The following is a 51,865-nucleotide window of genomic DNA, read 5'->3' on the forward strand; positions in this document are numbered from 1 at the left end:
TGGTCGGATCGACGAACGATTTGAACCCGGACAGCTTGATGGTGGACAGACGCATGCGGCGGACGGCCCCTCGCCGGCGCGGGTCGCGCCGTCGGTGAGAAACGGGATCAACTTGATCGCCCAACCCCCTGATCGGACTGGGCACGACGGCCGCGGCTGCACCGCGGTTTCACGCGAGTATACCGGCGGGCCCGACCCTGCGCGGACGCGGTTCAGACGCCCAGGCGGGCACCGCTCGCGGCGTCGAACAGATGCACACAGGCGCCGTCGAACGTCAGCCCGATGCGCGCGCCGGGCTCGGGCATGGGGCCGGGCGGCGTGCGCGCGACCAGCGCATCGCGGCCGCATCGCAGGTTCAGGAACATCTCGTTGCCGACCGGCTCCACCAGCTCCAGCTCGGCCTGCAGCGGCGCGTGCGGCCCCGCGGGGCGCAGGTGCTCGGGCCGGATGCCGAGCGCCACCTCGGCCTCCAGCGCCGCGGCGGGCGGCCGGAAGCCGTCGGGCAGCGGCACCTGCGAACCGTCCGCGCGCCGCAGGCGCAGGCCGTCGGCGCGCACCAGCCGGCCGCGCAGCACGTTCATGGCCGGACTGCCGAGGAAGGTGGCCACGAACAGGTTGGCCGGCCGGTCGTACAGCGCCATCGGGGTGTCGATCTGCTGGATGCGCCCGTCGCGCAGGACGACGATGCGCTGGCCGAGCGTCATCGCCTCGATCTGGTCGTGGGTGACGTAGATCATGGTCGCGCCCAGTTGCCGGTGCAGCCGCGCGATCTCCACCCGCATGCCGGCGCGCAGACGGGCGTCGAGGTTGGACAGCGGCTCGTCGAGCAGGAACACCTGCGGCTCGCGCACCAGCGCGCGGCCGAGCGCGACACGCTGCCGCTGCCCGCCCGACAGCGCCGCCGGGCGGCGGTCGAGCAGATCGCCCAGCTCCAGCATCGCCGCCACCGCCCGCACCCGCGCGTCGATGGCGGCGCGCGGCGCACCGCGCAGGCGCAGCGCGAAGCCCAGGTTCTCGGCCACCGTCATGTGCGGATAGAGCGCATAGCTCTGGAACACCATGGCGATGTCGCGGTCGCGGGGCGGAACGTCGTTCACCCGCCGCCCGCCGATCCGCAGCTCGCCGGAGGTGATCGATTCCAGCCCCGCGATCATGCGCAGCAGGGTCGACTTGCCGCAGCCGGAGGGCCCCACCAGCGCCAGCAGCTCGCCGTCGGCGACCTCGAAGGTGGCCTCGTCCACGGCCGCGTGGCCGTTGCCGTAGACCTTGCGCAGCCGCTCCAGGGTGACACCCGCCATCGGTCCGCCTCGCTGGGGAAAGTGCGCCCGGGTCCGGTGCAACGGGCGCCAAGGTCCGCTATTCTGCCCATGTAACCGTTTTCACGCATGCCGCCGTGCAGCACGTCCGGAGCCCGCGATGACCGACGCCTTCGCCTTTCCCGACGGTTTCCTGTGGGGAGCCGCGACCGCCGCGCACCAGATCGAAGGCTCGCCGCTGGCCGACGGCGCCGGTCCCAGCATCTGGACCCGGTTCGCGCACACGCCCGGCCTCACCCACAACGGCGATACCGGCGACGTCGCCTGCGATCACTACCGGCGCTGGAAGGACGACGTGCGGCTGATGCGCGAGCTGGGGCTGACGGCGTACCGGTTCAGCGTGTCGTGGAGCCGCGTGCTGCCGGAGGGCACCGGGCGGGTCAATCCTGCCGGGCTCGATTTCTACTCGCGGCTGGTCGATGCGCTGCTGGAAGCCGGCATCGAGCCGCTGCTCACCCTCTACCACTGGGATCTGCCCGCGGCGCTGGACGACCGCGGCGGCTGGCTCAACCGCGACTGCGCGGGCTGGTTCGCCGAGTACGCGACGGTGATGGCCAAGGCGCTGGACGGCCGCGTGCGCAAGTGGGTCACGCTCAACGAGCCTTGGGTGATCACCGACGGCGGCTACCTGCACGGCGCGCTCGCCCCCGGTCATCGCAACAAGTACGAAGCGCCGATCGCCAGCCACAACCTGATGCGCGCGCACGGCGCCGCGGTGCAGGCCTACCGCGCGGTCGGCCGCCACGAGATCGGCCTGGTGGTGAACATCGAGCCGAAGTACCCCGCAAGCGACGCGCCCGAGGACCAGACGGCCACCCGGCGCGCGCACGCGTACATGAACGAGCAGTACCTGCACCCCGCCCTGCTCGGCCACTACCCGCCCGAGCTGCGCGAGATCTTCGGCGATGCCTGGCCCGACTGGCCCGCGGAGGATTTCGCGCTGATCCGCCAGCCGCTCGATTTCTTGGGCATCAACTACTACACGCGCAACGTCACCCGCGCCGACGGGAGCTGGCCGCTGAAGGCGGGCGCGGTGAAGCAGCCGTCGGCCACCTACACCGAGACCGGCTGGGAAGTGTTCCCGCAGGGGCTGACCGACACCCTGCTGTGGGTCAGGCGCACCTACGGCGACATTCCGCTGTACGTCACCGAGAACGGCGCGGCGTTCTTCGACCCGCCGGTGGCCGAGGGCGGGCGCGTGCGCGACCCGCTGCGCATCGATTACCTGCGCAGGCACCTGCGCGCCGTGCACGAGGCCATCCGCGCCGGCTGCGACATCCGCGGCTACATGGTGTGGTCGCTGCTGGACAACCTGGAGTGGTCGCTGGGCTACTCCAAGCGCTTCGGCATCGTCCACGTGAACTACGCCACGCAGCAGCGCACGGTGAAGGACAGCGGTCGCTGGTACGCGAACGTCGTGCGCAGCCACGGCCGCGCGCTGGGCGAGCCGCTGCCCTACTGACGCGCCTCAGCGCAGCTCGAAGGCGTCGGCATCCAGCATCGCCGGGAAGTGCCGGCGGTGCTCGTCGAGGGTCGGGCCGATCAGCGTCGTGGTGACCACGACCTCCTCGTCCGCGCATTCGCTGACCGGATGGCCCATGAAATCGATGATCGCGCTCTCGCCGTCGTAGCGCAGGCCGTTGCCGTCGGTGCCGACCCGATTGAGGCCGGCGACGAAGCAGAGGTTTTCGATCGCGCGCGCGCGCAGCAGCGTGCGCCAGGCGTAGGAACGCGCCGCCGGCCAGTTGGCGACGTAGACCAGCAGGTCGTAATCCAGACCGCCCGGCCGCTCGACGTCGTAACGGTTGCGCGAGAACACCGGGAAACGCAGGTCGTAGCAGATCAGCGGACAGATCCGCCAGCCGCGCCACTCCACCGTCAGCCGGTCGCGGCCCGGCGCGTAGCGCTCGTGTTCCTTCGCGTAGCGGAACAGGTGGCGCTTGTCGTAGGTCTGCACGTCGCCGTCGGGCGTGACGAACAGCAGACGGTTGTAGATCTGCCCGTCCGCCCGCAACTGCACGCTGCCGCACAGCGCGGCATCGAGTTCGGCCGCCCGTTCGCGCATCCACGCCACCGTCGGACCGTCCATGGTCTCGGCGTTGCGCACCGCCTCGTTGCTGAAGCCGCTGGTGAACGTCTCCGGCAGCAGCACCAGGTCGGTCTGCCCATGCAGCGGCGCGATCAGATGCCCGTAGTAGTCGCGATTGCCGGCCGGATCGAGCCAGCGGGTATCGCCCTGGACCATCGAGACGCGGAGGTTCTTCATCGGCAGTTCCCGCTCAGAGCGCCTTCAGCCGCTCGATGGCGGCGTCCAGCGTGGATTCGTTCTTGGCGAAGCACAGGCGCGCCAGGCGCTGGCCCTCGGGCGCGATGGCGTAGAACGGCGACAACGGAATCGCCGCCACGCCCTTCTCGGCGGTCAGCCAGCGGCAGAACGCGAGATCGTCGAGATCGCTCACCGCCGAGTAGTCGACCAGTTGGAAATAGCCGCCCGGCACCGGCAGCGGGCGCAGCCGGGTCTGCGCGAGCTGGCGCTGGAAGCGGTCGCGCTTGGCCTGGTAGAACGCGCCGAGCCGTTCGTAGTGCTCCGGCTCGTGCGCGATCATCTCGGCGAACGCCCATTGCGCCGGCGCGAACGTGCAGAACACGTTGTACTGGTGCACCTTGCGGAACTCCGCCGACAGCAGCGGCGGCGCGATGCAGTAGCCGACTTTCCAGCCGGTGCAGTGGTAGGTCTTGCCGAAGCTGGACACCACGAACGCACGCTCGCGCAGCTCCGGATAACGCAGTACCGACTCGTGCCGGCGGCCGTCGAACACGATGTGCTCGTAGACCTCGTCGGACAGCAGGTACAGGCCCGCCGACTGCACCAGCCGCGTCAGCTCCGCCATGTCCTCGGGCGTCAGCATCGCGCCGGACGGGTTGTGCGGGCTGTTGATCATCAGCATCCGCGTGCTGGGGGTGATCGCGCGCTCCACGCGCTCCCAGTCGGGCGCGAAGGTGAGCGGATCCAGCGGCACGTGCACCGCGCGCCCGCCGGCCAGCTCGATCGCGGGCTCGTAGCAGTCGTAGCAGGGGTCGAGCACGACGACCTCGTCGCCCGGCCGCACCACCGCGTGCACGGCATCGAAGATGGCCTCGGTCGCGCCGGAGGTGACGGTGATTTCGGTGTCGGCGTCCGGGCGCCAGCCGTAGCAGCGCTCGGTCTTGCCGGCGATGGCCTCGCGCAGCGCGGGCACGCCGGTCATGGGCGCGTACTGGTTCCTGCCTTCGCGCATGGCGCGCGCGAGCGCCTCGACCAGCCGCGGCGGCACCTCGAAGTCCGGAAAGCCCTGGCCGAGGTTCACCGCGCCGTGCTCCATCGCCAGTTGCGACATGACGGTGAAGATGGTCGTGCCGACCTTCGGCAGCTTGGTCTCGGGGACGACGGTGTCGGTCATCGCGCGCTCGGCGGTGGAGGGAGTGCCGAAGTGTACGGAAAGCCGGTGAACCGGTTGCGCGCGTCGCGTTTGCGGGACGACGGCGGCGCACGGGACACTGTGGCGATGAACGAGCCCGTCCAGCCCGATCCGTCCGCCCTCGCCGAGGCCTACCGCAACGCGCGTTATGGCGTTTCGCTCGACGGCGACCGCTTCGATCTGCGCGTCGGCGCGCGCACGCGCGATCTGGAGGCGTACTGGCCGGCGGCACGCTACGTTCTGTTGACCGCGTGGAATCCGCGCTCGCTGCCGCAGCCGGCGGAGGCCAACCGGCTCGCCGACGATCTGCTCCGCGAGCGCCTGCGCCAGGCCGGCGTCCTGCACGCGCGCGCCTGGGCCAGCGCCGAGGACGGCGCGTGGCACGAGGACGGCTGGCTGCTGGGCGAGATCGCGTTCGACGAGGCGCACGCGCTGGCGCGCGAATTCGGCCAGGCCGGCGTGCTGGCATGGACGCGCGGCGAGCCGGTGCGTCTTCACATGCTGCTGCCACGGCCGCCGCACGCGCCGCCGGCCGACTGGACCGAGTGGGTAGAATGACCGGCTCTCGCGGCCCGCTCCGCCGCCGAACCCGCCGATGACCCCGACCGCTTCCGCCGCGCCGCCGCTGCTCGAGGCCCGCGGCCTGCGCTTCACGCGCAACGACGAGCCCGTGTTCGGTCCGCTCGACTTCGCCGTCGACGCGGGCGAGGCGCTGCTGGTGCAGGGCGAGAACGGCTCCGGCAAGACCACCCTGCTGCGCGTGCTGGCCGGCCTGCTGCGCGCGGACGCCGGCGAGATCCGCATCGACGGCGAACCGGCCAGCGCGGCGCGGCGCGCGCGGGCGATCGCCTACCTGGGCCATCTGCCGGCGTTCAAGGCCGACCTCACCGCGCTGGAGAACCTGCGTTTCCTGTGCGGCCTGCACGGCCGCCGGCGCGCGCAGCTTCCGGAGCAGGCGATCGCGATGGTCGGCCTCGCCGGCTACGAGGACGCGCTGGCGCGGCAACTGTCGGCCGGTCAGAAGAAACGGCTGTCGCTCGCCCGCATGTGGCTGGCGCCGGCGCCGCTGTGGCTGCTCGACGAACCGTACGCGAACCTCGACCTGCCCGGCATCGAACTGGTGAACCGGATGGTGCAGGCGCACCTGCGCGGCGGCGGCGCGGCCCTCGTCACCACCCACGGCGCCTACGCCGCGCCGCCGGTGCGCACGCGCATGCTGGTGCTGGAACGGACGGGAGCGGCCGCATGAGCAACGCCCTCGTGCCCACCCTCGCCGGCACCGCGCGCGCGCTGCTCGCGCGCGACCTGCGTCTGCTCTGGCGTCGCCGCGGCGATGCGCTGCAGCCGGCGCTGTTCGCGCTGCTGGTGGTGGTGCTGTTCGCGCTCGGCCTGGGCGGCGAGCCGCAGGCGCTGGCGAAGGTCGCCCCCGCCGTGCTGTGGCTGGCGGTGCTGCTGGCGGGCCTGCTGGCGCTCGACTCCCTGTTCCGTGGCGATGCCGAGGACGGCTCGCTCGAACAATGGATGCTGGCGCCGGTGCCGCTGGCCTGGCTGGTCGCGGTGCGCACGGCCGTGCACTGGGCCACCACCGCGCTGCCGCTGCTGCTGGCCACGCCGCTGCTGGGCGAGCTGCTCTACCTGCCGCGCGCGCAACTGCCCGTGCTGATGGTGTCGCTGGCGCTCGGCACGCCGCTGTTGAGCCTGCTGGGCGCGGTGGTGGCGGCGCTGACCGTGGGCATGCGCCGCTCGGGCGTGCTGGTCGCGCTGCTGGCGCTGCCGCTGTACGTGCCGGTGCTGGTGTTCGGCGCCGGCAGCGTGGCCGCGGCCGCGCAGGGGCTCGATCCCGTCGGCGCCCTGCTGCTGCTCGCGGCGGGGCTGGCGGTGGCGGTGGTGCTGGCGCCGCTCGCCGCCGCGGCCGCGATCCGCATCGCCCTGAGCTGAACCGCTTGAGCCCGATCAAACGGCCGACCTGCCGATCGGGGACAATACGCCCCCGAAGACCCGCCTCCGGTCCGGACCCGACCCGATGAATCCGCTCGTCCGCTGGTTCCACCAACTCGGCTCGCCGCCGTACTTCGACCGCTTCGCCGCGCGCTGGGCGCCGTGGGGCTACGGCCTCGGCCTGCTCGCCATGGCGGTCGGCCTGTACGGCGCGCTGTTCCAGGTGCCGGCCGACTACCAGCAGGGCGACAGCTTCCGCATCCTCTACATCCACGTGCCAAGCGCGTGGATGAGCATGGCGGTGTTCGCGCTGATGGCGCTGTACGCCGCGATCGCGCTGATCTGGCGGATCAAGCTGTGCGAGATCCTGGCGATGGCGTGCGCGCCGATCGGCGCCGCGTTCACCGTGATCACGCTCGCCACCGGCTCGATCTGGGGCAAGCCGATGTGGGGCACCTGGTGGGACTGGGATCCGCGCCTGACCACCGAGCTGATCCTGCTGTTCCTCTACCTCGGCGTGATCGGCCTCTACCACGCGATCGACGACCGCCGCGCCGCCGCGCGCGCCGCCGGCCTGCTCGCCATCGTCGGCGTCGCGCTGCTGCCGGTGATCCGCTACTCGGTGGTGTGGTGGAACTCGTTGCACCAGGGCCAGACCATCCGCCTGCTGGGCGAATCGTCGATGGACGCGAGCATGCTGCCGCCGCTAATCTGGATGATCGTCGGCACCAAGCTGTGGTTCCTCGGCGCGCTGCTGGACCGCGCGCGCGCCGACAACCTGCGGCGCGAGGCCGGCAAGGCGTGGGTGGCCGAACTGGCCCGCCGCGGAGCGCGCGCATGAGCTATCAGGAATATGTGATCGCCGCCTACGCGGTGTTCGTGCTCGTGCTCGGCTGGGACTTCCTCGCCACCCGCCTGCAGATCCGCCGCCAACTGCGCGAGGCCCGTCGCCGCGCGCAGCGGCAGGCGCCCCGTCCGACTCCGGAAGAACTCACCCGATGAACCCGACCCGCCGCCGCCGTCTGCTCTGGGTGCTCGCGCTGCTCGCCGCGGGCGCCGTCGCCGTTTCGCTGATCGCGATGGCCCTGCAGCGCAACGTCGCCTACCTCTACACGCCGAGCGAAGTGCTGTCGGGCGAGGCCGGCGCCAACGTCGCCGACGGCAGCGCGCGCTTCCGTCTGGGCGGCATGGTCGCCAAGGGTTCGTTCAAGCGCGCCGAGGGTTCGCTCGAGTCGCACTTCCGCGTCACCGACGGCGATGCCGAGCTGCCGGTGGTCTACACCGGCATCCTGCCCGACCTGTTCCGCGAGGATCAGGCGGTGGTCGCCACCGGCCGCATGCAGGGCGGGCGCTTCGTCGCCGAACAGGTGCTCGCCAAGCACGACGAGACCTACATGCCCAAGGAAGTGGCCGACAAGATGGGCAAGGCGCACCGCAAGCACAACGTGCAGGACGCGCCGGCGGCGGGCACGGCGCCGTGATGGGCCTACGTTCGCAGGGCGTCCGGCCCGCATTCCCGTCGGTTCCGCGAAAGCGGGAACCCAGGGACGTCGCCCTGTGGGGGAGCCATGCACGTCCAGGGCTCTTCGCCGCTCGTTCCGGACCCGAGGTCCGCACCCCAACCTCTTTCCCGCACGCGGGAGAGGGGCCCGACGCACGCTGACGCCATGCTTCCCGAACTCGGTCAATTCGCCCTCGTCCTCGCGCTGCTGGTGTCGGTGCTGCAGGCGATCCTGCCGCTGGTGGGCGCGCAGCGCGGGATCGCCGCGTGGACCGCGGTCGCGCGGCCGGCGGCCTATGCGCAACTGGCGCTGGTGGCGCTGGCGTTCGCCATCCTGACGCACGCGTTCGTGGTGCAGGACTTCTCGCTGCGCTACGTCGCGCAGAACAGCAATTCGCTGCTGCCGGTGATGTACCGCTACTCCGCGGTGTGGGGCGCGCACGAGGGCTCGCTGCTGCTGTGGGCGCTGGTGCTGGCGCTGTGGACCGGCGCGGTGGCGCGCTTCTCGCAGCGGCTGCCGGCGGAGGTGATCGCGCGCGTGCTCGGCGTGATGGGCATCGTCAGCGTCGGCTTCCTCGCGTTCCTGATCTTCACCAGCAACCCGTTCGAGCGCCTGCTGCCGGCCGCGCCGGAAGGCCGCGACCTCAATCCGCTGCTGCAGGATCCCGGCCTGATCATCCACCCGCCAATGCTCTACATGGGCTACGTCGGCTTCGCGGTGCCGTTCGCGTTCGCGATCGCGGCGCTGCTGGACGGCCGCATCGACGCCCGCTGGCTGCGCTGGACGCGGCCGTGGACCAACGTCGCCTGGGCGTTCCTGACGCTCGGCATCGCGCTCGGTTCGTGGTGGGCGTACTACGAGCTGGGCTGGGGCGGCTGGTGGTTCTGGGATCCGGTCGAGAACGCCAGCTTCATGCCGTGGCTCGCGGGCGCGGCGCTGCTGCATTCGCAGGCGGTGACCGAGAAGCGCGGCAGCTTCCGCGGCTGGACGCTGCTGCTCGCCATCGCCACGTTCGCGCTGTCGCTGCTCGGCACGTTCCTGGTGCGCTCGGGCGTGCTGACCAGCGTGCACGCGTTCGCCGCCGACCCGTCGCGCGGCATGTTCATCCTGGTGTTCCTGGCGATCGTGGTCGGCGGTTCGCTGCTGCTGTACGCGCTGCGCGCGCCGGGCGAGGAAGGCGGCAAGCCGTTCGCGCCGAGCTCGCGCGAGACCCTGTTGCTGGTGAACAACCTGCTGCTGTCGGCGGCGTGCGCGATGGTGCTGCTGGGCACGCTGTATCCGCTGCTGGCCGATGCGCTGGAACTGGGCAAGATCTCGGTCGGCCCGCCCTATTTCGCGCTGCTGTTCACCGTGCTGATGGCGCCGCTGGTGGCGGTGCTGCCGTTCGGGCCGCTGTTCAAGTGGCAGCGCGAGCAGGCCGCGAGGCCCGCGGCGATGCTGCTGCCGTGGCTGGGGCTGGCGCTCGGCGCCGCGGTCGCGGCGTTCTTCCTCGCGCCGCAGGGACCGTGGAAGGTCGCCGCCGGCATCGGCGGCGCGGTCTGGGTCGCGGCCGGCACGCTGCGCTTCGTGTGGGCGCGCCTGCGCAGTCCGGGCTCGCGGATGACCGCCGAGATGCTCGGCATGACTCTCGCGCATCTGGGCATCGCGGTGTTCCTGGTCGGCGCGCTGCTGGTCGAGGGCCTGAACGTGCAGCGCGAGGTCGCGGTGCGCGCGGGCGAGCGCGTCGAGCTCGACCGCCACGCGTTCCGTTTCGACGGCGTGCAGCGCCTGCGCGGTCCGAACTACGTGGCCGACCGCGCCACCGTCACCGTGTTCGAGGACGGCCGGCCGCTGGCGGTGCTGCATCCGGAGAAGCGCGCCTATGCCAGCGGCGGCCAGGTGATGACCGAGGCGGCGATGGAGCGCGGCCTGACCCGCGATCTGTACGTCGCGCTCGGCGAACCGCTCGGCGGCGAGGCCTGGGCGCTGCGGGTGCACGTGAAACCGTTCGTGCGCTGGATCTGGGCCGGCGCGCTGCTGATGATGCTGGGCGGCTTCGTCGCCGCCGCCGACCGCCGCTTCCGCCGCACGCAGGAGGTTGCCGCATGACCGAACGATCCAACGCCGCGCGCTGGGTGCCGCTGGCGATCGCGCTCGCGCTGGGGGCGCTGCTGCTGGCCGGCGTGCTGATCAGCCGCCGCGGGAACCGCGAGGCCCTGCCCTCGCCGCTGATCGGCAAGCCCGCGCCCGCGTTCGCGCTGCCGGTGCTGCACGAACCGCAGCGGATCGTGCGCAGCCAGGACCTGCGCGGCGCGCCGTACGTGCTCAACGTCTGGGGAAGCTGGTGCCCGGCCTGCCAGGACGAGCATCCGGTGCTGACCCGCTTCGCCGAGACCAAGCGCGTGCGCGTGGTCGGCTTCAACTGGAAGGACGAGCGCGAGGACGCGCTGCGCTGGCTGGAGCAGTTCGGCAACCCGTACTGGCTGGTGATCGCCGACTACGAGGGCAAGACCGCGATCGACTGGGGCATCTACGGCGCGCCGGAAACGTTCCTGGTGGACGCCGACGGCATCGTGCGCTGGAAGCACGTCGGGCCGCTGACCGAGGCGGTGGTGCGCGACGAGCTGCTGCCGGCGCTGGAGCAGGTCGAGCAGGCCGGCGCGGGGTTGCGGCTGTGATCGCCTCGCTGCGCGCCCTGCTGCTGGCGCTGGCGCTGCTCGCGCCGTGGGCGGCCGCGCAGCCGGCGGGCGACCCCGCGCCGCTGCAGTTCCGCGACGCCGCCGAGGAGCGCCGCTTCCACGCGCTGGTGAGCGAGTTGCGCTGCGTGATGTGCCAGAACCAGTCGCTGGCCGACTCCAACGCGCAGATCGCGGTGGATCTGCGGCGCGAGGTGCTGGAGCTGATGCGGCAGGGCAAGTCGGATGCCGAGATCAAGGACTTCCTGGTCGCGCGCTACGGCGAGTTCGTGCTGTACCGGCCGCCGGTCGACGCCAAGACCTGGCTGCTGTGGTTCGGCCCGGCGCTGGTGCTGCTGCTCGGCGGCTGGACGGTGTTCCGCATCGTGCGGCGCCGCGCCGGGACCGCCGCGCCGGCCCCCGCCCCCACCGACGATCAGGAGTGGTGATGTCGCCGACGGCCGCCTTCATCCTCGCCGCCGGCATCCTCGCGGTGCTGGCGCTGGGCTACGTGCTGATGCCGCTGTGGCGGCGCCGGCCGGTCGCGAGCGCGCTGGCGGTGGGCGTTCTCGCCGTCACCGCCGGCGCGCTCTACGTGCTGGTGGGGACGCCGCGCGCGCTCGATCCGGCGCAGGCGCGCACGCCGCGCACGCTGGCCGAGGCGATCGTGCAGCTCGAGGCGGAAGTCCGCCGCGAGCCGGACCAGGCCGAAGCCTGGCGCCTGCTCGGGCGCGCGTACACCGCCGAGAACCGCCGCGCCGAGGCCCGCGACGCGCTCGCCCGCGCCGCGCGCCTGCGGCCGCAGGATCCGGACGCCCTGGTCGAGGCCGCCGAGGCGCGCGCGCAGGCCTCGCCGCAGTTGCGGTTCGATGCCGAGGCGGTGGCCCTGCTCCGGCGCGCGCTGGAGGTCCAGCCGCAGCACCAGCGCGCGCGCTGGTTCCTCGGCATCGCGCTGCGTCAGGCCGGCCGGGCGGCCGAAGCCGCGAGCACGTGGGAACCGCTGCTGGCCGCGGTCCCGCCGCAGACCGCGGCCCGCCTGCGCGAGCAGATCGATCTCGCCCGCGCCGACGCCGGGCTGCCGCCGCTGCCCCGCGATGCGGCGGCGCAGGCGCTGACCGTGCGCGTCGCGCTCGACCCGGCGTTTGCCGCGCGGATGCCGGAGGGCGCGACGCTGTTCGTGATCGCCCGCCAGCCGGGCGCGCCGATGCCGGTGGCGGTCGAGAAGCGGCCCGCGGGGGGCTTCCCGCTCGAGGTCACGCTCGACGACGGCGACGGCCCGATGCCGACCGCGCGGCTGTCGTCGCTGCAGGAGGTCGAAGTCCTCGCCCGCCTGTCGCGCTCCGGCGATGCCGCGCGTCAGGCGGGCGACGTCGAGAGCGCACCGGTGCGGGTGCGGCTGCCGGCGCGCGCGCCGGTGGAACTGGTGCTGGGGCGCTGAGCCGCCGTCAGCGCACCGGGTAGACCCGCCCGGTCTCCGCGCCTTCCACCGAGCGGCTGTAGGCCAGCGCCACGCGCGCCGCCGGCACCGGTTCGAAGCCGCGGAAGAACGGGCCCAGCTCGGACATCGACTCCAGCAGCACGCCCGGGCTGACCGCGTTGATGCGCAGCCCGCGCGGCAGTTCGATCGCCGCCGCGCGCACGAACGCCTCGATCGCGCCGTTGGCCAGGCTGGCGGCGGCGCCGTACCGCACCGGCTGGTCGACCAGCACGCCCGAGGTGAGCGTGATCGAACCGCCATCGCGCAGGTACGCCTGCCCGACCAGCGCCAGGTTGACCTGCCCCATCAGCTTGTTGGCCACGCTGAAGGCCCACTGCTCGGGCGTGAGCTCCAGCAGCGGCGCCCAGCCCACCTGCCCCGCGGCCGAGACGATCGCGTCGACCGGCCCGACCGACTCCAGCGCCCGCCGGATGCTGTCGGCGTCCGCCAGGTCCAGCGTCACCGAGGCGCCACGCCGGCCGGCATCGACGATCTCGTGCCGCTGCGCCAGTTCGGCCGCCACCCCGCGCCCGACCGTGCCGTGCGCGCCCACCAGAAGGATCTTCATCGCTTGTCTCCAGAACCGGACCGGATTGGTCACGGCGGCCACTCTATTCGTGCCCGATCGGCGGATAATCGGCCCGAAAGACGACAGACCGTAAACCCGATGGAAACGATCAGCCTGCGCTTCCAGCAGACGCTCGCCCTGCTGGCGGTGGTCGAGACGGGCAGCTTCACCCGCGCCGGCGATCGTCTCGGCGTCTCCAAGGCCTACGTCAGCCGCCAGGTGCGCGACCTCGAGACCGCGCTCGGCGTGCGCCTGCTGCACCGGACCACGCGCCGCGTCGCGCTCACCGAGGCCGGGCGCCTTTACCTCGACTACGCCCGCCAGGCGCGCGATCTGATCGGCGACGGCGAGCGCGCGGTATCGGCCGTGCGCACCGAAGTCGAAGGGCTGCTGCGCATCACCGCGCCGACCTCGTTCGGCGACGGCTTCCTGGTCGACCTGCTTGCCGACTTCCGCGCGCAGCATCCGCAGGTGCGGTTCGACGTCGACCTCTCGATCGGCCAGCGCGACCTGATCGGCGAGGGCTACGACTTCGCCATCCGCATGGCGCGCACGCTGGACCCGTCATTGGTGGCGCGCCCGCTCGGCGTGGTCCGCGAAGCGATCGTCGCCAGCCCCGGATTCGTCGCACGCCACGCGCCCGAGGGCGTGCGCGAGCCGGCGCAGCTCTCCGCGCTCGAGGCGCTGCGCAACAACCACTTCCGCGACGACGGCCAGTGGACCCTGCAACAGGGCACGGCGGTGGTCACGGTGCCGATCCGCGGCACGCTGGCGATCAACCACTTCATCGGCATGCGCCGCGCCGCGCTGCGCGGGATGGGCATGGCACGGCTGCCGCGCTACCTCGTCGGTCGCGAGCTGGCCGCGGGCCGGCTGGTCGAACTGCTGCCGGACTGGCAGTTGCCGGTCACGCCGGTGTCGCTGGTCTACCCGAGCCGCGAACACCTGCCGCAACGCTCGCGCGCGTTCCGCGACTTCGTCATCGCCTGGTTCCAGCGCCCCGAGCACGCGGGGCTGCTGCGCTGATTCAGGGCCGCGGGGTCGCGCCGCTGCAGTACTTGCGCCGCACCGCCTCGGCCTTCGGCAGCAGCGCCTGCAGGCGCTGGATGCGGTTGGCCGGGTCGGGATGGGTGGAGGCGAACTCCGGCGGCCGCGCGCCGCCGCCGAGCTGCGACATCCGCTCCCACAGCGGGATCGCCTGCGCGGGGTCGTAGCAGGCGGCCGCGGCCAGCATCAGCCCGACCTCGTCGGCCTGGCTTTCGTGCTCGCGCCCGTAAGGCAGCACGAAGCCGTACTGCGCGCCCGCGCCGAGCACGCCCATCACCACCTGACGCTGCTGGGGGTCCATGTCGCCGGTGGCGAGCACGGTCGCCAGTTGGCCCATCTGCACCAGCTTCTGCTGCGCCAGCCGTTGCGAGCCGTGGCGCAGCAGCGCGTGCGCGATCTCGTGCCCCATCACGACCGCGAGCGCGTCCTCGGTCTGCGCCACCGGGAACAGGCCGGTGTAGACCGCCATCTTGCCGCCCGGCAGGCAGAACGCATTGGCGTCCTCGGACTGGATGACGCTGACGTCCCACTGGAAGTCGCGGTAATGGGTCGGCGCGGTCTGGCCGTGCTCGGCGGCGAGGTCGGTGCTGACCTCGGGGACGCGCGCGATCAGCCGTTGCGCGATCGCCCGCACCTGGCGGCTCGGCTCGGACTCCGGCGGCAGCAGCGCGCCCTGCGCGCTGGCGTCGCGCACGACCTGGGCGTAGGCCTGCGCGCCGAGCTGCACGTCCTCGTCCGGAGCGCCGGCGTAGCGCGCCTGCTCGCCGGTGTACGGGTCCGGCTGCGCGCTGACGAACCACTGCACGACGGCATAGATCGCGAACACGATCAGGATCCACCAGCGAACGCCGCCGCGCCGGCGTTCGCCCTGCTGCCGCCCGCCCAGACCGCCGATCCGCATCGCACCGCTCCGTATCCCGTTCCGGACCGCCGAGGATGGAAGCGGTCGCGTGAAGACGGCGGCCTCAGAGATCGCGGACCACCCGGAAACCGATCCGCGCGCCGGTGGTGTCGGCGTCCAGCCCCTGGCGCCAGGCCGACCGCGTTTCGGCCGGAGCGCTCGCCCACGATCCGCCGCGCACCACCCGCGTCCGGCAACCGGGGTTGAACCAGGCGGCGCCGCCGCGCGGCGCCCGCCGGTAGCTGCGGTGCCAGCAGTCGGCCACCCACTCGCTCACGTTGCCGGCCAGATCGTGCACGCCGAACCCGTTGGGCCGGTAGCTGCCCACGCGCGCCGGGCCCCAGGCCCCGTCGCCGTAGCCGGCGAACGCGTTGGTCCAGCGGCGCCCGCTCGGCGAAACGTCGAGCGCGCCGGTGAAGTTGCCCGCGCGCGGCGGCGGCGAGCCCCGCCCCCACGGCCAGGGCGCGGTGGCGCCGGCGCGCAGCGCGTACTCGAACTCGGCCTCGCTCGGCAGCCGGTAGCGTTCGCCGGTCTGCGCCGCCAGCCACTCGGCGTACGCGGAGGCGTCCTTCGCGCTGACGTGCAGCACCGGGTCGTCGTCGCGGGCGATGCGGCCCGCGTAATCGTGTCGCCAGTCGACCCCGCCACGGCGCACGAAGTTGCCGGTGCGCTCGTCGTACACGGTGGAGAAGCCGCGCCGCGTCGAGCGCGGCCGGTGCCCGGTCGCCTGCACGAAGCGGCGGAACTCGGCGACGGTGATTTCGGTGCGCGACATCGCGATGCCGCGGTCGAAACGGATCGTGCGCGTCGGCCGTTCCGCGTCGGTGGAATGCACCTCGCCGGCCGGCGCGCCCATCCGGAACGCACCGTGCGGAATCACCACCATCGTCGGTCCGCGTCCGCCGCTGCTCATCGCATCGGTGAACGCCTGGCCCGGACGGAACAGGCCGTAGTGCGTGGCCAGCTCGATGCGCTCGCGCAGCTCCACCGCGGCCGAATCGGCCGCCGGCGCGATGCGCAGGATCTGTTCGAGGTAGCGGCGCGCTTCGTCGATGCCGTCCTCGCGCGCGAGCGCGAACAGGCCGCGGTCGCGCAACTGGCCGATCCGCACCGCGCGCTGCAGCGCGATGCGCCGGCGCGCGTCGGCGACGGTGCTCATCTCCGGGCGGATCTTCTCCGCGTGCCCCAGCCACACCTCCGCCCGATCGAAGTCGCCCTCGGCGGCGGCGCGCTCGGCCCGGCGGATCAGCGCGCTTTCCGCCGCCGCCAGGCCCTGCTGCGCGCGGACGTCGCCCGCACGCAGCGCCAGCGCGCGGCGGAACGCCGCCACCGCGCCGCCGCCGGTCTCGCCGATGCGCCCGTCCGCCAGCGCGCGCTCGCCCTCGCGCAGCACGCGCTCGACCTCCTCGGCGCGGTCGGTGCGCCGCAGGAACGCGATCACGCGCGGATCGGACGGCGCGACGACCCGCGCCACCGCCGCGATCTCGAACGCCGTGTGCGCCGCATCCGGCGTCGACGCGGCCGCCGCCAGCGCGTCCTCGCCGCGCGCCAGCAGCGCATCGAGCGCGTCGTCGAACAGGGCGGCGACCGCCTCGTCCTCGGGGGCCTGGCGACGCAGCGCCAGCAGGATCGGCAAAGCCGCTTCGGCATCCTCGTACAACCGCCCCTCGCGCAGGGCCGCGCGCGCCTGCCTGCGCAGCTCGCGCGCGTTGGTCCCGTCCACCGCCACCGGCGCCGGCTGCCACGCGGGCACCGGCCAGATCGCCTGGTCGCCGCTGATCGTCACGCTCGGCGCGCGCGCCCCGGCCGGCGCCTGCGCGGGTCCGGCGCGCGTGCCGTCCTGCGCGCGCTCGCAGCCGGCCAGCGCGAGCACGAGCGCCATCGCGGCAAGGGTGGGGACACGATCTGCGCGCAAGCCTGTCTCCTGCGTGGCGCGACGCCGACCGCCGCGAAAGTAGGCTATTGTCGGCCGCCGCGGCAACCGCCCTTCATCCGATACATGCCCGTCTGGATCCGCACCCCCGCCGACCTCGCCGCCCGTTTCGCCGCCCCCCCGCCGCGCATCGGACTGGACAGCGAGTTCATCCGCGAGCGCACCTACTGGCCTCAGCTCGCGCTGGTGCAGATCGCCTTCGGCGAGCGCGACGAGGACATCCTGCTGGTCGACCCGCTCGAGCCGGGCATGCCCGAGGCGATCGCCGCGATCCTGACCGACGCGCGCGTGCCGAAGATCATGCACAGCCCGAGCGAGGATCTGATCGCCTTCCGCCGCGCCTGCGGCGCGCTGCCGCGCCCGCTGTTCGACACCCAGCTCGCCGCGGCGCTGGCCGGGCTGGGCGGCGGGCTGGGCTACCAGAAGCTGGTCGAGCGGATCACCGGCGTCGCGCTGCCGAAGGGCGAGACGCGCTCGGACTGGCTGCGGCGTCCGCTCAGCGAGGCGCAGTTGCACTACGCCGCCGACGACGTGCGCCACCTGTTCGCCCTGCACGACGCGCTGCGCGCGCGGCTGGCCGAACTCGGGCGCGAGGCGTGGCTCGCCGAGGACGCCGAACGCGCGCTGCACAACGCCGAGCACGAAGCGCCCGAGCGCTGGCCGCATCTGACGCTGCGCGCCGCGCAGTTCCTCGACCGCGACGCCCAGCGCCGCCTGCTGCGCCTGCTGCGCTGGCGCGACGTCTACGCGCGCGAGAGCGACAAGCCCAAGAGCTGGATCCTCGACAACGAGCTGGCGGTCGCCCTGGCGCGCCGCAACCCGGCCGATCGCGAGACGTTGCAGTCGATGCTCGACGCCCATCCCAAATCGCCCCGGCGGCTCGGCGAGGCGATCTGGCAGGCGCTGGTGACGCCGCACGCCGACGAAGCCGACGCGCCCGACGCGGCGCAGGCCGAACAGCGCGACAAGGCCCGGCTGCGGCGCCTGCAGGACGCGGTGGCGCAGCGCAGCGCCGAACTCGGCCTGCCCGACGGCGTGCTGGCGTCCAAGCGCTGGCTGGAAGCCCTGCTCGACAGCGGCCGCTGGCCGGCCGCGCTGGCCGGCTGGCGCCGCGAGCAGCTCGAGCCGCACCTGGCGCCGCTGCTCGAGACGCCCGTCGACTGATCGCCGGCAGGCGCCGCCGCGCCGGCGATGCCGTCACGCGCCGTGCGCGTCCTCCGACGCCGCCGCCGCGCGGTGCAGATGCTCGGTCAGCTCGCGCGCGAACTCGCCGGGAATGGCGTCCGGAGACGCCAGCAGGGTCGCGAACGCCTGGCGCACGTGCGGACGCACCTCCGGGGCCGCGGTCATCACCGCCTCGGCGAACTTGCGCAGCACCCACGCCTGGCCGTTGAGATGTTCGTCCAGCACCTGGATGAGCTGCACGTTCTTGGCGCTCAGCTCGGCCAGTTGCAGAAGAAGCCGCTTCAGTTGCTCGTCGGGAATGCTCACTGCGTCCTCGTGATGGATGCGGACGGCCGGTCCGCGACCGGCCCGGCATGCGGAACGCGAGCATGACACAGGCGCCGTGCGCGGCCGCAGCGCCGCCGCCAACCTTGCATTCGCGACGCCGGCCGACTACACTGCGCAGCCTTCGTGGGGCGGTAGCTCAGCTGGGAGAGCGTCGCGTTCGCAATGCGAAGGTCGGGAGTTCGATCCTCCTCCGCTCCACCAATACCTAACGCCCAACCCTCATCGGTTGGGCGTTTTCATTTCCGGGTTCCGCGACGCTGCGCGGGGTTCCGGCCAATGTTGTGTGTGCTCGCCCCTGCTGCCGCGGCGGCCGGAACGCGCCCGGTTCGACTCTCTTCCGCTCTCTGTTCTCTCAAAACCGGCGCCAACTTCTTGGCGGAAGCGCACGCAGACGGCCTTCTGCGCCAGTGACTTGCGCGTGCGCCGCCGCGAGCGGTTCGCCTGCGTGTCTGCACGAGCAGACCTGCTACGCAACGCGCCAGGCCAGATCCAAAGTCATCCCTTCGGCGGGAACGGATCGTCGCCGTAGCTATTGCGTTCGCGGATCTGCCCGTCTCGGCCCTGGATGAACAACTCGCTTCGTTGGTTGATGGCGATACCCCGCGCGCGGTTTGACCTGCCCCCAGTAGCCGTACCACCAGTTACTGGGAGAGCCCGGGGTTGAAGGGTACTTCGGCCTGGTGGGTTTGGGTGCGGTGATTGGCAGCGAATTGGGCGGGTGGGATGCGTCCGCAGCTGCTGTGTGGTCGAACCTCGTTGTAGTCCCGGCGCCACTCGGCGATGACGTTGCGGGCCTGGGCAAGTGAAGTGAACCAGTGTTCGTTCAAGCACTCGTCCCGGAACTTGCCGTTGAAGCTCTCGATGTAGCCGTTCTGCATGGGCCGTCCGGGTTCGATCAGTAGGTGCTCGATGCCGTGCTGCTGCGTCCACGCGATGAAGGCGCGGCTGGTGAACTCCGGCCCGTTGTCGGTACGCAGGGCACGTGGGTAGCCGCGGAACCGCGCCGCCTGGTCCAGCACCCGCACCACGTAGGCGCCGCTGATGCCATGGTCGACCGTGATATCGACGCACTCATGGGTGAAGTCATCGGCGACGGTCAGGCACTTCAGGCGGCGCCCATTAGCCAACGCGTCACTGACGAAGTCCATGCTCCACACCGCATTGGGCGCCGTTGCAGACGACAACGGCTGGCGTTCGCTCGGCGGCCTGCGGACCTTCTTGCGACGGCGCACGGCCAGGTTCGCCTCGCGATACAGGCGGTAGACCTTCTTGTGGTTCACAGCCGGGTACTCCGGACGCAGCAGGTCGTGCAGGCGGCGGTAGCCGAACCTGCGGCGCACCTGCGCCAGCTCGATGATCCGCGCCGACAGCGCCTGCGTCGCAGGCGCCTGCCCGGGCGGGTGGCGGAGCGCATCGCGGGACAGCCCCGCAAGGCGGCAGGCCCGTCGCTCGCTCACTGCCGTGGCTTCGAGCATGCGACGGACCGCCTCGCGCTTGCGCTGCGGGGCTAGCGTTTTACCCCAAAGCCGACCTTCAGCGCCTCGATGTCCAGATGCGCTTCGGCCAGCAACCGCTTGAGCCGCGCGTTCTCGGACTCGAGCTCCTTCAGGCGCTTGGCGTCCTCCGCTTCCATGCCGCCGTACTTGGCGCGCCAGGCGTAGAAGCTGGCCGGGCTGAAGCCGTGCTGCCGGCCCAACTCCGATACCGCCATGCCGGCTTCGGCCTGCTTGAGAAAGCCAATGATCTGTTCCGTGGTGAAGCGACTCTTGCGCATGTCCGTCCTCTCTTGGTGACGGACTCTACCTAGCTTGGAGTGGTACGGCTCAGCGGGGGCAGGTCAAATGGGCTTATGCCACGAGCTATGCCACGTCGCAGCAGCGCCGCGAGGCGCTGCAGGACTGGCTGCATCACTACAACTGTCACCGCCCACACAGCGCACTCGGCGGTCAGCCACCCATCACCCGCTTGGCGCTCCGCCGAAACAACCTATTGAAGCTTCACAGCTAGCGGCTCTCCCGTCGCGCCGATGAACGAGATGCATTCCCTGAGCGTAGGCACAATTGCCCGGTGTTGGTATCGGGCCTCAATCTTGTCGCGCAACATTGACTGCGAGAATCTGGTCCGAACTCTTACCGGACAGGGGCAAGAGTTTGCTGTCGCATCTTGGCAGGCCGGCTCACGACAACTACGCCCGCGACATGGTTCAACTGCTCCAGACCTTTCGTGAATGTGTCGTGTTCCTCGGTGCGCGCACCATCATCCCAAACGAATGCGATCATGTGCTCGCAAGGACTCCCCTTTGGGAAGTACATAGCGGCATCCTGCGCAAGTTGACGCTGGATTTCCTTGAGACTATCCGACGCGCGCGCGAATTTTGCCTCAATGACGAGCTTCAACGAGGGAATCACGAGGTCAGCTCTCGGCTGAGTGAAACCAACCTTCTTTGAGTAATCTTCGCTCGTCAAGTCAGGAAAGACGGGCGCTAGCACCGCCCACAGCAGATTCTGCACGTGATACTCGTGGTCAATGTGCCACTGCCGAGTGACGCTCGTTTTTGTGCGAGCCTGCTCTTCCCAGGTCCAGTCCCGAAGCGATCGCGTAATGCCGCGAAGTATTGCAAGCACATCGTCGACGGTTAGGGTGTCAGTACGGACACTTCCCACCAACGTCGCCTTCGTTCTCTGCAGTGAAGCAAGAAGCAGCGCAGCACCAATCGCATCAACCTGCGCGTAGTGCTCGAGTACCGCTGCCACGATCGTTCTTGACTCGCTTGGAGAGACCGGTTCTCCAGCTGGCGCCACAGCCACCCGGGTGACGCAGAAAAGGCTGTCAAGCTCCGGCGGAGGGAGCCTCTTCTCACCCAGTAGATGGGCTGCCACGTGCAGTTGGGCGCGCTCCCATAGTCCGAGGCGTGCATCAAACTTGTCGATCACTGAGGCCAGCCACGAGTGCATCGTTACCAGGCGGTGGTGGTCGCTGGTTGCGAGAAGCGCCGTCACTACAGCTAGCACTGCAGATGGGTCAGCGGCCAATCCAACAGGCGTACCGTCAACCTCTGTCGCGGTTCCCATTGCCCAGTCGAGTCCATCGTTAAACGCGTCTCGGCGTTCCAGGTCTTCGGAGCCCAATGATGTCGCGAGCGCCAGAGCCCCTACCAACTGATATGAGCGAGGAGCGCCTCCTTGCTTGGCCGCACGCCACTGGCTGACGATCGACTGCGCGACGGCATTCGCCTGGGAACTATACGTGCTTGGCAACAACCAGCCAGCAAGCAGTCGGTCGAGGGAAGTGCCGCTGCGCAATTTTTCAGCCTCTCGTCGCAGTATCTTTTCAGCATCGCCGATGAGCAGTTCAGTCAGACCGGTCATAGGAACCACCTCGTGGTGCCGATACGGCCACAAAGGACATCAGGGTTCCAACGAGTCGTCTTTGCAAGCCTACCCAAATGCCGCGCGATGAGCTGAGAGTAGCTAACCGTTACAGGCATCGGTGCTGGTTGGAAGCCGCGCCAGGAGTGGCTCGCGAACATCAATACCTGCTGCCCCAAATATTGGAGATCGCGGAACGTCGAGGCGCGATGCAAGTACAACCGAAGCGGAACAGGAGCGCCGTCTGTCGAGCGCTTGAGCTCTTTTGCCCCGGTGGCACACAACAGCAAGTCACGATCGGAAAGTGCCACCATCAGACCACGTTCTGGCACGTAGCGTCCCTTAACCTTGTCGGTCTTTCCGATCGGTACCCCTTGCGAGTTACTATTGAAGAGCTGGAGGCTAGTATCGCTAGCTACATGAAGAAATGCGAACTCCAACTGGAAGTCGGAGAGGTCTTCCGCCAGTCGCTTGACGGCGATGGCCTCCGCATCCTTGAGGGGCTTGAACGCATGGAATATCAGACGAACGCGCTCCCCGTTCTGCCAATTGCGCTCCCTGCGCACTCGGTCAATAGATGTGCGCAGTGACTCAAGCATCGCTTCCGAGTAGTTTTCGTAGCGGACAGCCTTCGACACGGTATGCAGGAAATACGACCCATCGCCGCTGAAGACGGTAGTTATGCCGACGAGCCTCTCCCCTTGCGACAGGCGGCTCTCACGAACCCAGGTGCTGGAGATCCCGACCACCAGTTCATGCGTCGTTGTCGGGTCAGCACGAAGTAGCCAGGGAATTCCACCAAGCTTCGCATAGGTGGCCAACGCCATGTTACTCAGTGTGAAGGCGAGCTGCGCATCCGGAGTTTGGGCCGTTTCGAAACGGAACTGCTGAATCGGAATCTGCTGCGTCAGGAAAAACGCCTTCGTTACGAGATAAGGATTGTCATCACCACGCAGTTGGTGCGTCCGGTCTTCAACCTGCACGAAGGCGAGATCCCATGGCTGCTTGCTCTCAGTCGCCGCCTGCAAAGCTCGCTGTGCGGCCTCATGGTACGCGCGGGCTGAACCATCGCGCGCGGTAAAGGGGACAGGCTGACAGTTCTCGAATCCATACGTTCGAAGAAATCCGCGACTGAATACAGTGCCCTGAATTCCATGCAGGAACTTGTACATTAACTGCTCAGCCACGCCCTGCTGCGATGCTTGACATATAAGGCAAACTCGCGGACCTCGTGGGATTGACGCTGATCGGCTGTATGGACCGTGTGCTGCGATCCCGTGACTGGCTGATTCGTGGACCTTCCGACCTGCAGCGTCAAATACATAGATGGCGGGCTCAGCTCGTCGGACGGTAGCGTTTCCATTCGGCCATCTTGCGGGATTTACGAGATCGCCTACCGTCACCTGAATGCCCGGGACAATCTCAAGAGGGTCCTTTCGCAGAAGGTCATGGGCCGTCTGCAAACGCTTCACCCAAGACGCCCCCTCGTGGACAGCAGCAGCGCGCGCTTTCATATCTTCGCTTGCACGCACCCAGCGACCGTGCCCTAAGGCGTGTTCAAGCAACTGACGAATATTCTTACGTGTTGCTTCAACTCGGAGCTTACTCGCGTCGATCTTCTCGATCCGTCCATTATCTGCCTCGACTGTTGCGATGCCCTGAATTACGTCGCGCAGCAGCCCACGAAGTTTCAGCTCTGGAAGTACGCGCTCATCAGAAATAGGCTCCAGCTCGCCGACGTAGACATGCCGCAAGTCCACACCCTGCGCCACAAGCTCCGCTACCGAGGCAGTAATCTGCTCGACTACAAAGACATCGAGAACGACAACAGGGAGCGCGATTTGATGCTCGGACTGACTTGGAGGACGGAACACCTGTGCAGAAAATCCATACGCCACGCGAGCATCGATCGCGCTCAGAACGCTCGGACATGTGCTCTTGCTCTCCCAATCTTTGCCGGCCCCAAGCGCGTCACCAGCCGCTCGCGACAGCACCTGAACGGGAACACCCCTGATGATCTCGCGTTTGCGCTCGAAGAATCGTCGCAATAGTGCTTCACGCCACAGATGACAGGCCATCTCCGGATCGTCTCGAAGCGAGATCTTCGTCTGTTCGCCGCTGAGGCGTGGCGCGCCTTCAATGATTGGAGCTGCAAAGACCAAATCGCGAGTTGCGCGAAATACGTGCGTTGCCCGATGCTTGCGGCGAAGTTCCGAAAGGTTTTCTGGTCGAGAAAGCACGTCAACATGGACAACGACATCACCAAAATGGAGGAACGCTGCGTTGAGAAACAGCGCACCATCAGGATTCTGGTCAGTCGTCAAAATCTTCCGTTGCGTCGTTTCCAGCATGAACTCATCCCCCTACAGCCCCGCGTTGACGATCTTTGCTCACAGCTATCCTTCTCCATTCAGGCACATGCGCGCTCATCAGCGCCTTGAACATCCGCCCGTGGCTGGTGTATCGCAGGTGCAGCAGCTCGTGGACGATGACGTAGTCCTGGAAGCGCTCATCTTGCGCGACCAGGTCGGCGGCCAGGGTGACCGTCCCCGCGGACGAGCAGGAGCCCCACTTCCTGCGCATTTCTTGGACCCGAATGACGCGGGGGTTGACACGCAGCTTCACCGCCCAGGTCAGTGCCCGTCGTCGCAGTTCTTGCGCAGGGTAGAGGGACGCCTTCATGCCTCGCCCTCCGCGAGCAGCAGTCGGATGATCAGGTCGACCACGCGGGCGCGCTCGTCCTGTCCGAGCGCCAACACGGGTTTGTACATGGCGGCACGCAGCCTGCGTTGCTCGTCGGGGTTCACCGACGCATTCGGAAAGCGCGACAGCAGCGTTTCGGCATCCTTGGCGAGCGCCATGGCGTCGACCGATGCCGCCTTGACGGCGGGGTCGTCGCGCAACACCCAGTAGACAGCGAAAGCGCGCGGGGAAAGTCCGCTGTCGCGCGCCGCCTTCATCGCCGCTTCCTTCTCGGCCGCCAGCGCTGCGAGTTGGTCCATCGCGGCCAGGCCGGTCGTCTTGCGGTCTTCGAGATCTTTGAGGATGCGTTCGGCGCGGTCTTTCAGTGGCTGCAGCACCGGGGCCGCGGCGGGGTCTTCGTCGATTTCGTCCTGCAACCCGCGCACGAGGTTGAACACCTTGCCTTCGTCGGAGCCCTTTTCGCTGCGCAGCGCGTTGAGCGTGGCCACGTCGAAGGTCACGCTCTTGGTGAGCCGACCCAGGCCGTGCTGCTCGGCACTCCCCTCGATGAGCCGGCGCGTCTTGTAGGCCAGATCGGCCACGAAACCGACCTTCTCGGCGTAGGCGTTGCGCACGGCCGCGTAGAGCTGGGAAAGCTGCTTGTAGGTGGCGATGTGGTCACGGAGCCGTGCATCGGGCGAGAGGATCTCCCACAGCGCCTCGATGTCCTTGTAGTGTTCGAAGAAGGTCTTGCGCGCCTCGGGCGTCAAGAAGCGGCCGAACACCAGGCGTTCCAGCCGTTCGTCGGGCGTACCGTCTGTATCTGACTCCAAATAGTCCTTCTTGGCCTGCTCGATGCGTTGCAGAAAGTCCTGCAGCAACACGTCGAGGTCCCCGATCACGCCGCTGACGTCCGAGGAGTCGAACTGCAGGGCCTTCTTAAGCTCGCGCAGCACGCCCACGAAGTCGAGCACCAGGCCGACGCGCTTGGTCACGCCGCTGGCGTCCACGTAGGGCCGGTTCACGCGCGCAATCGACTGCAGCAGCACGTGGTCGCGCATCGGCTTGTCGAGGTACAGGCAGTACAGCGGCGGTGCGTCGTAGCCGGTGAGCAGCTTGTCGGTAACGATCAGGATCTTCGGGTTTTCCGCGGGCTTCTTGAACAGCAGGCGGACTTGTTCTTCCTGCTCGTCCGACAGCTGCAGCTCGGCCACCAGCGGCCGATCGATGGCGTCTGCCGCACTTTGGGTATAGACCGGCGCCGTCCACTCCGGCGGCAGCAGCTTGTCCAGTGCCTTCTTGTACTTGGCGCAGGCCTCGCGGTTCACGGCCACCACGAAGGCTTTGTAGCCCAGGGGCAGCACGTTCTCATTGAAGTGCTCGGCGATGAAAGCGGACACCTTCTCGATACGGTCGTCCGCCGTCAGGAAGGTACGCAGCCCCACGGCGCGGTCGAGCACCTTGTTCAGTTCCTCGACATCGGTGACGCCTTCGCTCTCGGCCAAGGCGAAAAACTCCTTGTCCAGGCGATCCGCAGGGACCGTCATCTCGCTGGGCGCCATCACGTGTTTGATCGGCAGGGTCGTCTCGTCCTCGATGGACTCCTTGATCGAGTACTTGTCGAGATAGCCTTGTTCGTCCTCCCGGCCGAAGATCTTGAACGTGCCTTCGCCTTGCGGCGTGCGCGCAATCGGCGTGCCGGTGAAACCGATGATGGTGGCCTTCGGCACGGCCGCCATCAGATAGGTGCCGAGGTCCTTGGCGACCGACCGGTGCGCTTCGTCGATGAACACGTAGACGTTGTCGCGCAGGCAGCTGTCTTTGCGGATGGCCTCGAACTTGTGGATCATCGAGATGATCAGGCCGCGGAAGTCGGCGTCCAGCAGTGCCTGGAGTTCGGCCTTGTTGTTGGCCCGCCGGACCGCGATGTCCTGGCTCTGCATCTCGCCGAGCAGGCGCTCGACCCAGCCCTTCAACTGACCTTCCAGCTCGGTGCGGTCCACCACCAGAATCACCGTCGCATTGGCGAAACGCGCCTTGTCCTCCAGGATCAGGCGAGCGGCGGTCAGCAGGGTAAAGGTCTTGCCCGAGCCCTGGGTGTGCCAGACCAGGCCACGTGTCTTGGTCGGGTCGGCGCAGCGGTTCAGGATGGCGTCGATGGCGCGCCGCTGGTGCTGGCGAAGCACCGACTTGCGCGTCTCGCCGTCCTGCACGTAGAACAAGATCCAGTGCCGCAGTGTGCGCAGGAAGTCGGTCGGCTCGAAAAAGGCTTGCACCGCGAAGCGGTAGGTTTCCTCCGGCGCCTGCTTCCAGCGTGCCATGTCGCGCCGGTTCGCGTTCCAGGTCACGCCATACCAGTAGTCGAGCAGGTGCGTCACGTTGAAGAGCTGGGCCGTGGCCAGCAGCTCTGGCGTTTCCAGCTCGTAGCGGCGCAGTTGCTTGATGGCGCGCTCGATGGCGTCGCCGTCCTTCGGGTTCTTGTGCTCGACGATGCATACCGGCACGCCGTTGACCAGGAGCATTACGTCGGCCCGGTTGCCCTTGCGCGCCGGGGGCTTGATCTTCCACTCCCACGTCACGTGAAAGGCGTTGGCCTCGACGTGTTCGAAATCGATCAGGGTCACGGGCCGATGGCGCTTCTCGGCCTCGTCGTACCACTGACGCTCGCCGCGCAGCCAGGCCAGCCGCTCGCGGTTGCCCTCGATGCTGGCGGGCAGGGCGTCGAAGGTCTCGACGATGGAACGCGCCTGATCGGGCGCAAGCCATGGGTTGAAGGCCAAAACCTTCTGCTCGAGCAGCCCCCGGAAGAGGCTCGACGACTCGTCCCCGCGCCGGAACAGCGCCTCGATGGGGGTGACCGGCTGCCAGCCGATCTCCGCCGCGTGCTCCACCATCGGGAACTGCACGCTGCCCGCCTCACTGATCTTGAGGGTGCTCATCAGACGCCCCCCTGCCAACAGGCTCGCGCCGTGAGCGGGTTCCGGTTATGCTCCGCTCTGGAACGGGAATGCCCGTTCGGCGGTCGTCGCCTGGTGTAACCGGGGGCGGCCGTTTTCGCTGGATGGGGAGCGGCAAGCCGAACCTGAACGGGCTTGGACCCCGCCCCGTGCCGGAAGGCCGGCTTCCCCTCAAGAGGGGAAGCTGCTAAACTTTCAATCAAAGGTCCCCCCCCGATGACAAGAGCCCAAGGGGCTCTCTCCGGAAACGGAGTAGTCGGGGGGGTCAATTTTTTTGGATGGTGGTGCGGCATCAGTAGTAGTACCTCGTGCCGGTACGGAAGATGTCGAACTCGCTCCGGACTGCGGACTTGAGGCGGTCGTAGTGCTCCGTCTCTCCCCGCTGCCACTTCCTGAATACCGCCCAACAGCAATAATCGGCCACCTGCAAGCCGTAATGGGAACGCGAAGCGTGGTGCAGGATCCGGTATTTCATCCCGGCTGGCAGCATCTTTGCCAAGGACAGCTGGATGGCTTTTTCGATGGCTCGCCGCTTCTTTTGCACCGGAATGCTGTCGGTGATGACGATTACCTCTTCCGCACCTGACTCGATCTCCTTGGGCACGACGAATTTGAGCAGATAGCCCAACATCTCAGGGTAAAAGCGTTTGTCGTCGCGCAATGCCGGACCGGTCTTCGGTTTCTCTACGATGAGACTGTCGATGCGCAGGCCGTCCAAATGCCCAGCGATCAACTCGAACACGCGGCCGCGCACCCGTGGGTTGTCATCGGCGCAGTGGAAATACTCGGTATCCAGCCCGAACTCCAGGCAATCGTGCTTGTAGTCGTCCAGCGGACCATGAGCGGCGAAGGGCCGCCGCGTGCTCACGCTGGTGAGGACGAAGTACCGCGTACCCTTCGGGCTGAAGTCGAAGTTCCCAGCCTCGTCGAGGAAAAGATAGGCGCAGCGGTTCATGCGTGGTCTCCGCGGCGCCCAAATGAAAAGCCCCGGGGTTCGGCGCTTCCCGGATGAGGGTGGGAAGGCTTACTGCCAGGGGCGGATGAGCGGCACATCATACCGCCGGCTCCGCTGAAGGGGAAAGCGGCTCCGCGTGGGCTTGCAGCGCCGAGAGGTCCAGCGCATCGACGCGGATCTCGCCGGTCATCAGCTCGTGCAGCAGGGCCTTGAACAGATCTTCCAGCACCGCACGCTTCTTGCGGTGCAGCTCGATCTTGCGGTCGATGGCGTCGAGGATGGCGACGATTTCGCGCTGTTCGTCGAGGGTGGGCAAAGGAACGGCCAAACTCTTGAGGATTGCGCCGGTTAGTGCTGCCCTTGTACTTCCATTCCCGGACGCAAGTTGCCGTAGATATTGGTACTGGTTTTCCAAGTAGCTCCTGAGGAAGCCGGAGGAAATCGACTCTGCTTTTGGCTGTATGAAGCCGACATGTCTGCTGGTTGTTGCTTCTACGTCAAGAACCGCACAGTGCCCCAGGGTCTTTCCCTGTCCAACGATAGCGATGAGGACGGCACCTGGCTGAAGCAGCGGTAGACTGCACTCCTCCAGTGCCGCACGAGTGACATGCGTTTCAGATCCCGTGATCTGCCGTTCGTACATCTTGCCGCTGGTGATCCACGGAATCGTTCCGCCTTGCCAGTAGGCGGCATGTCGTCGGTTGGGTGTGGTGCCGTTGCCGATCTTGCCGAGTGCGCCGAGCGGCACGACCTCCCAACTCTCCGGCACCGGCCCGATCTCGGTCTCCTTCTGCGGCTCGCCGCGCAGGCCGCGCGTGAACAACTCGCGCATGGCGGCGCGTTTGAGTTCCTGCGCCGTCGCGGCCGCCTTATCGTGAACTCTGATGGCCTCACGCACCTCGGCGAGTGTCCGAGCGATCTCCCGCTGCTCTGCCACGGAGGGGTGTGGCACCTCCAAGCTCGCGAGCCGGTTGCGCGAGAGATTGGGAATGGTCGTCTTGTTGCCCGCCCCCTCGAAGATGCCGAGCTGCGTGAAAGCACTCTGCAGGAAGTAGACGTAGAACCGTGGCTCCACATCGCCGCGGATGGGACGCAGACGATGCAAGTGATTCTGGAACGCCATCATGGGGACACGCCCGTCCCAAACGGCCGCCCGCCCAATCTCGCCGCCTTCGCACACCAACAAATCGCCGGCTTTCAGACTCTTGTCGACCAGCTCACTGGGCGGGATGGACATTTCATCCACTTCCGTCAAGTCGATGTCGTCCCACAGCACATTCGAGGTGCGCAAGAACGGCATCCTGTCCGTTCCCGCTCGCGCGGCCGCCGACATCGTCTTGCCGGCACCGATTTCGAACAGCTCGCCCAAAGGCCGCCATGTCCAGTTCGGATTGGTCATAGTGGTGCGAGCAACCTGGCAAGGGTTTGGTCGATTTCGCGAGCCTTTTCGTCTAGCGCGAGCATGTCTGCGACGATGGCCTTGATGGGGCGATGATCCGCATCGCCGCCCTGAGCGACCCACCGGCCCGGACTCAAGTTATAATCCGCCTCCCGCGCCTGTTCGGTGGTGATGACCGCCAGCTCCCCCTCTACCGGCTCGCCCTTGAGATACATCGCCGCCAGCGGCCGGATGTCCTCCTCCGGCAGGTAGTTCTTGGGCCGGCCCTTCTTGAAGCGGCGGCTGGCGTTGAGGAGCACGATCCGGCCCTTGCGCGCGGCGCTCTTGCGCTTGGAGAGCACGACGATGACGCCGGCGGCGGTGGTGTTGTAGAAGAGGTTCTCGGGCAGCAGGATCACGCCGTCGATCAGGTCCTGATCGACGAACCACTTGCGGATGTTGCGTTCCTTGTCCTCGTTCTTGGAGCCGGAGCCGCGCGTAACTGCGCCCGTATCGAGCACCACGGCGGCGCGGCCGTGGTCGTTCATGCAGGCCAGCGTGTGCTGCAACCAGGCCCAGTCCCCTTTGCCGCTGGTGATGCCGCCGGCGGTGCGGAAGCGGTCGAAGGGGTCGTTGGCGAAGATGTCGGGCGCGAAGGGCTGGTTCCACATCGGGTTGGCGACGACGATGTCGTGCCGCCTGATGGAACCGTCCGCGTTGCGGAACTTGGGGTTGATCATGGTGTCGCCGCGCGCCAGCTCCACCTCCATGTCGTGGATGATGGCATTCATCTGCGCCACGGCGTAGCTCTCGGCCTGCAGCTCCTGGCCGCTGAGCTTGAGCGGCACGCGGCTCGTCGGGTCCAGCTCCCGCGCGACGAGCTGGAGCTTGATCAGCAGCCCCGCCGAGCCGCAGGCGTAGTCGTGGCAGGTCTCGCCGGGCTTGGGCCGCAGGATGTGGGCCATCAGAAAGCCGACCTCGGTCGGCGTGAAGAACTCGCCAGCGCTTTGGCCGGAACCTTCGGCGAACTTGCGCAGCAGGTATTCATAGGCGCGGCCGAGGAAGTCGGGCTGCACGTCGGCCAAGCCCAGCCGGTAGCGCGGGTCGGAGAAGGTCTCGACCACGCCGCGCAGCTTGGCCGGATTGATGTCGCGTTCGCCGTTGCGCTCGGCGGCGAAGTCCACTACGTCGATCACGTTGGAGAGGGAGGGGTTTTGTTTGACCACGGCGCGCACGGCGCGGGTCAGGTGCTCGCCGATGTCCCGAGGCGCGGTCGGGCGGCCGCGCTCATCCAGCGGCCAGTCGAAGGACTCGCGCCCGCTGATCACCGCCCAGCGGGCTTCCGGCGGCAGGTAGAAGCGCAGCAGCGAGTGGTCCGACTCGGCAATCTCCAGGGCGGTGGCGCGGTCGCCGTACTCCTCGGCCAGCCGCTCGATCTCGTCGTCGAACACGTCGGACAGGCGCTTGAGGAAGAGCAGCGGCAGCAGGTAGTCCTTGAACTTGGCCGCGTCTTTCTCGCCGCGGATGGAGCAAGCCGCGTCCCACAGCATCTGCTCCATGGGCTTGGTGGTGGGTGTCGCGGCCGTTGCCCGGCCCGTGCGACGTCGGGTCACCTGAGCGGCCGCTTCAGCGGGCGGGGGGGCTTCGGCGCCTTCGACCCCCGCCTCGCGAGCCAGCGCAAGGATCGCCTCCTGCGCCGCGCGCTGGGGCTTGTTGCCGCCACCTTCCCAGCGGTTGACCGTGGCGAAGGAGACGCCCAGGCGCTCGGCAAGCTGTTCCTGGGTAAGGTTCAAGGCCGCGCGCGTGGCACGAAGGATCGCGGGGAAGTCGGCTTGTTGTGTCATGTCTGCTATGTTTGCTATATTTTCTGCGATTGTCAAGCGGGGCTGCAGCGCAGCCGAACGCGGCGGCAAGAACCTCGAAGGAGCAGACGATGAGCGGGAACCGATGGGACGTGGCCGGCGTACCCCACAAGGGATGGGCGTGCATCGACGTGGTCGATCTGCGCGGCGACGGCGCGCGCGCCGACGAGACCAGCTACGAGACCTGCCAGATGTGCGGGAACGAGAAGATCCGGTTCGTCCATGTCATGGCGCACGCCGACGTCGACGAGCCTTACCGGGTTGGCTGCGTCTGCGCGGAGAAGATGAGTGGCGACTACCAGGGGCCGCGTCGGCGCGAAGGGCGGCTACGGAATCGAGCCACCCGACGGTCAAGGTGGTTGGACCGCAGGTGGCGTGTCTCAGCCAAGGGCAACCTGTTCCTGAACGTCGAGGGTCACAACCTCGGGGTCTACAAGACCAAGGCAGGCCGATGGGGATATCGAATCGGCAACCGGTTCGGCCAGCGGACGTATGCCGCCCTGAACGAGGCGAAGTTGGCGCTGTTCGATGACTTCTGGGCGATGACCCAAGACGACGACGGACTGTGGGCCGCGGGCTGACTCGAAGAACCCGGCGGGTTCGGCACAACTGCGCGGGTTCCCGAGTAGTCCCCTTGTGCGCGCACGCCGTGGAATCTAGCCGCTGAATCCCGCAGGGCAGTGGATCAGCGTTCAGTTCTCGCTGGTAGTCCACCACCACGAATCCGACGCCCGGCCGCAAGGCCGGGCGTTTTTCTTTGCGGCGCGATGACCCTGCGCTCGCCTGCGCGCATGCCGCGACCGGAGCGGGCGATCGTGCGAAAATGCCGGGCCGATGGCCCCGTAGCTCAGCTGGATAGAGCGTCCCCCTCCTAAGGGGAAGGTCGCACGTTCGAATCGTGTCGGGGCCGCCACGGAAGCAGGAACGCGGTGCACGCGTGCGGATGCGAGACGACGCACCGCCTGCCCGTGTTCGTCCCTCGCACGCTCTCGGAGATCCGCATGACCCACCCCGTCCTCACCGCGCTCGGCCTCGGCGAGCAGGAATCCGGCACCTATCTCGGCAACGGCGAGTGGAGCGCCACCCGCGATGCGGGCGTGCTGGAGCCGGTCAACCCGACCACGGGCGAGGTGCTGGGCCGCGTGTTCGCGTCCTCGCGGCAGGATTACGAGACCATCGTCGAGCGCGCGCAGGCGGCATTCAAGGTCTGGCGCACCACGCCGGCGCCGAAGCGCGGCGAGGCGATCCGCCTGTGCGCCGAGGCGCTGCGCAAGCACAAGGACGCGCTCGGCTCGCTGGTCGCGCTGGAGATGGGCAAGTCGAAGCCCGAGGGCGACGGTGAGGTGCAGGAGATGATCGACATCGGCGACTTCGCCGTCGGTCTCTCGCGCCAGCTCTACGGCCTGACCATGCACTCCGAGCGACCGGGCCACCGCATGTACGAGCAGTGGCATCCGCTCGGCCTGGTCGGGATCATCTCGGCGTTCAATTTCCCGGTCGCGGTGTGGAGCTGGAACAGCTTCATCGCCGCGGTGTGCGGCGACATCTCGATCTGGAAGCCGTCGCCGAAGACGCCGCTGTCGGCGATCGCGTCGATGAAGATCTGCAACGAAGCGCTGCGCGCCGGCGGCTTCCCGGACATCTTCTTCCTGTTCAACGACGCCGGCAGCGAGCTGGCGCAGGAATTCGTCGACGACCACCGCATCCCGCTGATCAGCTTCACCGGCTCGACCCGCGTCGGCCGCATCGTCGGCGAGCGCGTGGCGCGCCGCATGGGGCGCTCGCTGCTGGAGCTGGGCGGCAACAACGCGATCATCGTCGACCCCACCGCCGACCTGAAGCTGGCGATCCCCGCGATCGTGTTCGGCGCGGTCGGCACCGCCGGCCAGCGCTGCACCACCACGCGCCGGCTGTTCGTGCACGAGTCGATCTACGACGAGGTGCTCGCCAGGCTGATCGCCGCCTACAAGCAGGTCGAGCAGAAGATCGGCGATCCGACCGATCCGCGGAACCTGATGGGCCCGCTCAACAGCCGCGAGGCGGTGCAGGCCTACCTCGACGCGATCGAGAAGGCGAAGGCCGCCGGCGGCAAGGTCGAGACCGGCGGCGCCGCGCTCGACCGGCCGGGCTTCTTCGTGCTGCCGACCATCGTCACCGGCCTCGCCAACGACGCCGCCATCGTGCAGCAGGAAACCTTCGCGCCGATCCTGTACGTGATGAAGTACCGCGAGCTGGACGAGGCGATCGAGATGCAGAACGCGGTGCCGCAGGGCCTGTCGTCGGCGATCTTCACGCAGAACCTGAAGGCGGCCGAGAAGTTCCTGTCGGCGGCCGGTTCCGACTGCGGCATCGCCAACGTCAACATCGGCACCTCCGGCGCCGAGATCGGCGGCGCATTCGGCGGCGAGAAGGAAACCGGCGGCGGCCGCGAATCCGGCTCCGACGCCTGGAAGGCCTACATGCGCCGCCAGACCAACACCATCAACTACTCCGACGCGCTGCCGCTGGCGCAGGGGATCAAGTTCGATCTGTGAACAAGCCGGGAATCGGGAATCGGGAATCGGTAATCGGGAATCGGGAATGAACCCTCGTCGCTGCCGCGCTTACCCCAATCTCTCCCGCTTCTACCGATTCCCGATTCCCTCTTCCCGATTCCCATAACCGTGTACTCCCTCGCCCGCCCCTTCCTGTTCGGCCTCGATCCCGAGCGCGCCCACGGCGCCGGGCTGCGGGCGCTCGAAGTGGCGTACCGGACCGGCACCATCGGGCTGCTGGCGAAGACGGCCGAACCGCTGCCGACGCGGGCGTTCGGGCTGACGTTCCCCAATCCCGTGGGCCTCGCCGCGGGGCTGGACAAGAACGGCGAGCACATCGACGCGCTGTTCGCGCTCGGCTTCGGGTTCGTCGAGATCGGCACGGTGACGCCGCGGCCGCAGGCCGGCAACCCGAAGCCGCGCCTGTTCCGCCTGCCCGAGCAGCAGGCGCTCATCAACCGCATGGGCTTCAACAACGCGGGCGTCGAGAAGCTGGTGCGCAACGTCAAGCGCGCGCGCCGCCGCGGCGGCCTGCTCGGCATCAACATCGGAAAGAACAAGGACACGCCGAACGAGGCGGCGGAGAACGATTACCTCTACTGCCTCGAGCGCGTGTATCCGCTCGCCGACTACATCACCGTCAACATCTCCTCGCCGAACACCGCGGGCCTGCGCGAGCTGCAGGAGGAACAGGCGCTGCGCCGGCTGATCGGCACCCTGCGCGAGGCGCAGGAGCGCTACGGCGCGCGTCACGGGCGGCGGGTGCCGATGCTGGTGAAGATCGCGCCGGACCTTTCGGACAACGACATCGACGCCGCCGGCCGCGTGCTCGGCGATCTGCAGGTGGACGGGGTGATCGCGACCAACACGACGACCTCGCGCCTGTGGGTCGAAGGGGCGCGCCACGCGGACGAAGCCGGCGGCCTGTCCGGCGCGCCGCTGATGGGTCCGTCCACCACCGTGCTGCGCCGGCTGCGCACGCGCCTGCCCGAGCACATTCCGGTGATCGGCGTCGGCGGCATCCTGTCGGGCGCGGACGCGGTCACCAAGGTCGCCGCGGGAGCGACGCTGGTGCAGTGCTACACGGGCCTCATCTACCGCGGCCCGCAGCTCGTGTACGAATGCATCGAGGCCATCCGCCGCCGGCGCCATGCGCCGAGCCGCGGTCCGGTGCCGATCGACGCATGAGCGAAGCGATCCGCATCCTGCGCGATGCCCCGCTGCGCGCGCGCAACACGTTCGGTGTGGAAGCGACCGCGCGCTGCCTGGTCGAGGTGGCCGACGCCGGCGCGCTGCCGGACGCGCTGTCGCTGCCGGAACTGCGCGGGACCGCACCGCTGGTGCTCGGCGGCGGCAGCAACCTGCTGATCGCGGCCGATCCGCCGCAGCCGCTGCTGGCGCTGACCGGCGCGCGCGTGCGCCTGGTGTCCGACGAGGGCGGGAGCGCGATCGTGCGCGCCGAGGCGGGCGCGAACTGGCACGCGTTCGTCATGCGCACGCTCGATCAGGGCCTGTGCGGCCTGGAGAACCTGGCGCTGATCCCCGGCACCGTGGGCGCGGCGCCGATCCAGAACATCGGCGCCTACGGGGTCGAGGTGCGCGAGCGCATCCACGCGGTGGAGGCCTGGGACCGCGAACGCGGCGCGCTGCGCCGGCTGAGCGCCGACGATTGCGCGTTCGCCTACCGCGACAGCCGCTTCAAGCGCGAGCCGGAGCGCTGGATCGTCACCGCGGTGGAGTTCGCCCTGAGCCGCCGCGACGAGCCGCGGCTGGACTACGCGGGGATCGCCGAGGAACTGCACGCGCGCGGCATCGCGCGGCCGTGCGCGCGCGACGTCGCCGAGGCGGTGATCGCCATCCGCCGGCGCAAACTGCCGGACCCGGCGGTGCTCGGCAACGCCGGCAGCTTCTTCAAGAATCCGATCGTGCCGGCGGCGCAGGCCGAGGCGCTGAGGGCCATGCATCCGGCGCTGCCGGTGTTCCGCGGCGACGGCGCGCACAGCCGCAAGCTGTCGGCGGCGTGGCTGATCGACGCGTGCGGCTGGAAGGGCCATCGCGAGGGCGACGCCGGGGTGGCGCCGACGCATGCGCTGGTGCTGGTCAACCACGGCGGCGCGACGGGCGCGCAGCTACTGTCGCTGGCGCGGCGCATCGCCGCTTCGGTGCACGAACGCTTCGGCGTCGTGCTGGAACCGGAGCCGCGCGTGATCGGCGCGAGCTGGCACTGACACCGACGGCGAGGGCACGGCGTGACGAGCGAGGGCGGACAGGCGAGGACACGGCGGGAGGCCCACGCCGCACCATGACCACCCACGCGCGCGCGGCGCTGCTGATGCTCGGCAGCACCCTGTTCTTCGCCCTGATGGCGGTGGCGATCCGGCTGGCCTCGCAGTCGCTGCACACGTTCGAGATCGCCTTCTTCCGCAACTTCTTCGGCGTCATCGCCGCACTGCCGCTGTTGGTGCGGCACGGACCGGGCCTTCTGCGCACCACGCAACTGCCGCGCTACGCGATCCGCTGCGTGATCGGCGTCGGCTCGATGTTCTGCGGCTTCTGGGCGATCGGCCATCTGCCGCTCGCGCAGGCGGTGACGCTGTCCTACTCGACGCCGCTGTTCGTCACCATCCTCGCCGTGTGGTGGCTCGGCGAGCAGGTGCGCGCGCGCCGCTGGGCGGCGGTGGTGGTCGGCTTCGTCGGCGTGCTGGTGCTGGTGCGGCCGGGCACCGCGAGTTTCACCGCCGGTTCGCTGGTGGCGGTGGCGGCGGCGGTGCTCAGCGCGATCGTGTCGATCCAGATCAAGCAGCTCTCGCGCACCGAGCCCGCCGACCGCATCGTGCTGTGGACGACGATGCTGTGGGTGCCGCTGTCGCTGGGACCGGCGCTGTTCGTGTGGGAGTGGCCGCAGGGCATCACCTGGCTGTGGGTGGCCGCCGCCGGCGCGCTCGGCACCTCGGGGCACATGCTGTGGACGCGCGCGATCAAGCTCGGCGACGTGTCCGCGCTGACGCCGATCAGTTTCATGCAGTTGCCGGTGGTGGCGCTGTTCGGATTCGTGCTGTTCGACGAGAGCGTGGACCGCTGGACGCTCGCCGGCGCGGCGATCATCCTCGGCTCGAACGCCTACATCGCGCATCGCGAGGCGCAACTGGCGCGGCGTCATGCAACCACCGCGCCGGTCGAGGCGGCCAAGCCGGGCGAGTGAGGCGCCGGGCCCTCTCCCGCGCGGGGAGAGGGCGATCGGACATCACCCGCGCATCCCCGCGGGAGCGCGCGATGCGCCGGCGCCGGCGCCGGCGCCGATCACGGCGTCACCGTCATCGACACCCGCAACGCCACGCGCGGCCGCAGCGGGTCGTTGCTGGCGACGCAGACGTAGCCCGCGTACGCGCCGGGCGCGAGGCCGCCGGCGTTCAGCACCAGACGCACGGACCGCGAGCCGTCGGGCCACAGCACGTCGGCCGAGGGAATGGCCGCCGCGATCCACGGCGCGCCGCAGGCGACCTGCCCTTCCACCTGCCAGGCCAGTCCGGGGAACGCGGTGGTCGCGCTCCACGCGCCCGGCGTGGGGAGCGTGATGGTCGAGAATCCGCCGCTGCCGCTGTCGGAGGCGAACCACACCCAGCGGTTGGCGAACGTGCTGCGCGCGTGCACCACCAGCCAGTAGCGGCCGGCCGGCAGGGTGACGTCCTGTCCCGCCGCGGCCAGATCGAGCGCGATCGTGCCGCCGGTCGTGCTCACGCCCGGCGAGCCGGGGGCGGCGGTGTACGACCACACCGCGAGCGCGGGCGCCGTCTCCGGATTGCCGGCGGGCGCGCCGCCGTTGTCCGGATACAAGCTCCACGTCAGTTGCGAGGCGGTCGACGCCAGCGGCAGGCCGCTGGAGACGAAACCGTCCGCCACCAGGCGCGACAGCCGGGTCGATTCGCCCAGCGTGAAGTCGTCGGCGGCGAATTGCGCCAGCGGATTGGTCGAGTCGGTGTAACGCGTGCTGCGGAAGCCGGAGAACTGCGCACCGATCGCCGCGCGGGCGATGGTGACGCTGCCGCTGCCGGAGCGTTCGACCGAATACCGCAGCCACGAACCGCCCTCGTTGCGCACGTCGACCGTGACGCTGCCGATGCCGCCGGCGGGGACGGTCGCACCGACCGCCTCGGGCGCCAGCGCCAGCGCCGGCGGCTGCACCGCGATCGCCATCGGCAGACGCAACGTCGGCAGCGTGCCGGTACCGAACGTCACCGGCGTCAGCACCAGCGTGCCGAACCGGAAGCGGCCGTCGGGCGCGATGGCGTGGCTGTCGACCACGATGGCGATCGTGCGGCTCTCGCCGGGTGCGACGCTGAACACGAGCGGCCAGGCCGCGCCGCGCAGCCCCTCCACCCGCACCGCCCAGGTCTGGCGGTGACCGAGGGTGTTGCGGAACGTGCGCTGGAACGTGCAGCGCAGGAAGCACGAGCCGCGGATCAGGCTCGGCTGGTTGAGCGTCGCCGGATCGCCGCCCGTGGCCGGGTCGGCCGCGAGGTAGTCGGTCCGCGTCTCGTGCATCACCAGCCCGGCGCGCACCGCGCGGTCGACCTGGATGCGGCCGGCGCCGCGCGCGAACGGATCGGCGGCGGTGGTGCCGTCCTCCAGCAGCACCTCCCGCTTGGCGGTCATCGCCAGCGCGGATTTGATCTCCGGCGCGGTCCAGTCCGGATGCGCCTGCCGCAGCAATGCCGCCGCACCGGCGTGATGCGGCGAGGCCATCGACGTGCCGCTCATCAGGCCGACCGCGTTCTCGAAGCCGGTGACGGTGGTGCCGGCGATCACCGCGAGGATGTTGACGCCCGGCGCGGTGACGTCGGGCTTCAGCAGGTCGTAGGCGCCGGCCGGCCCGCGCGAGCTGAAGGCCGCAAGCTGGTCCGGCGTGTTGGGGATCAGCACGCCCGGATAGCGGATGCCGGCCGTCACCGCCCCCGGATGCGCGGCCGCGAAGTCGCGCAGCGTATCGCCGCTGGCCTGGGTGACGCCGAACACCGGGATCGTCGCGCCCGGCACGGACGGGATGATGCCGCCCGGCTGGTTGTTGGCGATCACCACCGCGATCGCGCCCGCCGCGGCGGCGTTGCCCGCCTTGACGGTGAATGCGCAGGTGCCGCGCCGCACGAGCGCGATCGCGTTCTGGAACGTGTTCGGCGCGAACGCCGCGCAGCCGTCGGCCGCGGTATCGATGCCGGGGCTGACGACGAGCGGCGTGGTGCCCGGCACGGGGCCGCTCAGGCTCACGCCGCCGGTGCCCTCGTTGAGCACGATGCCCTGCAGCGCCGGCGGCACCGGCGCCGGGCCGGTCACGTCCAGCAGCAGCGCGTAGTCGTCGCGGCCGTGCTGGGCGGCGGCGGTCGACGCGGTCCAGGGCTCGTTGTGGCTCAGCGTGTTCGGCGCGGGGCCGGCGTTGCCGGCCGAGGTCGCGACGTAGATGCCGGCGTCGACCGCGTTGAGGAAGGCGAGCGAGACCGCGTCGCTCCACGGATCGGCGCCGCCGCCGATCGAGAAGTTGAGCACGTCGACCACGCCGTCGGCGACCGCCTGGTCCACCGCCGCCACCGAGGAGACGTTCGGGCACAGCCCGCGCCCGTCGGCCAGCCGCGTGTAGCAGACGTCGTAGGCCACGATGTTGGCGTGCGGCGCGACGCCGGAAATGCGCAGGTTGCGCCCCTTGTAGAGCACCTCGCGATGGTTGCCCGCGGCGGTGGAGGCGACGTGGCTGCCGTGGCCGTTGGTGTCGCCGAAGCCCGGCTCCTCGCGGTAGAGGCTGGTCAACGTGCAGATCGTCTGCGTCGGCTGCGACGGATCGGGCGCGACGTTGCAGACGAAGTCGTAGCCGCCGATCAGTTTGTCGTTGCAGCGCCCGGCATCGATGCCGCCCGGCGCGCAGGTGCCGAGGAAATTGCCGGCGCCGAGCGGATTGACGTGCGCGTGGCCGTCGAGCGGCCCGGTGGCGGCGAACGACGGGCTGCCGAAGTTGATGCCGGTGTCGATCACGCCGACCACCACGCCTTCGCCCTGGAACCGTCCCGGGTTGCCGGGCGTGGTGCCGAGCCAGAGCCTGTCGGCGCCGATCAGCAGCGGGCCGGTGTCGGTTTCGATCTCGTACTCGCGGTACTCCTCCACCAGCCGGACGCCGGGCATCCGGCGCAGGCGGTTCGCTTCCGCCGGCGCGAGCTCGGCGATCACGCCGTTGATCGCGTGCTGCATGCGATGCCGCACCTGCAGCGGCCGCCCGATCGCGCGGGACAGTTCGGCCTCGCGCGTGGCCTGCACCCGCTTCAGATGCTGCACGTACTGCCGTGCCGCGGCGCTGCGCATGTCGATGCGGCCACGCGCGCTGCCGCCGGTGGCGCGCGCCGGCGCCGCCAGCCCGCTCACCTCGCCCTTGTACGAGGCGACCGGCGCTTCGGGAAACACCACGATGTAGGGCCGCGTCTGCCGCTCGAGCGGACTGCCGCCCGCCTGCGCCGCCGTGGGCGGCGAACCGTCGAACGCACGCGTGAGCGCGCCGAAGGACAACGCACGCGTCACGCCACCGCCGAAGTGCAGCACGGTCGCGCCCGCCGCCGCCACGCCGACGAGCAGCGCGGCCGCGAGCCACTTCTTCCGTTTCGTAGCCATGTCGGGGATTCCGGGTGTCGAGCGCGCCGGAACGCATTCCGGCCACGCCGTCGTGAACGGGCGGAAGCGGGGGCTTCCGGCGCTCCGACGGGCCCCTTCCATCGGCACGCCCGGCGACCTTAGGCGCATCGCCCGGCGATTGCTCGCCGCGTCGCAACACTCATCCGTGGCCGACTCGACCATGGCGCGCCATGCGGTTCGCGGGATGCGGGGCCGCAGGCGGCCGCAGCGGAATCGCCGCGCACGGCGACCGCTCGTCGGATGCGAGACGAGCGCGGGCGCGAACGCGGGAGCGACTGCCGGAGCGGCGCCAGCAGCTACCGCCCGCGGCGCCCGCCGTGCAGACGCCACGGACGGCGCGCGCGGAACGCGACCAGATACGCCCCCACCGTCCAGATGCTCGCCGCCGCCCAGCCGGCCACGATGTCCGACGGGTAATGCACGCCCAGATAGACGCGCGAAAAGCCCACCAGCGGCACGAACACCGCCATCAGCGCGAGCACCGCGCCGCGCCAGCGCGTGTGCCACGCCAGCAGAACCAACACCCACGCCAGCGTCGCCGAGCCCATCGCGTGGCCGCTGGGGAAGCTGAAGGTCATCTCCGGCGCGATCGACTCCCACAGCGAGGGCCGCTCGCGCGCGAACACGTACTTGGTCAGCACGTTCAACAGCGCCGAACCGCCCAGCGCGATCGCAGCGAACGCCGCCTCGCGATAGCGCCGCAACACTGCGAGCATCAGCACCAGCGCGACGTCGAACGGCACCACGCCGTGCAGGTAGCCGATGCGCGTGACCGCGACGAAGAAGGTGTCGAGCTCCGGGGTCGCGATCGACCGTGCCAGCAGCAGCAGCGGCGCATCGAAGCCGATCGTCTCGCGCTCGTGGATCTCGTCGGCCAGCTCGGCGAACGCCCACATCGGCGCCAGCACGCCGACGAACACCAGCGTCAGCCGCAGCAGACGCCGGCGCAGCCAGGGCAGCAGGAAGGCGGGCAGCTCGCGCGCGAGCCTGCGCGACGCGGCGCGCGTGGGCGCGGCGTCGTCAGGCTCCGGCGCCGTATCGCCGTTCCACATAGCGGTCGATGAGCGCGATGAACTCGTCGGCGATGTTCTCGCCGCGCAGCGTCACCGTCTTCTGCCCGTCCTCGAACACCGGCGCCGCCGGCGCCTCGCCGGTGCCCGGCAGCGAAATGCCGATGTTGGCGTGGCGCGATTCGCCCGGCCCGTTCACCACGCACCCCATCACCGCCAGCGTCAGGTTCTCGGCGCCGGGGTGGGTGATCTTCCATTCCGGCATCTTCGCGCGCACGTGCTCCTGCACGCGCTTGGCCAGTTCCTGGAAGAACGTGCTGGTGGTGCGCCCGCAGCCCGGGCAGGCGGTGACCATCGGCGTGAACGCGCGCAGGCCCATCGTCTGCAGCAGTTCCTGGGCGACGATCACCTCGTTCGTGCGCGATTGCCCGGGTTCCGGCGTGAGCGAGATGCGGATGGTGTCGCCGATGCCTTCCTGCAGCAGCACCGCCAGCGCCGCCGCGGAGGCGACGATGCCCTTGCTGCCCATCCCGGCCTCGGTGAGGCCGAGGTGCAGCGCGTAATCGCCGCGCCGGGCGAGCTCGCGGTACACCGCGATCAGCTCCTGCACGCCGCTCACCTTGGCCGACAGCACGATGCGGTCGGCCGGCAGCCCCAGCTCGACCGCGCGCGCGGCCGAGTCCAGCGCCGAACGGATCAGCGCCTCGCGCAGCACGTGGCCGGCGTCCCACGGCTCGGCGCGCCGGGCGTTCTCGTCCATCAGCGCGGCGGCCAGCTCCTGGTCGAGCGAACCCCAGTTGGCGCCGATCCGCACCGGCTTGCCGTAACGCAGCGCGAACTCGATCAGTTGCGCGAACTGCACGTCCTTCTTCTTGCCGAAGCCGACGTTGCCGGGGTTGATGCGGTACTTGGCGAGCGCCTCGGCGCAGGCCGGTTCCTTCGCCAGCAACTGGTGGCCGTTGTAGTGGAAGTCGCCGATGATCGGCACCTCCACCCCCATCATCGCCAGCCGCTCGACGATGCGCGGCACCGCCGCGGCGGCCTCGGGGGTGTTGACGGTGACGCGCACCAGCTCGGAGCCGGCGCGCCAGAGTTCGGCCACCTGCTTCGCCGTCGCGGCGACGTCGGCGGTGTCGGTGTTGGTCATCGACTGCACCACCACCGGCGCACCGCCGCCCATCGTCACCCCGCCGATCCGCACCGCGCGCGTGGGCCTGCGCGGCGCGGGGCCGAAGGCCCATTCCTCGAGCGTGGCGGCGACGGAGGGCGTGTGCTGCGGGGCGACGGCGTTCATCCGCGCATTGTAGGCGCAGGCGCCCCGCGCGAGGCGGGGCGGGCGAGGCACGCAGTCCCCGCCCGTCATCCCCGCGCAAGCGGGATCAGCGCCGTCGACCGCGCCGACAAAGACTCCCGCCCGCCGGGATCCTCCATCCGCGTTCATCCGCGCAGATCCGTGGCCAACCCCGCCCCGCAACCTTCCCACCACGCCCGCCCGGCGCTACTGTGGCCGGCCCCGTTCCGCCCGCTCCGATGCACGCCGACACGCCCCGCGAGATCCTCACGCCGAGCCAGCTCAACACGCTGGCGCGCGACCTGCTGGAAGGCGCGTTCCCGTTGGTGTGGGTGGAAGGCGAACTCGGCAACGTCTCGCGGCCGTCGTCGGGCCACCTCTACTTCACGCTGAAGGACGAGCGCGCGCAGATCCGCTGCGCGATGTTCCGGCCCAAGAGCACCTGGCTGCGGTTCCAGCCGCGCGAGGGCCTGCGCGTGCTCGGCCGTGGGCGGCTGACGCTGTACGAGGCGCGCGGCGACTACCAGTTGGTGTTCGACCACCTCGAGGAAGCCGGCGAAGGCGCGCTGCGGCGCGCGTTCGAGGCGCTGAAGGCCAAACTCGCCGCCGAGGGCGTGTTCGATGCCGCGCGCAAGCGGCCGTTGCCGGCGTTCGCCCGCCGCATCGGCGTGATCACCTCGCCCACCGGCGCGGCGGTGCGCGACGTGCTCAGCGTGCTGGCGCGCCGCTTCCCGCTGCCCGAGGTCGACGTGCTGCCGGTGCCGGTGCAGGGCGATGGCGCCGCGGCGCAGATCGTGGCGATGCTGCAGCGTGCGGCGGCGAGCGGCCGCTACGACGTGCTGCTGGTGACGCGCGGCGGCGGTTCGCTGGAGGACCTGTGGGCGTTCAACGACGAGCGCCTGGCGCGGGCGATCGCCGCCTGTCCGGTGCCGGTGGTGTCCGCGGTCGGCCACGAGATCGACACCAGCCTGTCCGATTTCGCCGCCGACATGCGCGCGCCGACGCCGAGCGTCGCCGCCGAGCTGCTGGTGCCGCACCGCGACGACCTCGCGCGCCGGCTGCAGGCGATCGCGCAGCGGCTCGACGCATTGCAGCGCCACCGCCTGCGCGCGGCGATGCAGCGCGCCGACCGCGCCGCGCTGCGGCTGCACGCGCTGCGGCCGCAGGCGCGGATCGAGCTGATGTGCCGGCGGCAGGCCGAGGCGCTGCGCCGGCTCGACGCCGCGCTGCAGCGACGGCTCGAACGCGAGCGCGCGCGTCTGCGTCACGCGGACGCCTGCCTGCGCGCGCACCATCCGCAGCGCCGGCTGTCGCGCCTGCGCGAACGGCTGGCTGCGGTCGGCATGCGCCCGCAGGCGGCGATCGCACGCCGCCTGGCGGGCGACGCGCTGCGCCTGCGTTCGCTGGCACGTTCGCTCGAATCGGTCAGCCCGCTCGCCACGGTCGCCCGCGGCTACGCCATCCTGCAGCGCGAGGACGGCCACGTCGTGCGCCGCATCGACGACGTGCAACCCGGCGACGCCCTGCGCGCGCGCGTGGCCGACGGCCACCTGACCCTCAACGTGCTCGCCCGCGAATCGCAGTCGCCGTAGGGCGGGTCTCGACCCGCCGTTTTTTCGTCCCGCAGCAGATGCGCCGGCAGCGTAGCGCACAGGTTGGGTCTCGACCCGCCGTCTCCCGCTTCAGCCGTAAGGCGGGTCCTGCCCTACCGTTCTTTCCGTCCTGCCGTTTTCGTAGGTTGGGCTGAGCGCAGCGAAGCCCAACATCGCATCGCCAAGCCCACCGCGTGGCGCGGGACGTTGGGCTTCGCCTTCGGCTCAGCCCAACCTACGCACTCGGCGCGTAGGGCGGGTCTTGACCCGCCTTTTCCGTCCTGCAGCAGAGGCTTTTGCGCGACCCGCCACCCCCTTGGCCATCCCACCACGCATGCCGCATCGCTCGGGCGATCGCGATTCACCTCCTGCGGCGCGGGGATCGCGACCGATCTCAACCGACGCGCTCTCACTTGACGTCGATCTGCCGGGCGGCCTTCCCTGTTCGCTCAGAATGCTTCCAGCAGCGCCTCGATCTCCTTCACCCTCGCCTGGGTGACCTCGAGGCGACACGCTTCGGTCAGCCCCTCTGCTTCCGCCCGGCTCATCCCCTGCAGCAGGGGGACACTCTCGCAGTGCCGGTCGCGATAGGCGCGCCACGCGTCCCTGCCTTGCAGGAAGGCGCGCTCGAGGTCGACAAGGTAGTCGGGATCCGACGCACGATACGACGCATACGCCGCCGACGCGTTATCCAGAAGCCTCGATTCGAGCGCTGCAAGACGTCGTTCCGCCTCATGCATGGCGCGATATGTCGAACAGAGCCTGCTCGACGCGCAGAGGCGCGCATCGAGCTTCGAATGACACGCTTCGCGCTCGGCATAGAAGCCGGCAGTCCGGCAGGCCGCGTCATCGGGCATCCGATCCGCCGGCGCGACGTCCATCGCGCGTACCGTCCCGCACGAGGCCAACGCGCCCGCCAGCAGCACGCTTCCCATCATCTTCTCCAACCCTAGCATCACCCGCCTCCTTGGCGTCCCTGGGCGGCGTGCATCATACGGGGCGCGTGGAGCGAGCCGCCAAGATTGCGGTTGATCGAAACCCACCACGCCCCGCGCTATAACGACCGCCTGCCGCGGGAGCCGTGTCATGTCCATCCCCACCCTGCCCTGCTATCTCGCCAACCGCCCGTTCGCACCCAACCACGATCTCGCGGTGCACGACAAATACAGCGGCGAATGCGTCGCGCACGTGGCGCTCGCCGATGCCGCGGCGGTCGAGCGTGCGATCGCGGCGGCGCATGCGGCCCGCGCGGCGATGGCGGCGATGCCGCCGTATGCGCGGCGCGACGTGCTGGAGCATTGCGTGCGGCGCTTCCAGGATCGTGCGGAGGAACTCGCGCTGGCGCTGTGCCAGGAAGCCGGCAAGCCGATCCGCGACGCGCGCGGCGAGGTGGCGCGGCTGATCGACACCTTCCGCATCGCCGCCGGCGAAGCCACGCGCATCGGCGGCGAGGTGATCGAGCTGCAGGTGTCCGAACGCGCGCGCGGCTACCGCGGGATGACGAAGCGGGTGCCGGTCGGCGCGTGCAGCTTCATCACGCCGTTCAACTTCCCGCTCAACCTGGTGGCGCACAAGGTCGCGCCGGCGATCGCCGCCGGCTGCCCGTTCGTGCTGAAACCGGCGCTCGACACCCCGCTGGGCGCGCTCATCATCGCCGAGGTGCTGAGCGAGACCAGCCTGCCGGAAGGCGCATTCTCGGTGCTGCCGTGCACGAACGAGGATGCGTCCGCGCTGGTGGAGGACGAGCGCATCGCGCTGCTCAGCTTCACCGGAGGATCGATCGGGTGGGAACTGAAGGCGCGCGCGGGGCGCAAGAAGGTCGTGCTGGAGCTGGGCGGCAACGCGGCGTGCATCGTCGATGCCGATCCCGGCCAGCCGCTCGAACGCGTGGCCGAGCGGCTGGTGTTCGGCGCCTACTACCAGAGCGGGCAGAGCTGCATCAGCGTGCAGCGGATCATCGTCCATGCCGCGGTGTACGAGGCGCTGCGCGATGCGCTCGCGGCGAAGGTCGCCGCGCTGCGGATGGGCGATCCGCGCGAGGAGGACACCTTCATCGGCCCGGTGATCGACGCGCGCGCGGCCGAGCGCATCGAAGCCTGGGTGCGCGACGCCTGCGCCCGCGGCGCGCGCCGCATCGTCGGCGGCGAACGGCGCGGCACGCTGCTGCCGGCCACGTTGCTGGAGGATGTGCCGCGCGACTGCGACCTCTACCGCAAGGAAGCGTTCGGCCCGGTCGCGATCCTCGAACGCGTCGACAGCTTCGAGCAGGCGCTCGAGCGCTCCAACGACAGCGCTTTCGGCCTGCAGGCGGGCGTGTTCACCGCCTCGCTCGCTAACGCGATGCGGGCGTGGGATGCGCTCGAGGTCGGCGGCGTGGTGGTGGGCGACGTGCCGAGCTTCCGGGTCGACAACATGCCCTACGGCGGGGTGAAACAGTCGGGCCTGGGCCGCGAGGGCGTGCGCAGCGCGATCGAGGACATGACCGAGCCGCGGCTGCTGGTCGTGCGCGGCTGAGCCGTTCGGTTCGCATCGCATCGACCCCGCCCCGGGCAGGCTGCCACCCTCCGGCCGCGAGGTGGCGCCTCATGCGTACGTACGTTCTGCTGCTCGCGTTGCTGCTGGCCGGTACCGCCGGGGCCGCTGCGCCCGATGAGGACGCGCTGGTGTTCGTCCGCGCGAGCTACCGCGACGCCGCGCAACTGCAGCGCATCGGCGAGCGCTTCCAGCACGCCATCGTCGACCGCGCCGCACGCACCGTCCAGGTGGAAGCGACCGCCGACGACATCCGCTTCCTGCGCCGCGCCGGCTTCCGCGTCGAGATCGACCGCGCCGCCACCGCGCGCATGCGCGAGGCCGAACGTGCGCTGGCCAGCGGCGTCGGCATCGCGTCGATTCCGGGCTACGCCTGCTACCGCACGGTCGAGGAGACCTACGCCACGATGGACGCGCTGGCCGCGGCGCATCCGAACCTGGCGCGCGTGATCGACATCGGCCCGAGCTGGCTGCGCACGCGCGATGCCGCGCAGGGCTACCGCATGCGGGTGCTGCGGCTGACCAACGCCGCCACCAACGCCACCTTCACCGACAAGCCGAACATGGTCGTGTTCGCCTCGGTGCACGCCCGCGAATACACGCCGGCGGAACTGCTGACACGCTTCGGCGAATGGCTGGTGCTCAACTACGGCACCGACAGCGAGGCCACCTGGCTGCTGGACAGCTTCCGCTTCCATCTGGTGCTGCAGGGCAACCCCGACGGACGCAAGAAGGCCGAGGCCGGCCAGTCGTGGCGCAAGAACGTCAACACCAGCTACGGCGCCTGCAGCGCGAGCGCGTACGGCGTCGATCTCAATCGCAACTTCCCCTATCGCTGGAACAGCGCCAGCGGCGGCTCCAGCGGCAATCCCTGCGCCAGCACCTACCGCGGCCCGCTGCCCGGTTCGGAGCCGGAAACGGCGAATCTGATGCGCTACGTGGCGGGCACGCCGGACGCCTCCGGCGTCCATCGCGGCGGCGTGCTCCCCGACCGCCGCGGCGATGCCGTCGGCGCGGCCGCGCCGGCCGACTACCGCGGCCTGTTCGTCGATCTGCACAGCTATTCGCGCCTGGTGCTGTGGCCGTGGTCGCACACCACCGCGCCGACCGCGAACGCGACCGCCCTGCGCACGCTCGGGCGGCGGCTGGCGTACTTCAACGGCTACTCGCCGCGCCAGTGGACGGGGCTGTACGTGGCCGACGGCACCAACACCGACGCGATGTACGGCGCGCTCGGCGCGCCGAGCTACACGATCGAGCTGGGCGTGGCCTTCTTCGAGAGCTGCTCGACATTCGAGGGCACCACGCTGCCGCGCAACCTCGCCGCGCTGCGCTACGCGGCACGCAATCTGCGCGCGCCCTACGGCTACCCCGCCGGCCCCGACGCCACCGCGATCGCCATCGCCCCCGCGCGCGTGGACGCCGGCCAGCCGGTGACGGTCGGCGCGACGCTCGACGACGGCGTCTTCAACCAGAGCAACGGCACCGAGCCGGTCCAGGCCATCGTCGCCGCGCAGGCGTTCCTCGACCAGCGACCGTGGACGGCCGGCGCCACCGCGCGCGCGATGACGGCGGACGACGGCGCGTTCGACGCGACGCGCGAGCGGGCGTCCGTCGTGGTGCCGACCTCGGGACTGGCGCCCGGCCGCCATGCCGTGTTCGTGCGCGGCATCGACGCCAGCGGCCGCGCCGGCACGCCCGACGCCGTGCACTTCACGGTGGCCGGCAGCCGCAGCTTCGCCAACGGCACCGACCTCGCGGTACCCGACCGCGGCAGCGCCACCAGCACGCTCGCGGTCGCCGGTCTGAGCGGCACCGCGCCGTCCGCACTCGCGGTGAACGTCGAGATCCGGCATCCGGACCGCAGCGCGCTCCGCGTGGAGCTGATCGCGCCCGGCGGGACCGTGTGGCGCCTGCACGACCGCGGCGGAAGCGGGCCGGACCTGGTCGCCGCCTACCTCCGCGATGCCTCCCGCGAAAGCGCCAACGGCACGTGGCGGCTGCGCGTGACCGACCAGGCGGCCGGCAATGCCGGCCACCTCGCGCACTGGAGCCTGCGTTTCGACTACTGAGCGCGACGCGCCCGAGGCGCCACAACCCCGTTGCGCGTCCCTGCGCGTTCACCCCCTCGACTCCAACGAGGGAACGCCCATGCCGCACCGTCGATACCTGCCCGTCGCCCTGTCCGTGCTGGCCGCCGCCACCCTGGCCGCGTGCCAGAGCGTGCGCACCGGGAACGAGGCCGCCCAGGCCGATCCGCAGCCGCGCGAAGCCGCGGCCGAACGCGCGCTCGACCGCATCGAGGTCAGCGGCTCGCGGATCGCCGGCCACGCCGCCGCCAGGCCGGCGACGGTGGCCGCGCAGCTCGCCGCTCCGGCGCCGCCGCCGTCCGCACCGGCCTACTGGCAACCGGCCAACACCGAGAAGTACGCCGAACGCCGCGACAATCCGGTGCAACGCGCCCGCGAGCAGCCGGTCTCGACGTTCTCCATCGATGTCGACACCGGCAGCTACAGCAACGTGCGCCGCATGCTCGCCGACGGCGTGCGCCCGCCCGCCGATGCCGTGCGCGCGGAGGAGTTCCTGAATTCGTTCCGCTACGGCCATCCGGCGCCGGACAGCCGCGAGGTGCCGTTCCGGGTCAGCACCGAGCTGGCGCCCGCGCCGTGGAACGGCAGGCGCCAGTTGCTGATGATCGGCATCAAGGGCTACGAGATGCCAAAGGCGGCGCTGCCGCCGGCCAACCTGGTGTTCCTGATCGACACTTCCGGTTCGATGCAGGCGCCGGACAAGCTGCCGCTGCTCAAGCGCGCGTTCGCGCTGCTCGTCGAGCAGCTGCGCCCGCAGGACCGGGTGTCGATCGTCGCCTATGCGGGCTCCGCCGGCCTCGTGCTGCCGCCGACGCCCGGCGACCGCGGCGGCGAGATCCTGGCGGCGATCGAGCACCTCGAAGCCGGCGGCAGCACCAACGGCGGCGAAGGCATCCGGCTCGCCTACGCCACCGCGAAGCGGGCGTTCGTCGAAGGCGGCGTCAACCGCGTGATCCTCGCCACCGACGGCGACTTCAACGTCGGCGTGACCCACCCCGGCGCGCTGGAGACGCTGGTGGCCGACCAGCGCCGGCACGGCATCGCGCTGACCACGCTCGGCTTCGGCGAGGGCAACTACAACGACGCGCTGGCCGAGAAGCTGGCCGACGTCGGCGACGGCAACCACGCCTACATCGACAGCGTGCACGAGGCGCGCCGCGTGCTAGTGGAGCAGATGGGCGGCACGCTGTTCACCATCGCCCGCGACGTCAAGATCCAGATCGAGTTCAACCCCGCCCACGTCGCCGAGTACCGCCTGATCGGCTACGAGAACCGCCTGCTCGCGCGCGAGGACTTCGCCAACGACCGGGTCGATGCCGGCGAGATCGGCGCCGGCCACGAGGTCACCGCGCTGTACGAGATCACCCCGGTCGGCAGCGGCGCCGAGCGTCTGCCGCCGCTGCGCTACGGCGCCGAGACGCCGGCCGGCGGACCGCAGGGCGAGATCGCGCATCTGCGCCTGCGCTACAAGCGCCCCGGCGAGGACGAAAGCCGGCTGATCGAAACGCCGATCCGGCGCGCGCAGCAGACGCACGAAGCCAGCCCGCGCCTGCGGCTGGCGGCGACCGTGGCCGCCTTCGCCGACCTGCTGCGCGGCGGCGAGCACATCGACGGCTGGCGCTGGGACGACGCGCTGCGCGAGGCGCGCGCGCTGCGGACGATGGACGCGCGCGGGCAGCAGCGCGAGCTGGTGGGGTTGATCGAGCGGGCGCGCGCCGTGGCGGAAGGCGCGGCCGCAGACGGGGTCGCGGTCGGCGAGTGAGCGTGGCGGACGCCGCGGTCGCGCGGGCCGTCGCCGCGGCGGGCGCCTGCCCGCCGCGCGACGGCCGGCCGGCGGCCGCCGGCTTCCCGGCGAACGGCCGAGCCCGTACGCTGCCGCGGGTGAATGCGGCGGACGCGAGCGACGAGATGCTGATGCTGGCCTGGACGGCCGGCGACGTCGCCGCGTTCGAGATGCTCTACGGCCGCCACCGCGCCTCGCTGTACCGCTTCCTGTTGCGGCAGACGCGCAACCCCGCGCTCGCCGACGAGTTCTTCCAGGACGTGTGGCAGCGCGTGATCGCCGCCGGCAAGGGCTGGAAGCCGGACGCCGCGTTCAGAACCTGGCTCTATCGGATCGCGCACAATCGCCTCGCCGATCATTGGCGCGCGATGCAGTACCGCCCCGCCGCGCCCGAAGACGCCGACCAGCGCACCGCCGCGGTGGCCGACCCGAGCGACCCCGAGCGCGAGCTGTCCGAGTTCGAGCAACGCCGCCAGTTGCAACTGGCGATCGAGACGCTGCCGGAGGAGCAGCGCGAAGTGGTGCTGCTGCGCCTGGAGCACGAACTGAGCCTGGAGGAGATCGGGCAGATCACCGGCGTCGGCCGGGAAACGGTGAAGTCGCGGCTTCGCTATGCCCTCGACAAGCTGCGGCAGAGACTCCACGAATGAACGAGCGTCCCGTCGAACCGCTGAGCCCCGAGGAGCGCGCGCTGGCCGAGCGGCTGGCGCGCCTGGGCCCGCACGACGGGCCCTCGCCGGCGCTCGACGCGCGCATCCTCGGCGCCGCGCACCAGGCGGCCGCCGCGCGGCCGCGCCAAGCGCGGCGGACGCTGTGGTTCGGCCTGACCCCGGCGCTGCTGACCGGCGCCGGGACCGCG

The 51,865-nt window shown here is 70.0% G+C and carries 45 protein-coding genes, 2 tRNA genes and 1 pseudogene (1 of these 48 running past the window's edge); 27 read left to right on the forward strand and 21 right to left on the reverse strand.

Going from position 1 to position 51,865, the window contains the following annotated elements:
* On the reverse strand, nucleotides 1-55 hold the beginning of the coding sequence (smc, locus tag FQY64_RS04720) for a chromosome segregation protein SMC (RefSeq protein ID WP_146472552.1). The gene continues 3,449 nt to the left of window position 1, outside the view; the window shows 55 of its 3,504 coding nt (coding positions 1-55); its start codon is at nucleotides 53-55; the stop codon falls past the left edge of the window.
* A gap of 157 nt (nucleotides 56-212) precedes the next feature.
* Nucleotides 213-1,298: an ABC transporter ATP-binding protein gene (locus FQY64_RS04725; RefSeq protein WP_146472553.1), complete on the reverse strand. Its 1,086-nt coding sequence runs from the start codon at nucleotides 1,296-1,298 to the stop codon at nucleotides 213-215.
* A gap of 118 nt (nucleotides 1,299-1,416) precedes the next feature.
* Between FQY64_RS04725 and FQY64_RS04730 the strand changes: the two genes are divergently transcribed.
* A complete protein-coding gene (locus FQY64_RS04730) occupies nucleotides 1,417-2,778 on the forward strand; it encodes a GH1 family beta-glucosidase (protein ID WP_146472554.1) in 1,362 nt (453 codons plus the stop codon).
* Between the two features lie 6 nt (nucleotides 2,779-2,784).
* On the opposite strand, the gene FQY64_RS04735 is transcribed toward FQY64_RS04730, so the two are convergent.
* On the reverse strand, nucleotides 2,785-3,582 hold the full coding sequence (locus FQY64_RS04735; RefSeq protein ID WP_146472555.1) for an amidohydrolase: 798 nt from the start codon (nucleotides 3,580-3,582) through the stop codon (nucleotides 2,785-2,787).
* 13 nt (nucleotides 3,583-3,595) lie between these two features.
* Complete coding sequence (locus FQY64_RS04740; protein WP_146472556.1) at nucleotides 3,596-4,756, reverse strand: pyridoxal phosphate-dependent aminotransferase; 1,161 nt, start codon at nucleotides 4,754-4,756, stop codon at nucleotides 3,596-3,598.
* 105 nt (nucleotides 4,757-4,861) lie between these two features.
* On the opposite strand from FQY64_RS04740, the gene FQY64_RS04745 reads away from it, so the two are divergent.
* From FQY64_RS04745 to FQY64_RS04790, 10 genes are all read left to right on the forward strand, one after another.
* Nucleotides 4,862-5,332 (forward strand): DUF3293 domain-containing protein, encoded by a 471-nt coding sequence (locus FQY64_RS04745; RefSeq protein ID WP_146472557.1) that lies wholly within the window; start codon nucleotides 4,862-4,864, stop codon nucleotides 5,330-5,332.
* A gap of 37 nt (nucleotides 5,333-5,369) precedes the next feature.
* A complete protein-coding gene (ccmA, locus tag FQY64_RS04750) occupies nucleotides 5,370-6,023 on the forward strand; it encodes a heme ABC exporter ATP-binding protein CcmA (protein WP_146472558.1) in 654 nt (217 codons plus the stop codon).
* Nucleotides 6,020-6,712: a heme exporter protein CcmB gene (gene ccmB / locus FQY64_RS04755; protein WP_146472559.1), complete on the forward strand. Its 693-nt coding sequence runs from the start codon at nucleotides 6,020-6,022 to the stop codon at nucleotides 6,710-6,712. The genes ccmA and ccmB overlap by 4 nt, the downstream gene beginning before the upstream one ends.
* Before the next feature lie 85 nt (nucleotides 6,713-6,797).
* Nucleotides 6,798-7,553 carry a heme ABC transporter permease CcmC gene (gene ccmC / locus FQY64_RS04760; protein ID WP_146472560.1) on the forward strand — a complete coding sequence of 252 codons (756 nt, stop codon included), beginning with the start codon at nucleotides 6,798-6,800 and terminating at the stop codon, nucleotides 7,551-7,553.
* Nucleotides 7,550-7,714 carry a heme exporter protein CcmD gene (gene ccmD / locus FQY64_RS04765; protein ID WP_146472561.1) on the forward strand — a complete coding sequence of 55 codons (165 nt, stop codon included), beginning with the start codon at nucleotides 7,550-7,552 and terminating at the stop codon, nucleotides 7,712-7,714. Before ccmC ends, ccmD begins: the two co-directional genes overlap by 4 nt.
* Nucleotides 7,711-8,193 carry a cytochrome c maturation protein CcmE gene (gene ccmE, locus FQY64_RS04770; RefSeq protein ID WP_146472562.1) on the forward strand — a complete coding sequence of 161 codons (483 nt, stop codon included), beginning with the start codon at nucleotides 7,711-7,713 and terminating at the stop codon, nucleotides 8,191-8,193. The genes ccmD and ccmE overlap by 4 nt, the downstream gene beginning before the upstream one ends.
* 186 nt (nucleotides 8,194-8,379) lie before the next feature.
* Complete coding sequence (locus tag FQY64_RS04775) at nucleotides 8,380-10,302, forward strand: heme lyase CcmF/NrfE family subunit (RefSeq protein WP_146472563.1); 1,923 nt, start codon at nucleotides 8,380-8,382, stop codon at nucleotides 10,300-10,302.
* Nucleotides 10,299-10,871: a DsbE family thiol:disulfide interchange protein gene (locus tag FQY64_RS04780; RefSeq protein WP_146472564.1), complete on the forward strand. Its 573-nt coding sequence runs from the start codon at nucleotides 10,299-10,301 to the stop codon at nucleotides 10,869-10,871. Before FQY64_RS04775 ends, FQY64_RS04780 begins: the two co-directional genes overlap by 4 nt.
* A gap of 8 nt (nucleotides 10,872-10,879) precedes the next feature.
* A complete protein-coding gene (locus FQY64_RS04785) occupies nucleotides 10,880-11,317 on the forward strand; it encodes a cytochrome c-type biogenesis protein (RefSeq protein WP_146472592.1) in 438 nt (145 codons plus the stop codon).
* Entirely contained in the window at nucleotides 11,317-12,306 is a 990-nt protein-coding gene (locus tag FQY64_RS04790; RefSeq protein WP_146472565.1) for a c-type cytochrome biogenesis protein CcmI/CycH, read from the forward strand. Before FQY64_RS04785 ends, FQY64_RS04790 begins: the two co-directional genes overlap by 1 nt.
* Before the next feature lie 7 nt (nucleotides 12,307-12,313).
* Here FQY64_RS04790 and FQY64_RS04795 read toward each other — a convergent pair whose 3' ends face one another.
* Nucleotides 12,314-12,913, reverse strand: coding sequence for a short chain dehydrogenase (locus tag FQY64_RS04795; RefSeq protein ID WP_146472566.1), 600 nt, complete (start codon nucleotides 12,911-12,913; stop codon nucleotides 12,314-12,316).
* A gap of 99 nt (nucleotides 12,914-13,012) precedes the next feature.
* Here FQY64_RS04795 and FQY64_RS04800 point away from each other — a divergent pair, with 99 nt between their 5' ends.
* Nucleotides 13,013-13,939: a LysR family transcriptional regulator gene (locus tag FQY64_RS04800; RefSeq protein ID WP_146472567.1), complete on the forward strand. Its 927-nt coding sequence runs from the start codon at nucleotides 13,013-13,015 to the stop codon at nucleotides 13,937-13,939.
* Between the two features lies 1 nt (nucleotide 13,940).
* Here FQY64_RS04800 and FQY64_RS04805 read toward each other — a convergent pair whose 3' ends face one another.
* Nucleotides 13,941-14,861 (reverse strand): M48 family metallopeptidase, encoded by a 921-nt coding sequence (locus FQY64_RS04805; RefSeq protein ID WP_146472568.1) that lies wholly within the window; start codon nucleotides 14,859-14,861, stop codon nucleotides 13,941-13,943.
* Nucleotides 14,862-14,925: 64 nt separating this feature from the next.
* Nucleotides 14,926-16,743 carry a formylglycine-generating enzyme family protein gene (locus FQY64_RS04810; protein ID WP_146472593.1) on the reverse strand — a complete coding sequence of 606 codons (1,818 nt, stop codon included), beginning with the start codon at nucleotides 16,741-16,743 and terminating at the stop codon, nucleotides 14,926-14,928.
* Between the two features lie 117 nt (nucleotides 16,744-16,860).
* Here FQY64_RS04810 and rnd point away from each other — a divergent pair, with 117 nt between their 5' ends.
* A complete protein-coding gene (gene rnd / locus FQY64_RS04815; RefSeq protein ID WP_146472569.1) occupies nucleotides 16,861-17,958 on the forward strand; it encodes a ribonuclease D in 1,098 nt (365 codons plus the stop codon).
* 33 nt (nucleotides 17,959-17,991) lie between these two features.
* On the opposite strand, the gene FQY64_RS04820 is transcribed toward rnd, so the two are convergent.
* Entirely contained in the window at nucleotides 17,992-18,285 is a 294-nt protein-coding gene (locus FQY64_RS04820; RefSeq protein ID WP_146472570.1) for a hypothetical protein, read from the reverse strand.
* A gap of 146 nt (nucleotides 18,286-18,431) precedes the next feature.
* Between FQY64_RS04820 and FQY64_RS04825 the strand changes: the two genes are divergently transcribed.
* Nucleotides 18,432-18,507 (forward strand) — tRNA-Ala (locus FQY64_RS04825).
* Nucleotides 18,508-18,801: 294 nt separating this feature from the next.
* Here the strand turns inward: FQY64_RS04825 and FQY64_RS15240 are convergent.
* Both FQY64_RS15240 and FQY64_RS04835 read right to left on the reverse strand, forming a co-directional pair.
* Nucleotides 18,802-19,041 (reverse strand): DUF2188 domain-containing protein, encoded by a 240-nt coding sequence (locus FQY64_RS15240; RefSeq protein WP_276508304.1) that lies wholly within the window; start codon nucleotides 19,039-19,041, stop codon nucleotides 18,802-18,804.
* Nucleotides 18,948-20,080 (reverse strand): IS3 family transposase gene (locus FQY64_RS04835; protein ID WP_146472571.1). Its coding sequence is split into 2 segments (ribosomal slippage): nucleotides 18,948-19,825 and nucleotides 19,825-20,080, totalling 1,134 coding nucleotides; the frame shifts between segments, so codons are not numbered across the junction. Before FQY64_RS04835 ends, FQY64_RS15240 begins: the two co-directional genes overlap by 94 nt.
* Nucleotides 20,081-20,145: 65 nt before the next feature.
* Between FQY64_RS04835 and FQY64_RS04840 the strand changes: the two are divergent.
* Nucleotides 20,146-20,313, forward strand: a pseudogene (locus FQY64_RS04840) (integrase core domain-containing protein); the annotation flags it as partial.
* Nucleotides 20,314-20,435: 122 nt separating this feature from the next.
* Here FQY64_RS04840 and FQY64_RS04845 read toward each other — a convergent pair.
* From FQY64_RS04845 to FQY64_RS04875, 7 genes are all read right to left on the reverse strand, one after another.
* Nucleotides 20,436-21,674, reverse strand: a complete 1,239-nt coding sequence (locus FQY64_RS04845; protein ID WP_146472572.1) for a PD-(D/E)XK nuclease domain-containing protein — start codon at nucleotides 21,672-21,674, stop codon at nucleotides 20,436-20,438.
* Nucleotides 21,671-24,025 carry an argonaute/piwi family protein gene (locus tag FQY64_RS04850; protein ID WP_146472573.1) on the reverse strand — a complete coding sequence of 785 codons (2,355 nt, stop codon included), beginning with the start codon at nucleotides 24,023-24,025 and terminating at the stop codon, nucleotides 21,671-21,673. Before FQY64_RS04850 ends, FQY64_RS04845 begins: the two co-directional genes overlap by 4 nt.
* 4 nt (nucleotides 24,026-24,029) lie before the next feature.
* Nucleotides 24,030-24,356 (reverse strand): M48 metallopeptidase family protein, encoded by a 327-nt coding sequence (locus tag FQY64_RS04855; RefSeq protein ID WP_146472574.1) that lies wholly within the window; start codon nucleotides 24,354-24,356, stop codon nucleotides 24,030-24,032.
* Nucleotides 24,353-27,295 (reverse strand): type I restriction endonuclease subunit R, encoded by a 2,943-nt coding sequence (locus tag FQY64_RS04860; RefSeq protein ID WP_146472575.1) that lies wholly within the window; start codon nucleotides 27,293-27,295, stop codon nucleotides 24,353-24,355. Before FQY64_RS04860 ends, FQY64_RS04855 begins: the two co-directional genes overlap by 4 nt.
* A gap of 310 nt (nucleotides 27,296-27,605) precedes the next feature.
* Nucleotides 27,606-28,268 (reverse strand): DUF3800 domain-containing protein, encoded by a 663-nt coding sequence (locus tag FQY64_RS04865; RefSeq protein WP_186760856.1) that lies wholly within the window; start codon nucleotides 28,266-28,268, stop codon nucleotides 27,606-27,608.
* A 97-nt stretch (nucleotides 28,269-28,365) separates the two neighbouring features.
* Complete coding sequence (locus FQY64_RS04870; RefSeq protein WP_146472576.1) at nucleotides 28,366-29,667, reverse strand: restriction endonuclease subunit S; 1,302 nt, start codon at nucleotides 29,665-29,667, stop codon at nucleotides 28,366-28,368.
* Nucleotides 29,664-31,490, reverse strand: coding sequence for an N-6 DNA methylase (locus FQY64_RS04875; protein ID WP_146472577.1), 1,827 nt, complete (start codon nucleotides 31,488-31,490; stop codon nucleotides 29,664-29,666). Before FQY64_RS04875 ends, FQY64_RS04870 begins: the two co-directional genes overlap by 4 nt.
* Nucleotides 31,491-31,579: 89 nt before the next feature.
* Between FQY64_RS04875 and FQY64_RS04880 the strand changes: the two genes are divergently transcribed.
* The 6 genes from FQY64_RS04880 to FQY64_RS04905 all read left to right on the forward strand — a co-directional run bounded on the left by FQY64_RS04880 (nucleotide 31,580) and on the right by FQY64_RS04905 (nucleotide 37,244).
* A complete protein-coding gene (locus FQY64_RS04880) occupies nucleotides 31,580-32,089 on the forward strand; it encodes a hypothetical protein (RefSeq protein ID WP_146472578.1) in 510 nt (169 codons plus the stop codon).
* Between the two features lie 255 nt (nucleotides 32,090-32,344).
* Nucleotides 32,345-32,421: transfer RNA gene (locus FQY64_RS04885), tRNA-Arg, on the forward strand.
* Between the two features lie 88 nt (nucleotides 32,422-32,509).
* Entirely contained in the window at nucleotides 32,510-34,042 is a 1,533-nt protein-coding gene (amaB, locus tag FQY64_RS04890) for an L-piperidine-6-carboxylate dehydrogenase (RefSeq protein ID WP_146472579.1), read from the forward strand.
* 129 nt (nucleotides 34,043-34,171) lie between these two features.
* Nucleotides 34,172-35,230 carry a quinone-dependent dihydroorotate dehydrogenase gene (locus tag FQY64_RS04895; protein ID WP_146472580.1) on the forward strand — a complete coding sequence of 353 codons (1,059 nt, stop codon included), beginning with the start codon at nucleotides 34,172-34,174 and terminating at the stop codon, nucleotides 35,228-35,230.
* Complete coding sequence (gene murB / locus FQY64_RS04900; protein WP_146472581.1) at nucleotides 35,227-36,270, forward strand: UDP-N-acetylmuramate dehydrogenase; 1,044 nt, start codon at nucleotides 35,227-35,229, stop codon at nucleotides 36,268-36,270. Before FQY64_RS04895 ends, murB begins: the two co-directional genes overlap by 4 nt.
* Nucleotides 36,271-36,344: 74 nt before the next feature.
* The gene (locus FQY64_RS04905) at nucleotides 36,345-37,244 is read left to right on the forward strand and encodes a DMT family transporter (protein ID WP_146472582.1); all 900 of its coding nucleotides are present in this window, start codon (nucleotides 36,345-36,347) and stop codon (nucleotides 37,242-37,244) included.
* A gap of 98 nt (nucleotides 37,245-37,342) precedes the next feature.
* Here the strand turns inward: FQY64_RS04905 and FQY64_RS04910 are convergent, their stop codons facing one another.
* The 3 genes from FQY64_RS04910 to ispG form a co-directional block, all read right to left on the reverse strand.
* A complete protein-coding gene (locus FQY64_RS04910; RefSeq protein WP_146472583.1) occupies nucleotides 37,343-40,687 on the reverse strand; it encodes a S8 family serine peptidase in 3,345 nt (1,114 codons plus the stop codon).
* A gap of 317 nt (nucleotides 40,688-41,004) precedes the next feature.
* The gene (locus FQY64_RS04915; RefSeq protein ID WP_146472584.1) at nucleotides 41,005-41,760 is read right to left on the reverse strand and encodes a phosphatase PAP2 family protein; all 756 of its coding nucleotides are present in this window, start codon (nucleotides 41,758-41,760) and stop codon (nucleotides 41,005-41,007) included.
* A complete protein-coding gene (gene ispG / locus FQY64_RS04920; RefSeq protein ID WP_146472585.1) occupies nucleotides 41,729-43,012 on the reverse strand; it encodes a flavodoxin-dependent (E)-4-hydroxy-3-methylbut-2-enyl-diphosphate synthase in 1,284 nt (427 codons plus the stop codon). Before ispG ends, FQY64_RS04915 begins: the two co-directional genes overlap by 32 nt.
* Nucleotides 43,013-43,248: 236 nt before the next feature.
* Between ispG and xseA the strand changes: the two genes are divergently transcribed.
* Nucleotides 43,249-44,601 (forward strand): exodeoxyribonuclease VII large subunit, encoded by a 1,353-nt coding sequence (gene xseA / locus FQY64_RS04925; RefSeq protein ID WP_146472586.1) that lies wholly within the window; start codon nucleotides 43,249-43,251, stop codon nucleotides 44,599-44,601.
* 449 nt (nucleotides 44,602-45,050) lie between these two features.
* On the opposite strand, the gene FQY64_RS04930 is transcribed toward xseA, so the two are convergent.
* Entirely contained in the window at nucleotides 45,051-45,536 is a 486-nt protein-coding gene (locus tag FQY64_RS04930; RefSeq protein WP_186760857.1) for a lysozyme inhibitor LprI family protein, read from the reverse strand.
* 151 nt (nucleotides 45,537-45,687) lie between these two features.
* Here FQY64_RS04930 and FQY64_RS04935 point away from each other — a divergent pair, with 151 nt between their 5' ends.
* The 5 genes from FQY64_RS04935 to FQY64_RS04955 all read left to right on the forward strand — a co-directional run.
* A complete protein-coding gene (locus FQY64_RS04935; protein WP_146472588.1) occupies nucleotides 45,688-47,115 on the forward strand; it encodes an aldehyde dehydrogenase family protein in 1,428 nt (475 codons plus the stop codon).
* A 71-nt stretch (nucleotides 47,116-47,186) separates the two neighbouring features.
* A complete protein-coding gene (locus FQY64_RS04940; RefSeq protein ID WP_146472589.1) occupies nucleotides 47,187-49,205 on the forward strand; it encodes a M14 family zinc carboxypeptidase in 2,019 nt (672 codons plus the stop codon).
* A gap of 79 nt (nucleotides 49,206-49,284) precedes the next feature.
* On the forward strand, nucleotides 49,285-50,985 hold the full coding sequence (locus tag FQY64_RS04945) for a vWA domain-containing protein (protein ID WP_146472590.1): 1,701 nt from the start codon (nucleotides 49,285-49,287) through the stop codon (nucleotides 50,983-50,985).
* A 152-nt stretch (nucleotides 50,986-51,137) separates the two neighbouring features.
* A complete protein-coding gene (locus FQY64_RS04950; RefSeq protein ID WP_425476670.1) occupies nucleotides 51,138-51,656 on the forward strand; it encodes an RNA polymerase sigma factor in 519 nt (172 codons plus the stop codon).
* A partial coding sequence (locus FQY64_RS04955) for a hypothetical protein (RefSeq protein ID WP_222431754.1) occupies nucleotides 51,653-51,865 on the forward strand: 213 nt, incomplete at its 3' end. The genes FQY64_RS04950 and FQY64_RS04955, both read left to right, overlap by 4 nt.

It is taken from the genome of Vulcaniibacterium thermophilum (assembly GCF_007923255.1).
GTDB lineage: Bacteria > Pseudomonadota > Gammaproteobacteria > Xanthomonadales > Xanthomonadaceae > Lysobacter_F > Lysobacter_F thermophilum.

What these genes read in the sequence shown, in the direction of transcription:
- FQY64_RS04725 (WP_146472553.1), bottom strand. Translation starts at nt 1,298, where the DNA reads ATGGCGGGTGTCACCCTGGAGCGGCTGCGCAAGGTCTACGGCAACGGC.
- FQY64_RS04730 (WP_146472554.1), top strand. Translation starts at nt 1,417, where the DNA reads ATGACCGACGCCTTCGCCTTTCCCGACGGTTTCCTGTGGGGAGCCGCG.
- FQY64_RS04735 (WP_146472555.1), bottom strand. Translation starts at nt 3,582, where the DNA reads ATGAAGAACCTCCGCGTCTCGATGGTCCAGGGCGATACCCGCTGGCTC.
- FQY64_RS04740 (WP_146472556.1), bottom strand. Translation starts at nt 4,756, where the DNA reads ATGACCGACACCGTCGTCCCCGAGACCAAGCTGCCGAAGGTCGGCACG.
- FQY64_RS04745 (WP_146472557.1), top strand. Translation starts at nt 4,862, where the DNA reads ATGAACGAGCCCGTCCAGCCCGATCCGTCCGCCCTCGCCGAGGCCTAC.
- ccmA (WP_146472558.1), top strand. Translation starts at nt 5,370, where the DNA reads ATGACCCCGACCGCTTCCGCCGCGCCGCCGCTGCTCGAGGCCCGCGGC.
- ccmB (WP_146472559.1), top strand. Translation starts at nt 6,020, where the DNA reads ATGAGCAACGCCCTCGTGCCCACCCTCGCCGGCACCGCGCGCGCGCTG.
- ccmC (WP_146472560.1), top strand. Translation starts at nt 6,798, where the DNA reads ATGAATCCGCTCGTCCGCTGGTTCCACCAACTCGGCTCGCCGCCGTAC.
- ccmD (WP_146472561.1), top strand. Translation starts at nt 7,550, where the DNA reads ATGAGCTATCAGGAATATGTGATCGCCGCCTACGCGGTGTTCGTGCTC.
- ccmE (WP_146472562.1), top strand. Translation starts at nt 7,711, where the DNA reads ATGAACCCGACCCGCCGCCGCCGTCTGCTCTGGGTGCTCGCGCTGCTC.
- FQY64_RS04775 (WP_146472563.1), top strand. Translation starts at nt 8,380, where the DNA reads ATGCTTCCCGAACTCGGTCAATTCGCCCTCGTCCTCGCGCTGCTGGTG.
- FQY64_RS04780 (WP_146472564.1), top strand. Translation starts at nt 10,299, where the DNA reads ATGACCGAACGATCCAACGCCGCGCGCTGGGTGCCGCTGGCGATCGCG.
- FQY64_RS04790 (WP_146472565.1), top strand. Translation starts at nt 11,317, where the DNA reads ATGTCGCCGACGGCCGCCTTCATCCTCGCCGCCGGCATCCTCGCGGTG.
- FQY64_RS04795 (WP_146472566.1), bottom strand. Translation starts at nt 12,913, where the DNA reads ATGAAGATCCTTCTGGTGGGCGCGCACGGCACGGTCGGGCGCGGGGTG.
- FQY64_RS04800 (WP_146472567.1), top strand. Translation starts at nt 13,013, where the DNA reads ATGGAAACGATCAGCCTGCGCTTCCAGCAGACGCTCGCCCTGCTGGCG.
- FQY64_RS04805 (WP_146472568.1), bottom strand. Translation starts at nt 14,861, where the DNA reads ATGCGGATCGGCGGTCTGGGCGGGCGGCAGCAGGGCGAACGCCGGCGC.
- FQY64_RS04810 (WP_146472593.1), bottom strand. Translation starts at nt 16,743, where the DNA reads ATGGCGCTCGTGCTCGCGCTGGCCGGCTGCGAGCGCGCGCAGGACGGC.
- rnd (WP_146472569.1), top strand. Translation starts at nt 16,861, where the DNA reads ATGCCCGTCTGGATCCGCACCCCCGCCGACCTCGCCGCCCGTTTCGCC.
- FQY64_RS04845 (WP_146472572.1), bottom strand. Translation starts at nt 21,674, where the DNA reads ATGACCGGTCTGACTGAACTGCTCATCGGCGATGCTGAAAAGATACTG.
- FQY64_RS04850 (WP_146472573.1), bottom strand. Translation starts at nt 24,025, where the DNA reads ATGCTGGAAACGACGCAACGGAAGATTTTGACGACTGACCAGAATCCT.
- FQY64_RS04855 (WP_146472574.1), bottom strand. Translation starts at nt 24,356, where the DNA reads ATGAAGGCGTCCCTCTACCCTGCGCAAGAACTGCGACGACGGGCACTG.
- FQY64_RS04860 (WP_146472575.1), bottom strand. Translation starts at nt 27,295, where the DNA reads ATGAGCACCCTCAAGATCAGTGAGGCGGGCAGCGTGCAGTTCCCGATG.
- FQY64_RS04865 (WP_186760856.1), bottom strand. Translation starts at nt 28,268, where the DNA reads ATGAACCGCTGCGCCTATCTTTTCCTCGACGAGGCTGGGAACTTCGAC.
- FQY64_RS04870 (WP_146472576.1), bottom strand. Translation starts at nt 29,667, where the DNA reads ATGACCAATCCGAACTGGACATGGCGGCCTTTGGGCGAGCTGTTCGAA.
- FQY64_RS04875 (WP_146472577.1), bottom strand. Translation starts at nt 31,490, where the DNA reads ATGACACAACAAGCCGACTTCCCCGCGATCCTTCGTGCCACGCGCGCG.
- FQY64_RS04880 (WP_146472578.1), top strand. Translation starts at nt 31,580, where the DNA reads ATGAGCGGGAACCGATGGGACGTGGCCGGCGTACCCCACAAGGGATGG.
- amaB (WP_146472579.1), top strand. Translation starts at nt 32,510, where the DNA reads ATGACCCACCCCGTCCTCACCGCGCTCGGCCTCGGCGAGCAGGAATCC.
- murB (WP_146472581.1), top strand. Translation starts at nt 35,227, where the DNA reads ATGAGCGAAGCGATCCGCATCCTGCGCGATGCCCCGCTGCGCGCGCGC.
- FQY64_RS04905 (WP_146472582.1), top strand. Translation starts at nt 36,345, where the DNA reads ATGACCACCCACGCGCGCGCGGCGCTGCTGATGCTCGGCAGCACCCTG.
- FQY64_RS04910 (WP_146472583.1), bottom strand. Translation starts at nt 40,687, where the DNA reads ATGGCTACGAAACGGAAGAAGTGGCTCGCGGCCGCGCTGCTCGTCGGC.
- FQY64_RS04915 (WP_146472584.1), bottom strand. Translation starts at nt 41,760, where the DNA reads ATGTGGAACGGCGATACGGCGCCGGAGCCTGACGACGCCGCGCCCACG.
- ispG (WP_146472585.1), bottom strand. Translation starts at nt 43,012, where the DNA reads ATGAACGCCGTCGCCCCGCAGCACACGCCCTCCGTCGCCGCCACGCTC.
- xseA (WP_146472586.1), top strand. Translation starts at nt 43,249, where the DNA reads ATGCACGCCGACACGCCCCGCGAGATCCTCACGCCGAGCCAGCTCAAC.
- FQY64_RS04930 (WP_186760857.1), bottom strand. Translation starts at nt 45,536, where the DNA reads ATGGGAAGCGTGCTGCTGGCGGGCGCGTTGGCCTCGTGCGGGACGGTA.
- FQY64_RS04935 (WP_146472588.1), top strand. Translation starts at nt 45,688, where the DNA reads ATGTCCATCCCCACCCTGCCCTGCTATCTCGCCAACCGCCCGTTCGCA.
- FQY64_RS04940 (WP_146472589.1), top strand. Translation starts at nt 47,187, where the DNA reads ATGCGTACGTACGTTCTGCTGCTCGCGTTGCTGCTGGCCGGTACCGCC.
- FQY64_RS04945 (WP_146472590.1), top strand. Translation starts at nt 49,285, where the DNA reads ATGCCGCACCGTCGATACCTGCCCGTCGCCCTGTCCGTGCTGGCCGCC.
- FQY64_RS04950 (WP_425476670.1), top strand. Translation starts at nt 51,138, where the DNA reads ATGCTGGCCTGGACGGCCGGCGACGTCGCCGCGTTCGAGATGCTCTAC.